The 57,671-nt window shown below is 40.5% G+C and carries 47 protein-coding genes and 1 pseudogene (1 of these 48 running past the window's edge); 12 read left to right on the forward strand and 36 right to left on the reverse strand.

The window, feature by feature from the left end:
* Positions 1-127: 127 nt before the first annotated feature.
* The 11 genes from R7E78_RS17375 to R7E78_RS17425 all read right to left on the reverse strand — a co-directional run bounded on the left by R7E78_RS17375 (position 128) and on the right by R7E78_RS17425 (position 15,527).
* Complete coding sequence (locus R7E78_RS17375) at positions 128-2,230, reverse strand: YjbH domain-containing protein (RefSeq protein ID WP_262644215.1); 2,103 nt, start codon at positions 2,228-2,230, stop codon at positions 128-130.
* 168 nt (positions 2,231-2,398) lie between these two features.
* Positions 2,399-4,387, reverse strand: a complete 1,989-nt coding sequence (locus tag R7E78_RS17380) for a nucleoside-diphosphate sugar epimerase/dehydratase (protein ID WP_318058107.1) — start codon at positions 4,385-4,387, stop codon at positions 2,399-2,401.
* 275 nt (positions 4,388-4,662) lie between these two features.
* The gene (locus R7E78_RS17385) at positions 4,663-5,838 is read right to left on the reverse strand and encodes a DegT/DnrJ/EryC1/StrS family aminotransferase (RefSeq protein WP_262644217.1); all 1,176 of its coding nucleotides are present in this window, start codon (positions 5,836-5,838) and stop codon (positions 4,663-4,665) included.
* Between the two features lie 33 nt (positions 5,839-5,871).
* Positions 5,872-6,501: an acetyltransferase gene (locus R7E78_RS17390; protein ID WP_262628104.1), complete on the reverse strand. Its 630-nt coding sequence runs from the start codon at positions 6,499-6,501 to the stop codon at positions 5,872-5,874.
* Positions 6,494-7,105, reverse strand: a complete 612-nt coding sequence (locus tag R7E78_RS17395; RefSeq protein ID WP_318058117.1) for a sugar transferase — start codon at positions 7,103-7,105, stop codon at positions 6,494-6,496. The genes R7E78_RS17390 and R7E78_RS17395 overlap by 8 nt, the downstream gene beginning before the upstream one ends.
* Positions 7,089-8,348, reverse strand: a complete 1,260-nt coding sequence (locus R7E78_RS17400) for a glycosyltransferase family 4 protein (RefSeq protein ID WP_318058108.1) — start codon at positions 8,346-8,348, stop codon at positions 7,089-7,091. The genes R7E78_RS17395 and R7E78_RS17400 overlap by 17 nt, the downstream gene beginning before the upstream one ends.
* Positions 8,348-9,880 carry an alginate lyase family protein gene (locus R7E78_RS17405; RefSeq protein ID WP_318058109.1) on the reverse strand — a complete coding sequence of 511 codons (1,533 nt, stop codon included), beginning with the start codon at positions 9,878-9,880 and terminating at the stop codon, positions 8,348-8,350. Before R7E78_RS17405 ends, R7E78_RS17400 begins: the two co-directional genes overlap by 1 nt.
* Positions 9,881-10,155: 275 nt before the next feature.
* Positions 10,156-12,297 carry a bi-domain-containing oxidoreductase gene (locus tag R7E78_RS17410; protein WP_318058110.1) on the reverse strand — a complete coding sequence of 714 codons (2,142 nt, stop codon included), beginning with the start codon at positions 12,295-12,297 and terminating at the stop codon, positions 10,156-10,158.
* Positions 12,269-13,642, reverse strand: coding sequence for a phenylacetate--CoA ligase family protein (locus tag R7E78_RS17415; RefSeq protein WP_140316517.1), 1,374 nt, complete (start codon positions 13,640-13,642; stop codon positions 12,269-12,271). Before R7E78_RS17415 ends, R7E78_RS17410 begins: the two co-directional genes overlap by 29 nt.
* 11 nt (positions 13,643-13,653) lie before the next feature.
* Entirely contained in the window at positions 13,654-14,733 is a 1,080-nt protein-coding gene (locus R7E78_RS17420; protein WP_140316518.1) for a glycosyltransferase, read from the reverse strand.
* Complete coding sequence (locus R7E78_RS17425; RefSeq protein ID WP_318058111.1) at positions 14,730-15,527, reverse strand: hypothetical protein; 798 nt, start codon at positions 15,525-15,527, stop codon at positions 14,730-14,732. Before R7E78_RS17425 ends, R7E78_RS17420 begins: the two co-directional genes overlap by 4 nt.
* A 121-nt stretch (positions 15,528-15,648) precedes the next feature.
* Between R7E78_RS17425 and R7E78_RS17430 the strand changes: the two genes are divergently transcribed.
* Positions 15,649-15,975, forward strand: coding sequence for a hypothetical protein (locus R7E78_RS17430; RefSeq protein ID WP_318058112.1), 327 nt, complete (start codon positions 15,649-15,651; stop codon positions 15,973-15,975).
* On the opposite strand, the gene R7E78_RS17435 is transcribed toward R7E78_RS17430, so the two are convergent.
* Genes R7E78_RS17435 through wecB (R7E78_RS17445) form a run of 3 tightly spaced genes read right to left on the reverse strand, consistent with a single transcriptional unit; the run spans position 15,951 to position 19,673 of the window.
* Positions 15,951-17,243 carry an oligosaccharide flippase family protein gene (locus R7E78_RS17435; protein WP_140316520.1) on the reverse strand — a complete coding sequence of 431 codons (1,293 nt, stop codon included), beginning with the start codon at positions 17,241-17,243 and terminating at the stop codon, positions 15,951-15,953. The genes R7E78_RS17430 and R7E78_RS17435 overlap by 25 nt on opposite strands.
* A gap of 15 nt (positions 17,244-17,258) precedes the next feature.
* Positions 17,259-18,527 carry a UDP-N-acetyl-D-mannosamine dehydrogenase gene (gene wecC / locus R7E78_RS17440; RefSeq protein ID WP_140316521.1) on the reverse strand — a complete coding sequence of 423 codons (1,269 nt, stop codon included), beginning with the start codon at positions 18,525-18,527 and terminating at the stop codon, positions 17,259-17,261.
* A 21-nt stretch (positions 18,528-18,548) separates the two neighbouring features.
* Complete coding sequence (gene wecB, locus R7E78_RS17445; RefSeq protein ID WP_104971192.1) at positions 18,549-19,673, reverse strand: non-hydrolyzing UDP-N-acetylglucosamine 2-epimerase; 1,125 nt, start codon at positions 19,671-19,673, stop codon at positions 18,549-18,551.
* Between the two features lie 876 nt (positions 19,674-20,549).
* On the opposite strand from wecB (R7E78_RS17445), the gene R7E78_RS17450 reads away from it, so the two are divergent.
* Both R7E78_RS17450 and wecA read left to right on the forward strand, forming a co-directional pair.
* Complete coding sequence (locus R7E78_RS17450; protein ID WP_318058113.1) at positions 20,550-21,875, forward strand: MBL fold metallo-hydrolase; 1,326 nt, start codon at positions 20,550-20,552, stop codon at positions 21,873-21,875.
* 137 nt (positions 21,876-22,012) lie between these two features.
* A complete protein-coding gene (gene wecA / locus R7E78_RS17455) occupies positions 22,013-23,089 on the forward strand; it encodes a UDP-N-acetylglucosamine--undecaprenyl-phosphate N-acetylglucosaminephosphotransferase (RefSeq protein ID WP_054574221.1) in 1,077 nt (358 codons plus the stop codon).
* A 79-nt stretch (positions 23,090-23,168) separates the two neighbouring features.
* Here the strand turns inward: wecA and R7E78_RS17460 are convergent, their stop codons facing one another.
* From R7E78_RS17460 to R7E78_RS17545, 18 genes and pseudogenes are all read right to left on the reverse strand, one after another.
* The gene (locus R7E78_RS17460) at positions 23,169-23,882 is read right to left on the reverse strand and encodes a WecB/TagA/CpsF family glycosyltransferase (protein ID WP_262644226.1); all 714 of its coding nucleotides are present in this window, start codon (positions 23,880-23,882) and stop codon (positions 23,169-23,171) included.
* Positions 23,875-24,420, reverse strand: coding sequence for an acyltransferase (locus R7E78_RS17465; protein ID WP_054574219.1), 546 nt, complete (start codon positions 24,418-24,420; stop codon positions 23,875-23,877). Before R7E78_RS17465 ends, R7E78_RS17460 begins: the two co-directional genes overlap by 8 nt.
* A gap of 15 nt (positions 24,421-24,435) precedes the next feature.
* Positions 24,436-25,698, reverse strand: coding sequence for a hypothetical protein (locus R7E78_RS17470; protein WP_085569704.1), 1,263 nt, complete (start codon positions 25,696-25,698; stop codon positions 24,436-24,438).
* Entirely contained in the window at positions 25,691-26,959 is a 1,269-nt protein-coding gene (locus R7E78_RS17475; RefSeq protein WP_262644227.1) for a hypothetical protein, read from the reverse strand. Before R7E78_RS17475 ends, R7E78_RS17470 begins: the two co-directional genes overlap by 8 nt.
* A gap of 106 nt (positions 26,960-27,065) precedes the next feature.
* Positions 27,066-28,346, reverse strand: a complete 1,281-nt coding sequence (locus R7E78_RS17480; protein ID WP_262644228.1) for a polysaccharide biosynthesis C-terminal domain-containing protein — start codon at positions 28,344-28,346, stop codon at positions 27,066-27,068.
* 96 nt (positions 28,347-28,442) lie between these two features.
* Entirely contained in the window at positions 28,443-30,224 is a 1,782-nt protein-coding gene (locus R7E78_RS17485; RefSeq protein WP_262644229.1) for a hypothetical protein, read from the reverse strand.
* Between the two features lie 129 nt (positions 30,225-30,353).
* Complete coding sequence (locus tag R7E78_RS17490) at positions 30,354-31,058, reverse strand: acylneuraminate cytidylyltransferase family protein (RefSeq protein ID WP_262644230.1); 705 nt, start codon at positions 31,056-31,058, stop codon at positions 30,354-30,356.
* Positions 31,058-32,119 (reverse strand): nucleotidyltransferase family protein, encoded by a 1,062-nt coding sequence (locus R7E78_RS17495; RefSeq protein ID WP_054574214.1) that lies wholly within the window; start codon positions 32,117-32,119, stop codon positions 31,058-31,060. The genes R7E78_RS17490 and R7E78_RS17495 overlap by 1 nt, the downstream gene beginning before the upstream one ends.
* 16 nt (positions 32,120-32,135) lie before the next feature.
* Entirely contained in the window at positions 32,136-32,789 is a 654-nt protein-coding gene (locus tag R7E78_RS17500) for an acetyltransferase (protein ID WP_025591383.1), read from the reverse strand.
* Positions 32,782-33,855, reverse strand: a complete 1,074-nt coding sequence (neuB, locus tag R7E78_RS17505) for an N-acetylneuraminate synthase (protein WP_054574212.1) — start codon at positions 33,853-33,855, stop codon at positions 32,782-32,784. Before neuB ends, R7E78_RS17500 begins: the two co-directional genes overlap by 8 nt.
* Positions 33,856-33,862: 7 nt before the next feature.
* Positions 33,863-35,056, reverse strand: a complete 1,194-nt coding sequence (gene neuC, locus R7E78_RS17510) for a UDP-N-acetylglucosamine 2-epimerase (protein ID WP_085569710.1) — start codon at positions 35,054-35,056, stop codon at positions 33,863-33,865.
* A 17-nt stretch (positions 35,057-35,073) separates the two neighbouring features.
* Positions 35,074-36,225, reverse strand: coding sequence for a LegC family aminotransferase (locus R7E78_RS17515; protein ID WP_085569711.1), 1,152 nt, complete (start codon positions 36,223-36,225; stop codon positions 35,074-35,076).
* 12 nt (positions 36,226-36,237) lie between these two features.
* A complete protein-coding gene (locus R7E78_RS17520) occupies positions 36,238-37,428 on the reverse strand; it encodes a UDP-N-acetylglucosamine 4,6-dehydratase (protein WP_085569712.1) in 1,191 nt (396 codons plus the stop codon).
* Positions 37,428-38,693 (reverse strand): UDP-N-acetyl-D-mannosamine dehydrogenase, encoded by a 1,266-nt coding sequence (wecC, locus tag R7E78_RS17525; RefSeq protein WP_262644232.1) that lies wholly within the window; start codon positions 38,691-38,693, stop codon positions 37,428-37,430. Before wecC (R7E78_RS17525) ends, R7E78_RS17520 begins: the two co-directional genes overlap by 1 nt.
* Positions 38,694-38,715: 22 nt before the next feature.
* A complete protein-coding gene (wecB, locus tag R7E78_RS17530) occupies positions 38,716-39,840 on the reverse strand; it encodes a non-hydrolyzing UDP-N-acetylglucosamine 2-epimerase (RefSeq protein ID WP_054574207.1) in 1,125 nt (374 codons plus the stop codon).
* Positions 39,841-39,929: 89 nt separating this feature from the next.
* Positions 39,930-40,919: a Wzz/FepE/Etk N-terminal domain-containing protein gene (locus R7E78_RS17535; protein WP_054574206.1), complete on the reverse strand. Its 990-nt coding sequence runs from the start codon at positions 40,917-40,919 to the stop codon at positions 39,930-39,932.
* Positions 40,920-41,020: 101 nt separating this feature from the next.
* Positions 41,021-43,501, reverse strand: a pseudogene (locus R7E78_RS17540) (SLBB domain-containing protein); the annotation flags it as partial.
* Positions 43,502-43,854: 353 nt separating this feature from the next.
* On the reverse strand, positions 43,855-44,373 hold the full coding sequence (locus R7E78_RS17545) for a porin family protein (protein WP_262635112.1): 519 nt from the start codon (positions 44,371-44,373) through the stop codon (positions 43,855-43,857).
* A gap of 403 nt (positions 44,374-44,776) precedes the next feature.
* Here R7E78_RS17545 and R7E78_RS17550 point away from each other — a divergent pair, with 403 nt between their 5' ends.
* The 9 genes from R7E78_RS17550 (at position 44,777) to R7E78_RS17590 (ending at position 54,149) form a co-directional block, all read left to right on the forward strand.
* Entirely contained in the window at positions 44,777-44,998 is a 222-nt protein-coding gene (locus R7E78_RS17550) for a hypothetical protein (protein ID WP_054574203.1), read from the forward strand.
* A gap of 68 nt (positions 44,999-45,066) precedes the next feature.
* Positions 45,067-45,747 carry a YjbF family lipoprotein gene (locus R7E78_RS17555; RefSeq protein WP_054574202.1) on the forward strand — a complete coding sequence of 227 codons (681 nt, stop codon included), beginning with the start codon at positions 45,067-45,069 and terminating at the stop codon, positions 45,745-45,747.
* The gene (locus R7E78_RS17560; RefSeq protein WP_054574201.1) at positions 45,744-46,499 is read left to right on the forward strand and encodes a capsule biosynthesis GfcC family protein; all 756 of its coding nucleotides are present in this window, start codon (positions 45,744-45,746) and stop codon (positions 46,497-46,499) included. The genes R7E78_RS17555 and R7E78_RS17560 overlap by 4 nt, the downstream gene beginning before the upstream one ends.
* Complete coding sequence (locus tag R7E78_RS17565; protein ID WP_262644234.1) at positions 46,499-48,694, forward strand: YjbH domain-containing protein; 2,196 nt, start codon at positions 46,499-46,501, stop codon at positions 48,692-48,694. The genes R7E78_RS17560 and R7E78_RS17565 overlap by 1 nt, the downstream gene beginning before the upstream one ends.
* A 148-nt stretch (positions 48,695-48,842) precedes the next feature.
* Positions 48,843-49,784: an ADP-glyceromanno-heptose 6-epimerase gene (gene rfaD, locus R7E78_RS17570; RefSeq protein WP_054574199.1), complete on the forward strand. Its 942-nt coding sequence runs from the start codon at positions 48,843-48,845 to the stop codon at positions 49,782-49,784.
* Between the two features lie 126 nt (positions 49,785-49,910).
* Positions 49,911-50,900 carry a lauroyl-Kdo(2)-lipid IV(A) myristoyltransferase gene (gene lpxM / locus R7E78_RS17575; protein ID WP_005384797.1) on the forward strand — a complete coding sequence of 330 codons (990 nt, stop codon included), beginning with the start codon at positions 49,911-49,913 and terminating at the stop codon, positions 50,898-50,900.
* Positions 50,897-51,955 carry a lipopolysaccharide heptosyltransferase II gene (gene waaF, locus R7E78_RS17580; protein WP_054574198.1) on the forward strand — a complete coding sequence of 353 codons (1,059 nt, stop codon included), beginning with the start codon at positions 50,897-50,899 and terminating at the stop codon, positions 51,953-51,955. Before lpxM ends, waaF begins: the two co-directional genes overlap by 4 nt.
* Complete coding sequence (gene waaA / locus R7E78_RS17585; protein ID WP_054574197.1) at positions 51,949-53,214, forward strand: lipid IV(A) 3-deoxy-D-manno-octulosonic acid transferase; 1,266 nt, start codon at positions 51,949-51,951, stop codon at positions 53,212-53,214. Before waaF ends, waaA begins: the two co-directional genes overlap by 7 nt.
* Positions 53,214-54,149 carry a glycosyltransferase family 52 gene (locus tag R7E78_RS17590; RefSeq protein ID WP_053349735.1) on the forward strand — a complete coding sequence of 312 codons (936 nt, stop codon included), beginning with the start codon at positions 53,214-53,216 and terminating at the stop codon, positions 54,147-54,149. Before waaA ends, R7E78_RS17590 begins: the two co-directional genes overlap by 1 nt.
* A 211-nt stretch (positions 54,150-54,360) precedes the next feature.
* Here the strand turns inward: R7E78_RS17590 and R7E78_RS17595 are convergent, their stop codons facing one another.
* The 4 genes in view from R7E78_RS17595 to rfbA are tightly spaced (at most 41 nt apart) and all read right to left on the reverse strand, a layout consistent with a single transcriptional unit that may run on beyond the window.
* Positions 54,361-55,479 (reverse strand): hypothetical protein, encoded by a 1,119-nt coding sequence (locus tag R7E78_RS17595; protein ID WP_085569716.1) that lies wholly within the window; start codon positions 55,477-55,479, stop codon positions 54,361-54,363.
* 2 nt (positions 55,480-55,481) lie between these two features.
* Positions 55,482-56,624 carry a dTDP-4-amino-4,6-dideoxygalactose transaminase gene (gene rffA, locus R7E78_RS17600; RefSeq protein ID WP_006742520.1) on the reverse strand — a complete coding sequence of 381 codons (1,143 nt, stop codon included), beginning with the start codon at positions 56,622-56,624 and terminating at the stop codon, positions 55,482-55,484.
* 24 nt (positions 56,625-56,648) lie between these two features.
* Complete coding sequence (locus R7E78_RS17605; protein WP_262644235.1) at positions 56,649-57,542, reverse strand: formyltransferase family protein; 894 nt, start codon at positions 57,540-57,542, stop codon at positions 56,649-56,651.
* A 41-nt stretch (positions 57,543-57,583) separates the two neighbouring features.
* Positions 57,584-57,671 carry the 3' end of a glucose-1-phosphate thymidylyltransferase RfbA gene (rfbA, locus tag R7E78_RS17610; protein ID WP_006742522.1) on the reverse strand. 794 nt of this gene lie beyond the right edge of the window, so 88 of the gene's 882 nt are visible here — the last part of the coding sequence; its start codon lies beyond the right edge, outside the window; its stop codon occupies positions 57,584-57,586.

Raw genomic sequence — 57,671 nt, forward strand, 5'->3', positions numbered from 1 at the left:
TTAGCATGAGTAGTTTTACAGGCAAAGCCGAAACGGATGATAACCACCTACTGAAGTAGGTGGTTTAGGGCTGAAAATAAAAAAGCGGCACATTGGCCGCTTTTATACATCGTACTGTTCTATGGGTTTAGTCTAACTGAGTTGATAAGTAACGCAGGTAGGCGTTACGTAAGCGAATCTTATTCTCTTCAAAGTAATCGCTACCATAACGACCACGGTTGAAGTAACGACGTAGCATGCTGTTGTCCATGATAAGCTCATCACCTTGTCCATCACTTAAGAAATTGACGTCATTGCCTACTCGCGTCATCACATTAAAGTCATAAGCTTCGTTACCTCGAACCTGCAATAAGCCAGGAGACATATCACGCCAAGGTGTTAGTGGTAGCTTGACTGACACAGCGACAAACTGCTCTTCATCAGTATCTTTGTACTTAGTAACCTGATAAGTAGCAGAAACCTCAATATCCTCAAACCAATGCGATGTTGTTAGCTTAGCACCAACATCACCCCGCCAAAACTCACCCGCTGTCGCGTTAAACTGCCAATCCCATTCGGGCATTGAAAAAGTATAGCGAGCTAGCGAAGTTTGACGATCGAGAGTTTCATAGCCATTTTCATCTTTCTCATCGACATGCTGGAAGTAGCTCATTTCCAAACTCAAAGCGTGCGCACCAGACTGAGAAAACCATGTAGACTCACTTCTCGCGCCAATATAATCTGTTTTCGCCAAACCGACGGATACTTGGTTCGCAATATCGACATAAGGTAAACGGAAGAATTGGTGCAGCATTGCGCGTTCGATATCATTTTCGTAAGCACTATCCTCAAAGTATCCCCATTTTTCATAATCGTCAGTTTCCGCTAACGGCAAAATATGGCGAACATCGACAGCCGCGCCAGACCAAAGGTAGGTATATAAGTTGCTCGACATCGCAAAAGAGTAGTCATAAACACCAAACTCGGTCGCAACGGCATGGCGAACCATTGGTGAAAAGACAAGTTGAGAGTCTAGTGCGCCGCTATTTACGCGCTCTGTTTTCCAGTTAACCAACTCAAGTTTTTCGGCTAAATCTCGTGTCGTGAACTTAATATCCTCGCACGCAGCAGAACTATTGATAAAACTCTGATAGCACGTTGAATTCGCTTGCACACTAACAACGGGCTTTTGGTTTGCGAGCATAAATAGCTCAATACGCTCTGAATCACCACCCACTTCTGATACCGCGTTTTGACCTAGGTGGCTAGAGATGATCCCCATAGCAACACCTAAACCATCTACTTGGTTATGGTTATAACGACGGTTTTCTAGCGCCACTACTGTTGTTTGATTCAGCAAACCGATTTGAATATTCACAAAGCCTTCATTACGAAGCGCGCTCACTAAAGCAGAGATAGAAGCCTCTTTAGCTTTATTCTGCTCCAAAGACAGCTTTTCCATTAACGTGAGATTATTGCGCGAGTAATCGCGAGAACGTGTATACCCAGTAACTAGAGGTACTGAAAGTGCCGCGTTCCAAATATTTTGTTCATCAGTATTGTGGCCAGAGTAAAGCTGATAACTGAGCGAGGCTGTCACATCATAAGGCAATGTGCCTTGTGGGGTAAAAAGCTTGACCGAGGAGTTAAACTCCACAGCATCGTATTCTCCGCTAACCTGTAAAAAGCTCAATGGTTGATATTCAATACCACCGAATGGGCCATCCATCACACCTAATTCAATATCAGAAAGCCCGTAACCTGCAGAAACGCGAACCGGAGCAAAGTCTAAAGAGTAATCTGCAACTGCATATTTCGTACTGAACTGATTGGCCGAACCACCTAGATCCTGAATACCTAAAGCAAAATCGAGATTCTCCGATCCCCAAAAGTTAGGAACCTGATATTTGAAAGACATCGATAGGTCTCTTATACCACACCCACTTTTTACAAATGAGTTACAGCTATAAGTTTTGGTAACAATCCTTCCATACGCCTCAAAACCATCAAATAAACCAAACGACAAATTAAGAGCATCTAACTCATCAATTTTGTGATTTAGAGGTAAACCTTGAGCATACGTAAAAGAAAAATCACCGTAGTTTAACGACTGCGCATTAGGGGTAAAAGTCAATCCGGTAAAGCTTTGGTTCGAAGGCAGCGTCGCCAACTCCTGAGCGGTAAGAGAAGTACTTACCAGTAGCGGCAGCGATAATGCTGCTATCCCTGTTTTTATCGTTTTCTGTGCCATCAGTTTTAGCCACTGTTAATGTATTGAATACAGAAAAAGGCACTCAGAAGTGCCTTTTTGAGGTTACGACATGTTCACGTTACGTTCGTAGTAAACAAACAACCACTGCGAGTACCACAACAACATATCTTATTAATTTTTCTATTATTTACCAACCAGACAAAAGCATCAAGTTTCACTTGCATTACTTTGCTTTGGCTCAAAAGTATATAACTCCGCAGTGCGAGTATTTTGCTTCCATACGAGATCTTCAATGCCATCCACTGGATTAAAGCCTGTAGGAGCATCGAGTAACAAGCGACGAATCACTTCGTGTTGGAAGTTGTGACAGGCGGCATCGAGCTTGTCGATTAAGATTTCATACTCTTTTAGTGGTAGGTAACTTTCTTGCGCGGTCATAATACGTGCGTGTGCCGTTTCGGAAACATTGTCATCTCCAATCAACAGCTCTTCATATAACTTCTCTCCCGGCCTCAAACCTGTGAAGAGAATCTCTATATCGCCATGAGGATTGTTTTCATCTTTAACTTCAAGCCCTGACAGGTAAACCAAGTTCTTCGCTAGATCGACAATCTTAACGGGATCCCCCATATCGAGAACAAATACATCGCCACCTTTCCCCATCGCCCCAGCTTGAATAACCAACTGGGCAGCCTCTGGAATTGTCATAAAGTATCGAGTAATGTCTTTGTGGGTGACCGTAATAGGTTCTCGCTTCTCAATCTGTTTTTTGAATACAGGAATTACCGAGCCAGACGAACCCAAAACATTACCAAAGCGCACCATACAGAAACGCGTACCCAGATTAGGGTTGCTCTCACGAATTCGGTTTTGTTGCTGTGCCAACGCTTGTAAACCTAACTCAGCCATGCGTTTAGTCGCACCCATCACGTTCGTTGGTCTAACAGCCTTATCAGTAGAAATAAGAACAAAATTCTTCACACCTGCATCAATCGCCGCTTGCGCTGTATAGTAAGTGCCAAACACATTGTTTCTTACACCTTCAACAACGTTGTACTCCACCAGCGGAACATGTTTGTACGCCGCAGCATGGTAAACCGTGTCCACTTCAAAGGCTTTCATGGTAGTTTCTAAGCGATTTTGTCTCTGCACAGAGCCAACCAATGGAACGACGACAATGCTCAGATTGTTAGCTTTAATGATTTGACTCAATTCACTGTGCACCTGATACAACGCAAATTCAGACAGTTCAAATAAGATCAATGATTTTGGCGAGTAGTTTAAAATCTGACGACATAACTCAGAGCCAATTGAACCACCAGCTCCCGTCACCATCACTACTTGATTCTTGATGTTCGCTTCCATTAATACTTGTTGCGGCTGAACAGGGTCTCGACCTAACAAATCACCAATCGGAACCTCTTTCAGTTCATCAATTTTCGCCTTACCCGTAAGGATATCTTTCATATCTGGAACGGTTTGGATTTCAACAGGCAGTTTAGAAATTCTATCTAAGACTTCCTTACGGCGTTTGTTTGAAGCGCTAGGAATAGCAAGTAAGATTTTTTTTACTTCATACTTTCTAATCGCCTTCATCGCGTTATCCGCTGTATAGACTCGGTAACCCATTAGCATTGTGTTTTGAAGCGTTTTGTCTTCGTCGACAAAGCCAATAACTCGGTAGGTTTCTGATTGTCGCAGCGCAAACGCAAGCTCACGACCGGCACTACCCGCACCATAAATAAGAACTGGCGCTCCAGCTTTGTGTACCGATTGAGCAACCAAGCTCCTTACCAGCAGACGGCTAGTCCCTACTCCGATCGCAAGAAAAGCGGCATAAATAAAAGGAATCGAGCGTGGTAGTTGGGCATCAAATGCGAAAGCAAAACTGGCCACACAAAGCGCAGATAGAATCGTACCCAACCCGACGACTGCCAGAACATGAAAGCCTAAATAGCGTAGCACCGCTCGATAGAGGCCAAACGAGACAAAAACAGCAAGCGTACACACAATGGTTGCCAACAGTACATAGTTACTGCTTGTATCTGGAAGTGGGCGGAACTCACCAATGCGAGACCAATAAGCAAACATAAAAGCAGCAGAGATAATAAAGAAATCCACTCCGATACTAATAAGGCGCTTTTGATATCTCGGTAAAGACCAAATGACGTTAAGTTTGGAATTATTTTCAATCATGACAGTATGTAAGCCTCATTACCCCAAGTTTATTTTTAGAGTTTGGTGGTAATGCTAGTTAATATTATGAGATAGCCTGAGCAAAGATTATACAACCTGATGATTATGTATAGAACCATTAATTGCATATTATCTCACTGCATCGCATCTTTTAAGCAATCTGCGTAGCAGACATTTTACATTTTCATCAAGTGGTGGGACGCTGTTACAGGAAAACATAAATAACGACATATTAAAGCACTATTATTTATGCGTCCCACTTAGACTGAACTGGTTTACTTCTGCGCTTCTAACAACACTTCACGGATCACACCGCACGTTTTAGCGACTTCTTCTGACGATAATGTTGGATGAACCAAAAACATTAAACTGGTTTCACCTAACTGCACTGCATTCGGCAAACGTTTTTCTGGTCGCCATGGCGTATTATCAAATGCTTTTTCTAAATACACCTCAGAGCAGCTACCTTGATAAGCCGGAACACCACGTTCCACAATGGCTTCCACAATGCGATCTCTCGTCCAGCCCTCTGCCAAATGTTTAGGCTCAACAAAAAGGTAATGTTTGTATTCAGCGTGCTGCGAATGCTCAGGCACGTGAACGCGTCGAACGATATTGAGATCTGCAACAGCCTCATCGATTTGTGCCGCATTGGCTTGGCGTTTTGCCGTCCACTCTGACATGCGAGTCAATTGAATACGACCAACCACAGCTTGTAGCTCAGTCATACGCCAGTTGGTTCCAAAGCTGTCGTGCAACCAGCGAAAGCCTGGTGGATGCTGACGGTTATAAATCGCGTCATAGTTTTTACCATGATCTTTGTAAGACCACATTTTTGACCACAAATCTTTATCATTCGTGGTCACCATGCCGCCTTCACCGCCTGTCGTCATGATCTTATCTTGACAGAATGACCAAGCACCAATGTGACCAATTGTGCCGACACTGCGGCCTTTATATTTCGCGCCATGTGCTTGAGCACAATCTTCAATAACATAAAAACCATGTCTTTCTGCAAGCGCCATGATGTCATCCATTTCTGCCGGCATACCAGCCAAATGAACAACGATGACCGCTTTAGTCTTAGGAGTTAGGACCGCTTCAATCGACGCTGCCGTAATGGCTTGGCTATTGAGCTCCACATCCGCGAACACAGGGCTGGCGCCAGCCGTAACAATAGAAGATGCAGAAGCAAGGAACGTTCTAGGCGTCGTAATGACCTCGTCCCCTTCACCAATCGCTAACGCTTTAAGCGCGACATCGAGTGCAAGGGTACCATTGCTTAGTGCAACAGCATGATCACATCCAACCCAAGCTGCGAATTCTTTTTCGAACTCACGGCACTCACTACCCGTCCAGTAGTTTACTTTGTTTGACAGTAGTACACGACTAACTGCGTCGGCTTCTTCTTGAGTAAAAGAAGGCCATGGAGAAAATGGAGTATTAAGCACGATGTCACCTAAATAAAAATTATTCTGAGAATGTTATTTTGAGTTTACGAGCTGTGCAGGCGTACCCACAACAGTTTGCAAGTCTGGTACATGGTTCAGGACAGTCGCGCCGGCTCCTACCATTACGCCCGTACCAATGGAAATAAGTTGTTTAACTTGGCTTCCGATACCGAGCCAAGAACCTTCCCCGACAGTTACCCCGCCCGCAAGATTACAACCAGGGCTAACATGTACGCCATCCGCTAAATGGCAGTCATGATCTATCGTTGAGGCCGTGTTAATAATGCATGCTTTACCAACTTTGACGAAAGGATTGATGACAGCACCAGCCATGACCACCGTACCTTTATCAAGCTGACTATACCGACTAATTGTGGCCCTAGGGTGCTCGAGTACAGAGAACTTAGCGCCAGCTGTACTGAGCTGATTCTGCTTTTCTAACCTGATTTTATTATTGCCGATGGCTATCACCGTTAGATCAAACTGCGCCGCTATCTTTAACAAGGTTTCGGAATTCCCTTTGACTGGCCAATGCTCCACATTTTGCAACCCTGGCCAGCGATCATCAAAAAACTCAATGTTTGTATAACCATTGAGCTCCGCAATTTCAGCAACGACTTTCCCGTGACCACTAGCGCCTAAAATTGCGCAAGTTCTATTCATGGACTTCGCTCTGCTTTGATTGACCAGTAAAAGGTTCTATCGTGACATGGCCATCTGCCGATATTCCTTCCTTCACAAACACTTTTTTAACGGTTAGGAACAGAATTTTGATATCTAGCCATAGGTTACGATTATCGACATACCAGACATCGAGCTTAAACTTATCTTCCCAGCTGATTGCATTACGCCCATTAATTTGAGCCCAGCCCGTTACGCCAGGCCTGACTTCGTGACGTCTTGCTTGCTCTTGACTATAAAGCGGTAAGTACTGCATTAATAAAGGACGAGGCCCCACTAAACTCATCTCACCTTTCAGTACGTTCCACAACTCCGGAAGCTCATCGAGGCTTGAGTTTCTTAACTTGTCTCCAAACGGAGTCATTCGCTCGGAATCAGGAAGTGGATTCCCTTGTGAATCGACCGCGTCTTTCATGGTACGGAACTTAACCATTTCAAACGGTCTGCCATTTAAACCAGGACGTGTTTGACGAAACAGTACGGGCGAGCCTAAGTTCTTACGTATTTTCCAAGCCACGAGCGCGATAATTGGTGAGAGTAAAATAAGCCCAAATAAAGAGGCACAGAAATCAAATAATCTTTTCATCATTTACCTCTGCAGATTTCACTTTTGATTGCGCTGTTCCTACTACCCACTGAACCCATTTATCAGCTAACAACTGGCGGTTAAACTGACTTTCAGCAAGTTGTCGAGCGGATGCCCCCATGTTAATAAGCGCCTCTCGATTATCCGCCGCCTGCTCTAAGGCATTTGCAAATTCCTGCGGATTTTCCGGAGCCACAGTAAAGCCACACTGAGAATCTTCTATCATCCCTGCTAGCCAACCTGGATAGTTATTAATCACCGGGAGGCCCGCAGAAATATAATCGAAAAATTTATTCGGAGATGTTCCGTAATAAAAAGCAGGGATATTTGCCAACACTTGCATTCCAACATCAGCACTTGCCATTAACCCCGCCAACTTCTGCTTATTTACAGGAGGGTGAAATACAACGTTATTCAGCTGCATCTCTTGAGCTTTGGCCTCCAATTGCGGTTTTAGCTTACCTTGCCCCACCAAAACTAACTTAATATCGTTTCGGCCACGGCTTTGTAACTCTGTCGCTGCATCTAAGACAGCATCCAAGCCGTTCGCCATACCATGAGTGCCAGTGAAAACCGCCATCAAATCTTCTTGCGCGACACCTTCTGGTCGCCATGGTTCGCTTGATTGAGTAAAGATGGAGAGATCACAGCCATTGGGTACCATCGCTATCTTGTCTCTAGGCACTCCACGCTTCTTGATTCCCTCGACAATGCCAGGAGAAAGGCCAATACAGCGATTCGCACTTCGATAAGACGCCCATTCTAGTAGAGACATCAAACCCAAAATGATAGGGTTTTTAATTACCCCCATTTCTTTTGGTAATTCAGGCCACAAATCCCTTACTTCAAATACAAACGGCTTTCCACGTAACCAACGTGCTAAAATACCTGGAATACCCGCTGTTAATGGGGTTGTTGTTGCAAACAATACATCGTATTTTTCCGTAAAAGCTAAGCCGATACTTTTAAGCGCAAACTTAACAAAAGTCATGCTTCTTTTAAGAAAGCCATCTGAGTTGGAGTACGCCAAATCAAACTCAATGATGCGGATACCATCGACGACGCCCTTGCGTTTGCCACCAATAAACTCTGACTCTAACCCTGTCTCTCCTCCACCATATGTGCCACATACCATAGTAACATTATGCCCATGGTGAATTAGGCGCTTTGCCATCTCGTAGGAACGTATCCCTGTGGAACCTTTAGGTGTTGAAAAGTGCTGGTGAAAATAAAGAATATTCATTATCTGTAATTATACTCTGTCGTTATTTTGCCATCTGACGTTACTTCGATTTCCAAAACAGGAATGGAAGTTTCTTGGTAGTAATAGCGAGACTCTTTTCCTTCGACTAACTCAAGTCGTTTGATGTCGGTATTACTATTTATCGTTATAGAATGAATATGGTTGGTGATGCGATTGCCTTCTATCATCCATTCCCCTGGATTCAGGCGCCAACGTAGTATCGCTTTTTTCTGTACACCTTGAATATCATCTACAACTCGCAGCGTACTGTTCGAAAGAGAAATCTCTCTTTTATGACTGCACCCCAAATAGTCACGGTAACTAGCGCTACAATATTGGCGAGCTTCATCCCAATGGACATTTTCAGCCTTAAGCCAAGCACCTAAGAGAAATCTGCTCAAGCGTGGCATTTGTTCATGCTCATCAAACTGAACAGTATTATGACTTTGCGTTCCACCATAGTAATCGATATATGCTTGACCAGCATTATAACTATAGGTGCCACCGTCTCTTAACAGGTTTACACCATCAAGCCAAAAGTCCACATGTAGAGCATCGTTTTGAGCAGGTCGAAAACGAAATATAGGGTAATTGAATAGTGCAAACGCTCCAGTTTGGCTTCTTAATCCGGCGTATCCGCCTTGCGCAAAATGAAACGAACTTGGTTTGTTAAGTGCTTGCTGTGGTTTACTTAACCCCAGAAGTTTAAGTGGTTCATCATAGCTACCTGCTTTTTCCCAAGCAGATGACTGCAAGAACAGGACTGAGGCGAGCTGAACCGTTGGGCGAAAATCTCGATAATCCGAGTCACTTAAAGGTAACAACCTTGCGCCATCGTTATGACCTAAATTAGGTGCATCCCCATTTACTTCTTGAGTCAACTGATATAACCATTGAGTCGCCAAACCAATTTTTGTATACAACGACGGACTAAACGACTTGAGATTAAGTTCCCGTCTCCATAACTCTGCCATTGAGTAAGTATCTAACATAACTCGGTGATAGTTGACTGAATACTGGCTGAATGTTCCATCATCATCGATCAAATGCTTTGCTCGATTCTCCAACCACTTACGCCCCATTTTTTGCCAGCGCATAGCGCTTTTATCGCCACTGGAAGCAAGCCAACTTCCACCGATAAATAGGGCGGCAGCTTCCGAAGTGCCATGGTTATTATCTTGAGCAACGGCATAAGAGATGGTCGGGGCAATGCGTTTTAAGTGGGCTTTAACAAATGCCAACAGTGCAGGTTCAGGACTTTCAACTTGATTCAATAATTTAGCAGCCATAGCCAAATGCATGACTCTTATTGAGGCTTCTTGACCACACTTCCAGTTCGGCCCCAAATAAGGAGAATTCTGTTTTAGCCAATCTTTCGTAGTTGCATTCAGCTCATCAAGCGCTTGCTCTCTTCCAGAAAGATAATCCTTCGCTAAGCCTAGTACCCAATCGAATCTAGATGCCTCCCAAATCCCTTTAATATCACCAACATTAGAATCAAAGTCAGACAAACAAAACCAAGGTTTATTCATGTTGGAGTAGCATTTTCCAGTTAATGCGCTCTCCGCCCATCGCAATTCACTGACTAATCGCTTCGGCCTCCAACCAAAAGGGGAGAATTGGTATCGCTGACTAGATTTACATTGAACTGAAGCAGATAAAGGACGAAACAAAAGCCCCGATATCGAGGCTTGATTGAGACGCTTAACTGGGTTTAATCCGCTTCGGACACCTAGTTGGTAAACTGCCACTCTGGCTAAATTGAAAACACCCAAGTTCTTTGCAGTTTGCGCTTTTAGTTTGAGACTCATTGTTGTTTACGCAATTGCTCTGCTATTTCAATTGTCACTCTTGCTACTTCGAATAGCTCTCGAGGTGGAATCGGCGACTCTTTACCTGATTCAATAGCACTAAGGAAAGCAGCCGCACAACCTGTTTGCCCTTTGTCTTGTTTCCATAAATTCATTTTACTAAAGCCAGGCCAACCAAAACCTTTTAACTTACGGAAGTTGTCTAGTTGAAGTACTCTACCTGCTGCGAAAACTTCTACGCGCTCTTTCGGGAAGTTAGCAGCACCATTAGCTAAGTAGTGGATAGTGCCGAAAGAACCATCAGCAAAACCAAGAATAATCGCAGCTTTATCTTCCGTGATATCAACACTATCAACATCACCCATACGACGACACTGCACAGAAACAATCTCTGAATCAGCTAGGTATCTCATTAGATCAATGAAATGGCACGCCTCGCCAATAATACGACCACCGCCAATTTCATTATCTTGCGTCCAGTGATCCGCAGGGATAGATCCAGCATTCATGGTCATCATAAAGCTCTTAGGTTCTTTCACTGACGAAAGTAGCTCTTTCATTTTTTGCACTTGAGGCGAAAAACGGCGGTTAAAGCCAACCATTAACTTTGGCGCTGAAGCAGTAGATGCTTTCGAATAATAGGTAGCTTCCACTTCCGCAAGCTCTTCTAGAGTGACGGCTAAAGGCTTTTCTACAAATACGTTTTTACCTGCATTGAGCGCTTCAGAAACAAAATGAGCATGGCTGTTATGGCGCGTAACAATTGCAATTGTGTTAATTTCTGAGTCAGAAATCATGGCGCTTGTATCAGTGGTGGTTTTTGCAAAACCAGCTTTTTCGCCATGAGTTACTCCATTAATACCACCAGAAGTGGCAATAGTATGTAGTTGAGCGCCTCCCGATTTAAACGCAGGGATCAACATGCGAGAAGCGTAGTTCCCTGCCCCAACAAACCCAACAACAGGCTTAGATGCTTCAAAAGTCGCTTCGCTGTTAAGTGTGATAGACTTTTCGTGGCGAACACTGGAATCACTCTGATATTGAAGCAAAATACCTAGCGCTGACTTATCAGAAGTCAGTAATTCATATGCTTGCGCTGCATCTTCAAATTTAAATCGATGAGTAATAAGTGGTTTAACATCAACTTGGCCAGAGGCCATCATGTCCAATATAGCTTCGAAATTTCGTTGTTCAGTCCAACGTACAAAAGCATATGGGTAATCTTGACCATTATCTTCGTAGTTGGCATCGTAGCGACCAGGGCCATAAGAACAAGAGACTTGGAAGGTTAGTTCTTTCTCATAGAAATCCGCACGATTTAGCTCTAAGCCAGTCACACCAACAAGGATAATGCGGCCGCGCTTACGACTCATTCGTGCAGCTTGTGTCAATGGATCATTTGATTTTGTCGAAGCAGTAATAATTACGCCATCGACGCCGTTTCCACGGCTAAATGCCATACCAGCTGCAACAGGATCTTCACCTTTACCAGGGTTACATACGTCGGCGCCGAATTGCTTCGCCAGCTCCAACTTAGCATCATCGTAATCAATCGCCAGTACACGACAACCTTGAGCACGCAGCAATTGAACGGTTAGTAAACCAATTAAGCCAACACCAGTAACCACAAACGCCTCACCTAATGTTGGTTCGGCTAAACGAATCCCTTGTAGACCAATACTCGCCACAACCGTAAACGATGCTTCCTCATCGGATACGTTGTCTGGAATTAAAGCGCACAAATTTTTAGGCACACGAACGACATCTGCATGAGGGCCGTTCGATACAACGCGATCACCTTCTTTGAAGCCCTGAACACCCTTACCAACGGCGTTAACGACACCAACGTTGCAATAACCCAAAGGTAGTGGTTGTGCCAACTTAGACTGCACTGCTTCCAATGTTGTCATCAAGCCATCTGTCTGCACTTTTTCCAACACCATTTTTACTTTGTCTGGCTGCTGGCGCGCTTTATCAATCAAGCTTGCTTTACCGAAGTCTACGAGCATACGCTCTGTGCCAGCGGAGATTAAAGAAATACTGGTATCGATTAACACATTCCCAGCAGTTACCTTTGGTGCAGGAGCCTGCACCAAATTAGAGCCACCTTTAGCCATGTCTTGAAGAATTTGCTTCATTCCTAACCTCTGATATTAAAAATCTATGTTTGCCATTCGCTGTTTTTTCAATCTTGTCAACAAAAACTATATTTATCTCGATAGAGTCGCCAATCTTCGCCTTTAGGGTATTTTTTATTTTTTTTTCATCGTAAAAGGACTCTTCATATTGCGTAACAAGTCGAATATCAATTGAATAGTCTGAATATTGATATATCTGTGACTCAACTATACCTTCAATATTTTTTGCAACTTCTGCAACTCTTCCGATCATTCTTCCATCTGGTAGCAACAAATAATCTTCAATACGCCCATCAATACGCTGCACAAAACGTTTCTTTTGGAAAACATCTAGATTCTGACAAGTTGAATATGCAATATCACCCGTATCATACTTAAGCAATGGGAAAGCAGGGTTACTCCAGTTAGTACCAATGATTCGATAAAGTCCCTCACTTCCAATTTGTACGAAATCAACTAACGAAAACTCCTCATCAACCACCAAGTTTCCTTCTAGATCTTCTGATATATTAGCAACCGACTCCGATAGACCATAATGTTGCTTAACACTCACGCCAAAAAAAGATTCTATAAGTTCCTTCTGATAATCTAAAAGGCTTTCAGATCCGATAGTTATGTATTTAACCGAACAAGTAACCTTGATTCCTTTTTCTTTCGATAATTTAGCAATAGCATATAACGCAGACGGATAACCATGAATCCATTCAGGTGCGAATTTATTAATTTCATTTACATATAGTTCAATATTTTCCATCGAAATATGATAGACACTGAAATTAAGTTGATTAGAAAAGATACCACCAACCCAGTACGGGGGATTAACATTACCTATTGGGACAATGGACTTCCCCCCAAAGTAAGCTAGTCTCATCTCTTTTTTGATACCTAATCGTTCCCTATAACGCCACCATACTCCCCAACGTTCCAGCTCCGAAATTTTTGTTTCATAAAAATTCAGTGCGCCACCAGTACTACCACTAGTTGAAATCTTTCTCAGTTCTTTCTTATCTATTCCTCGATTCACAAACTGAGACTCTTGACCAACAACGTCCCATTTATTTAATATTGGAAGAGTCTCATAGACTTTAAACGGTTCAGTGATTATATCATCAATTGTTATCCCATTTTTTTTAAAATACTCATTCCAATACTCACACCCATTCGCAGCCAAAAGATGGTCTGACAATCTTGTTTTTTTTAATTCTAGGATATCATCACGATACATATGACTAATCAAGTCAAGTCCAGAATATCTGTGTTTGCTTTCTTTTATTGTATATAAATCCGCCAGGACACTTTTCAAAACCAAGGGAGAAAGTGAATATATTTTTTTCCTAAACGACATATTAATTATCACTATATTTTTGAAAGTGGGAGAGTTGAACAATTAATAGCACCAAATTTCAAGTAGTTTTTCAAAGCATCACAAACTGCATGATGCCCCCAAAGCTTAGACATCTCATTTGCATTTTTTGAAATTGTGCTCCTAAGCTCATCGTTATCAATAAGCTCATATAACCACCTTGAAAACTCTTCTTTGTTGCTGAAATCAAAACCATTAAAACCTTTCCTCAATAAAAAACCTTCTCCACTTCCTACGGTATCTGAAATTAAAAGAGGTAAAGATGCATCAACAGCTTGGCTTACAGTAGCGCCCCAACGGTCTCGAATAGATGGGTGAATAAAAATATCTGAAATAGAATATAATTTATCTAATTCCGCTTCATTACAAAACCCATGCATAATTACCTTAACATTGAGTGGTAAACTTTCAGACTGCTTTGTAATATATTCTTTTAATGGGCCATCACCTGCTATATTTAATTCTACTTCTTTATCCCCACTATATTTTTTCATTGCCTCAATGATTAGTATGTGGTTTTTATTTTCAACCAAACTACCAACACTTAACAGTCTGACCTTACCTTCCTTGCCAACTAATTTATCTAAAGTATTCCTATTTTCGAAACAACCAAACCGAAGAAACGTCCATTTACTTATGCCTACATTGGAATAGGTAGCCTTTACTCTATTTCCAATAGCAAAACATATAACATATTTAGAATCAAAAAAAATTGATATCAACTTTTTTATGAATTTATTGTCAATTTTTTTGAAAGAAACCTCTTCTGTAGCTACTATTATTTTTTTTAATAGCAACCTTGATAAGAAAAACAAAATTTGCATAGTAATAAGTGGGCTAGCAATTCCACCAAAAACAACAGTATCGGATTTAGCAATCATACCGAATATTCTAAATATATTTCTTCCATTATAAACCTTGTTACTGGGCACTCTCCAATCTACATCCTTTCTATAATGTGGCTGACTTCCAAGGAAAACATATCTAGTATCAATATGTCCTTTCTCGGATAATGTTTTGAAAGGGTCATAATAGTGCCTATTGGGGTGAGGTAAAATAACAATCACTTTCACGAGTGCTTCCTTTGTTGCGAATGGATATAACTTTGATCATTTCGTTTTACTAAAATGCCAATTGAAACCCAAAAAATCATTTGTAACTTAAGTTGCCCTAATATTCCACCAGGTTCAACCATGGTAAAAACAATACCATTCAATACACTTATGAAAGCACCCAATTCGACCCAATTATATTTATAAAAAGATCTCGCTGTACGCAGAAAAAAAACAACAAAAATGTAAAAAAGAGCCAGAAAAGAAAATAGACCATACTCAGTAGCGAAACCTAGCCATAAATTATGAATTGGAGAGTAAGATAAGCCATGATTAATCAAATCCACTTTACCTACTCCAAAAAAAGGGGAGGATGTAAATAAATTCATTGCAATAATATTGCCCTCATACCTACCACTTGATATTGCACCACCATCAATTACACTCGACAGCCTAAACAACTCAGCATTAATCAAGAGAAAATATAATGTACTAAGTAAGCATAAAAAACCAAATAAAATTGAAATAATACTATTCCTAAAATATAAATAAATAATGCCAACACTATTAAAAAGGCAAACTACAATTCCTGTTCTTCCTGATGGGATAGCTACCGCAGCCAAATATAAAGCAATAGATATTAAAACTAGAACCCTTCTTGTTTTAAAATATTCATAACCTGATATTAGAAATATTGGATATATAAGAGATATAGCTAGACTCCAACCAGTACGACTACCAGAAAAACCAACGAAATACAATGGAGGAAACCTCCCATCAACTTCAAATGGACTATACCAATTAGGCATGCCCATTAAGTAGTTCATAATAATTATAGGAGATAATAAGAATATAACACAACCAATCTTCCACAGATTATTCTTCACATAACTAAAAATAAGCTCATCAGATATTATCGTCTTTATTAGTATAAATATGAATATAAACTCAATGGTTCTTGCTATAAAAGAATCAAAATTATCATTAAAAACAGAAGATATAAACATCAGTGAGATTAGTAGTGCGACCTCAAAAAAATTAAAGCTAGAATTTGATTTAAAAACTAGTCGGTTGCTAATAATTCTCAGTGAAGAAGAAATAAAAAACATTAGTAAAAAAACGTATAGAATAGGTTTTACAACTCCAGGGGAAATACTCCCAAACCAATATACAGGACCAAATGCCAAAAAAATCAATAAAGAGAAACCACCTACATTCACTAAGTTGATTCTCATTTTCTATCCTATAGCCTTACTTTCATAACGAGAAATTTTTGTGCACACCAAGATCATTAAGGCCGTTGAAACAAAGTACGATATAAACCTAACAAAGAAATATTTTGTCAAAATTCCATCCTGTATTATTAAACTTTCAAAAAGAGCTACTGTTAATACACACCAAAAAATATTTGCAACCATTAATACATTTGGCTTCCCAATAGATAATACATAATTTAAAACCTGATTATTCAATGGAACAATAATAACACATAATGCAAACATACTGATTAGTTCAGGGCTAATAAGGGTATTATAATCACTACCATATAGGCTAATAATCCAATCTATAGCTAGTGAATAAAAGAGAACAACCACAAAAGAAAATAAAAAAATAATCTTTGTCATTCTTATATATGTATTTTTCTGTTCATTAGCATTCGTCATCATAGGCATCATTACAGTACCTATACTAAGTGGGATGAAAACTAATACAGCTTGCCATTGATTAAGGACATTAATTGCCCCCACTTCAAGATAGGAGTAATTAACAGCAACCTCTTTAAGTAAATACCAATTAACAGGCATTATTAACATACCAGACAAACTGATTGGTAACGTAAACTTCAAAACCTCACATATGTTAATTTTCTTTATCAAAAAAAAGCGAAAATAAAAACATTGCCGATTAATCGACTTTATTAATAAAGACAAAGCAAACGTTAATTCGATAAACAATAAACCAATAACTGCTCCTATTAGACCAAAGAAGTAAGCCAATATAAAAAACACAGGTATAGTTATCAACACACTTTTCAAGTTGCTCGATGATATCGTCCTATATTCTCCTATCCCTTGAAGAAGACCTGTGAACAGTGATTTTAGGGCAGCAAAAAGAAGTGTAACGCTAGAAATTTCAAGATAAACTTTAAGGCTTTCATCTTTAAGTATCTCCTTTGAAATATATTCTCCTAAGAAATACAAAAATAATGCTGATACACAGGAAAAGAATAACAAAAGTAAAGTTACAGATGATAACATTGGTACCACTCTATCAGTATCTCTATATAGTGCAGAGAACTTTGCTGCTGCGGTGGCTAACCCCATTGATGCAAAAATCTGAAATGACATTAGAGTACTTAAGACTATGGCGAATCGCCCAAAGTCATCAATTGCAAACACTTGAGAGCAGAAAAAAGTTAGAACAAGGAAATTTATTTTAACTAAGAAGTTTGCAGTCGCATTCCATAAACTTGACCTCAACAACTTACCTAACCTATCTCCCAGTTTAGAATTTTTTATGAGGTTCAACATTATATGTTCTTCACCTTAGTTCCAAATACCTTTAGTATCTACGACTAACCCACTATTAACAGGTCGCTCTTTAAATTCTTTATGATCAACTAGTAACACTTGAATATCTGCTTCTTTAGGCGCACTCTCAAAGTCCATTAGCTCAACGTGTTTTAGTTTCTCTGGAATAGATTCAATATTTGGTTCTACAGCAACAACACGACCAGCGTGCATTTCTGCGATTTTTTGTGTAATAGCCATCGCAGGGCTCTCACGTAAGTCATCAATATCAGGTTTAAAGGCCAAACCGTAGCAAGCAACCGTCACCTCGCGGGCTGTTTTATCTGGGTTTGCTTGTAAAAACTCGGCAACTGCTAGTTTTACTTTATTAATTACCCAATCCGGTTTGCCGTCGTTCACTTTACGTGCCGTGTGGATAATTTGTGCTTCTTCTGGTGTTTTTGACACAATGAACCAAGGGTCAACCGCAATGCAGTGGCCACCTACACCAGGGCCTGGCTGAAGGATGTTTACGCGAGGGTGGCGGTTCGCGAGTGCAATCAATTCCCATACATTGATGTCTAGCTTGTCGCAAATGATTGAAAGTTCGTTAGCAAAAGCGATTTGAACATCACGCGAGCTGTTTTCTGTCAGTTTTGCCATTTCCGCTGTGCGCGCATTTGTTACGACACATTCACCTTGTACAAAGATACGGTACAACTCTACTGAGCGCTCAGAGCAGCGAGTAGACATACCGCCAATAACGCGATCATTTTCTACCAATTCACGAACAACGTGACCAGGCAATACACGCTCCGGGCAGTGAGCGATATTCACATCTGCTTGTTCGCCATGCGTTTGTGGGAAAGTCAGATCATCACGAGCTTCAGCTAGCCAAGCGGCCATTTGCTCTGTGGCACCCACAGGTGACGTGGATTCAAGAATAACGAGGTCACCTTTTTTAAGAACTGGTGCTATGGCTTTACTTGCCGCTTCAATGTAAGACAAATCAGGCGCTGGTACTTCACCTTCTTTACATGGCAAAAATGGCGTTGGAACCGCAATTAGGAATGCATCTGCCGGCTCTGGCGTTGTGGTTGCTTTCAAGTAACCTTCAGACACTGCTGCACTTACGATCATATCGAGATCCGGCTCAACAATATGGATTTTGCCTTGGTTGATGGTATCAACCGCATGCTGGTTTACATCAACACCTATTACCTTTTTCTTACGTGATGCAAACATCGCTGCGGTTGGCAAGCCGATGTAACCTAAGCCAATAACTGAAATTGTTTCAAAAGACATAATTTTTTCCTAACTAAATGATTATTTTGCTAATTCTTCTAAAATACGCTGACATGCTAGACCATCACCATAAGGGTTGTGTGCAAAGCTCATCGCTTGGTAAGCATCTTTGTCATTAAGTAGTACATCTAAACCAGTGACTATCTTATCAACGTCGGTTCCAACGAGTTTCACTGTACCCGCGGCAACGGCTTCTGGTCTTTCTGTTGTGTCACGCATAACTAATACAGGTTTGCCTAGCGAAGGGGCTTCTTCTTGAATACCACCGGAGTCGGTTAAAATGATATGCGCGCGGCTCATCAGGTAGATAAATGGTAGATATTGTTGAGGTTCAATGAGGTGCACATTATCGACGTTTGACAGAATGCGATTTACTGGTTCTCTTACATTCGGGTTTAGGTGTACTGGGTATAAGATTTGTGCTTCAGGGTGGTCTTGCGCAGTTTTAGCTAAAGCTTCACAAATGCGTTCAAAACCGCCACCAAAACTCTCGCGACGATGACCAGTGACCAAAATCAGCTTTTTGCTTTCATCAAGCATTGGGAATTGGCTTGCCAACTGTTGGTTAAGCGCACTGTCGCTATCAATTTTGTCTTTAACCATCAATAAAGCATCGATAACGGTATTACCCGTCACACAGATGTGTTCAGAGCTGATATTTTCTTGTAGCAGATTGTTTTGGGAGGTTTCTGTAGGAGCAAAGTGATACTTAGTTAGTGCTCCTGTTAGCTTTCTATTGGCTTCTTCTGGCCATGGGGAGTAAATGTTACCGGTGCGAAGACCGGCTTCTACATGACCAACAGCAATTTGCTCATAATACGCGGCCAAGCTTGCTGCAAAGGTGGTGGCCGTATCACCATGGACTAACACGACATCCGGTTGAAACTCCTGAAGTACGGGTTTTAGTTCCAGTAAGATACGGGCCGTTACATCGTTCAGTGATTGACCAGCCTTCATCAAGTTAAGATCGTAATCTGGCTTTATTTCAAATAACTCTAATACCTGATCCAGCATTTCTCGGTGTTGAGCGGTAACGCAGCACTTCGCGTCAAATCGCTCATCATTTGCAAGCGCATGAACCAAAGGAGCCATTTTTATGGCTTCTGGACGTGTACCGAATACCGTGAGAATTTTCTTTTTAGACATTGTAAATAACCTAGGCCAAAGAATAGGACGTTGATGTGAATAATCGCGAGTGATGGATACAACGCTTCTGCTTACATTAAAAAAGCATTGTTTCGGACAGCACAATAACCCCAGAGGAAAATACACAAACGAATGCGCCACAAGTGCACAAGCGATACCTTTGGGGAACAGAAATCTAGGTAGATAATTTAGGCGGGTCAGTCGTTATCACAAAAAGTAACTTTTATGAAGACTGTCGTTGATAGGTATTAGTTGATAAACCTGATGCCTAGCCATTATCTTTTCAAAACAGTATTCATTACTGTTTTCTCCTCCTCTGACGTAACAGGAGGTGTTTTAAGTGTTTGTTTGAAGTCTCTATTTTAATTATAGAGCCTTGCCAGAAATGCAACTATGTGCTTAATTGTATTTATATTTATCTGGTGACATTTTTATGTCACTTAGAGAGCTTTGTTTTGCTTTTTGGCACGCTACCGCCCTTAGGTCTGGCTCCTAAAGGCAATGCATTTGGTTTTTTATCATTTGTGCTCAAGGCAAAGAATTGTATAGCAAACAGGTTGCAACGAAAAGTACAAGACTGACAAAAAAATGGCTTTTTTATGACAACTAACCAAGATATAAGGCGTCAGTTTAACCAGAAAATCGTAAATTCTGCCTACCTAAAGCGCGTTTTATAATACGCATTTATTCGTTTATATTTATTACAAAATGCAAAAAGTTGCCTATGTGGAATATGCATCACAATTTAATGCAACTTAAAACACCGTTTAACACTCCCCTAGCATTTTGACTCCTACTTTCGTGTTTATCTGGTCGGTTACCCTCCCTCTTCTTTCTTCGATTCATTACATTGATGCCTATGAAAAGGAGATAGCTATGAAAGTACTTCATCATGGTGGGAAGGATACGGTGACGGGCTCTTGTCACGAACTGCGACTTGAGCAAGGGAGCATTTTGATCGACTGCGGGTTATTTCAAGGTAAAGATGCATTGGTAGGTCGTCATGATCGTTCGCTGGCAATAGATTTTTCTTTAACCAAGGTAAAAGCGCTGGTACTGACCCATGCTCATATTGACCATATAGGCCGATTACCATGGTTACTCGCTGCTGGTTTTAAAGGCAAAATCTACTGCACACAAGCTACTGCTGAGTTGGTCCCTCTTATGTTAGAGGACGGATTAAAGCTACAGCTGGGTTTAGGCAAACATCAACGGCAACATATATTAAATCTAATTAAGCAACGATTGGTGCCATGTCAGTACAATACATGGCTTCCTCTTAAGGAGTTGGCTTATATACGCTTTCAACCTGCGGGCCATATTTTAGGTTCTGCTTATTTGGAATTTAAACTCTCAAATAATGACGTAGTGGTATTTTCTGGTGATCTCGGTCCAAGTGATACGCCTTTACTCCCAGATCCGAAACCTCCTGAAAAAGCAGACTATTTGTTTATTGAGTCGACCTATGGTGATAAGCACCATGAAAGCGTGAAAAGTAGAAGCACTCGATTGCTCTCTATTATCGAACATGCGCTGGAAGATGATGGTGTGATTGTTATTCCTGCTTTTAGTGTCGGTAGGACACAAGAACTGTTATTCGATATCGAACAGCTTCTGCACCAGGAGTCTTTACATGGTGCCCTACCAATTATTCTTGATTCGCCTTTAGCACGAAAAGTGACAAAGACTTATCGGCGCTTTAAAAAGCTTTGGGGTAAAGAAGCAAAAAGGCGTTTGGAGCAACATCGTCATCCTCTCGGGTTTGAACAATGTATTACGATTGAGACTCATGCTGAACATATGAGATTGGTGAATCGTCTCGCGAGCACTTCTGAACCTGCTATTGTGGTTGCTGCCTCTGGGATGTGCGAAGGTGGTCGAGTGGTGAATTACCTCAATGCGTTGTTACCAGATAGCCGTAATGATGTGCTGTTTGCTGGCTATCAAGCTGAGGGAACGCTAGGGAGAGAAATTCAAGAGGGTGCGAGTGAGGTTGATATCGAAGGAAAGAGAATTAAAGTTAAAGCTCAAATACATACGATGTCTGGCTATTCTGCTCATGCAGATCAATCCGATCTAATTCGCTTTGTAGAAGGAATTAATCCACCACCAAAAGAAGTGCATTTGATTCATGGTGAAAGAATGGCAAAAGCGGAGCTGTATCAACATTTTGCCAGGAAAAAAACGAACATTGTGCTTTAATTTACTGATAAGTAAATCAGGAGAAATAGTGTAAAAGTAACGTTTTGCTACCATTTCGTTGCTTATTTTCTCCTTGAGATAGTTACCTTGTCGGTTAAAATAGCCGTCGAATAATTACAATGGCAGTTGGCACTATTATGTTTCTGGAACTTCTATTTATCTTCTTTTCTTCGTTTGCCACTTTGTTTCTCATGCGTAAGGTTGCTAAGTCGGTTGGCTTAGTCGATAAACCAAACGAAAGGAAGTTACATGAAGGTGCTGTTCCACTTATCGGTGGGATTTCTATCTGCATTGTTCTTATCCAATTTCTCACCTTTAAACCACAAGTTATCGAATACAGTTGGCTGTATGTATGTTCTATCGCACTCTTAACGCTTATCGGAGCCATCGACGATAAGGTCGACTTGAGTTTCAAGATACGCATGGGGGTTCAGGCTGGCTTGTCTTTAGTGATGATTCATATTGCCGGTATTGAACTGCACAGTTTAGGAAACATGTTCGGTTTTGGTGAAATCAACTTAGGTTGGACTGGCATTGTGATTACAGTGTTAGCGGTGATAGGTGCAATCAATGCTTTTAATATGGTAGACGGCATTGATGGTCTTCTGGGTGGGCTTTCTATTGTAACCTTTGGCGCTCTTGCCTATTTATTGAGGGTAGACGCCCAACACGGCTTAGCTTACCTCTGTGTGGTAATTATTGTTGCCATGCTGCCGTATATTTTCATGAACTTGGGTATTTTAGGGCGCGCTCGAAAAGTATTTATGGGTGACGCAGGCAGCATGATGATTGGCTTTACAGTTATTTGGCTGTTGCTCGGTGTCAGCCAAGCAGAAAGCAAACCTTTGATGCGTCCAGTAACAGCATTGTGGTTAATTGCGGTTCCGTTGATGGACATGGCGGCCATCATGATTCGCCGCGTTCGCCGCGGGGATTCGCCATTCAAACCTGACAGAGAACACTTGCATCATATTTTCCAACGTATGGGTTTAAGCTCGAAACAAACTCTTGTTGTGATTTGCCTGATTGCATCTGCATATGCGGCATTTGGTATCTATGGTGAATTGACCGGTCTATCTGAAGCTATCATGTTCTATACCTTCATCGCCTGTTTTGTGGCTTATTGCTTTATTCTGTCTTACGTTTGGCGCATCACCAGTTATGTGCGTAGCAAGCTGGGAAAGCCTGAAACAGTTACGATTTCAAATAGCTAACTCTTTGTAATATAATTTGAAATCAAAAAAAATGCCCGCAACACCGTGGGCATTTTTCTATTTATACAAGAAAGTAAAATTAAGCTTTCTTTGTCACCACTAGAGACAAGTATTTAACAAGCTTAATTTGACGTGTAATTCTTGTCGGTTGGCATATTAAACGGTAAAACCACTCAAGGTTGTACTTCTGAGCCCATTGAGGAGCACGTTTCACTCGATCCGTGAACACATCGTAAGTACCGCCTACCCCCATGTAGAAGGCATCTGGATAAACTTCACGACATTTGTTAATAAAATCCTCTTGTCTAGGAGAGCCAAGTGCCACCGTTATGACTTTCGCTTTGCTTTCCTTAATTCTGTTTATAAGCTCCGCTTCATCTTTAAAATAGCCATCGCAAGCATCAACGACATTAACATTAAGTTCTTGTTTTAACTTATCAACGGTCTGTTGGTTAACCTCTGGTTTAGCGCCAACGATAAATACTGGCACACTCAGCGGCGCAGACCCTTTCATTAGCTCCAACCATAAGTCACAACCAGGAATTCTCGCACTTGGGCAGCCGCGCCTGGACATGACCAAAGAAACCCCAGCCCCATCTGGATAACGAATGCTCGCAGACTCTAGGATTCTCTTTACATCAGCCTGTTCATAGCTTGATACGATTTTTTCAGCATTCACGGCAACAGCAAAGCCACTAACAACATTTCCCTGATGTAAGATAGAGTCAACAGCGTGATCCATACTGTCGAATGCAGAGATATCTAGCCCACCAATTTTGCATGTTTTATTCATTTTCGCACTTCTTTTCTGTTTCTTGGGCACTTCTATATTTAATTACTTTTGCTGGTACACCACCAACAATTGCATAACTTGGGACGTCTTTTGTCACCAGCGAGCACGCACCAACAATTGCACCCTTCCCAATAGTAATACCATGCTTTATAACAACATTTCTACCGATCCAAACATCATCCTCAATAACTGGCGGAAGGCCAAACACATCTTCTTGATCAACCATCGGAATATCTAATCTTTCATAACTATGCGTGCTGGAAAGAATTGCTACGTTTGGCGCAATCATTACATTGTTGCCTATTGTGGCACTTTGAATGAAGACATTCTCGTTGATGCGAACGTTATGACCGATTTTTAACTCAGAAGCGTTGGAGATGTAAATTCTATTCTCTAATCGGTTTTTTGGATGTGCCGTTACAACTTTTAATACTCGAGTCAAGTACCAGCAACGAAGTTTACTAAACAGTGGCAAGTATCTTGAGTTAGGTAAGTTGTAGAAAAATAAATAATAAATTACGAGCTTTAACTTTTTCATAGAAGTACTTTGGCACTATATGTCCATAATTTGGGATGCTTTAGTAATGAAGATTATATTTTCGTCCTCACCACCTTCTTTCATTAAGTTGTTTTCCACGACATCAAGTACGTAAGTTCTCCCAAGAAGCTCTAAAGCTTCAAAGTGACAAGAGGAGAATATTGAGAAGTGAGCTTTAGATGCACCAATTAAAGTAAGCGTATCTTGGTAGGCATCTCGGTCGATTACTTTGAATTTTTCGTTTTGTACTAGCGCAGAGAGTTGAGTATGGTTTTGATGCTCACGCGGATGAGGTCGATAAACTACGGTATAGTTTGGGAATTGTTCGATTAAACTTGCAACAAAGTCAGCAACTTCCGTATAGCAAATGCCTTGTCCTGTAAAAATGAAGAACTTGTCATTCCCTACTTGGTTGAACACCTCTTTCTTCACTTCGTCACAAGCTTGGGGTAACGCCCCCTCGACTTCTATTCCATGTTCAGGAACGAAGTTAGCTTGGCGCATTTTCATTTGCCAATAACTTGAATAAAGCTTCAGACGGGTTGGCAACATGCTACTGCGCCAAAGTTCTTCACCAACATAGTGATACGAAGGGTGGTAAGGCGCTAGTAAGCCGTGTTGGTATTCTAGGGTCTTAATGCCGAGTCCGTTTGCTGCACTCACAATGGCTGGTTTTGTATATGCAGAGACGATTTCTACGTTTTGAACGCCTAACCATTTTAAGAGCTTCGTATACGCAGCTTTCTTACTTTCGTAATCTAGTAAAAAGGCTTCTACTGTCTGTTTGGAAACGCCATATTCTTGATTCAATAAGGCGAAGAATTCCTCTGAGAGCTCAGGAGTTCGTGCACGCCCACCAAAACGTTTAATGAACACGACTAGCAGTTTTATGATCAGGTTTTCAAAGATGACACCACGCTTGAAGCACGTCAGGAGCTTTACACCTTCAAAATTTGAGCAATGATACAAAGTACAGAGTTTTTTCTGCTTTTCAGGTGAAACAAATTCATCATAAATCACGCCCTCATTTATTGAAACTCGGGAGAATGCACCAAAGTAAGCCGTGGCCTTTTTATTGAATCTCGCCCTAAATAAGTTGCAGAAGCTAAAAATCAGAGAAAGCAGCAATGAGATATATGACTTTGATTTAAACTCCATATCCTCCACCCCTTTAGACAGAGTGATATGGCGAGTCATTTGGTATTTGAGTAAAGGCCAAACCTCAGCTTCGTTGCTAAGGTTGTTTTCAAGAATATGTGTTTCTACGACTTTATGCATTTGTTCGCTTCCGACTATGAACAAAGATAGCATTGTTCGAAGTCAATATCCCTAGTAAAAAGAAAAGCAATAATCCTATCATATTCCCCATAATGGGTACCATCGAGCCAATCCCAACAAGCATCAAAAATCCATTAATACGAATCAACCTAACATGGGCAACCTGGTCAACATAACCATCTTTTTCAGCAAAAAAAGGCTGAAAGATAAACCACATAACAAATATTATTCCAAGGCCATACTCCGCAATCAGTGAAACAAAGAACAGATCAAAAATCGGCCCTTCGATCTGACTTCCATAACCAATAATTGCCCTATCTACGTTAAAAAAGGTATACACATCCGTGTACATCTTGGACATGACGGTTCCATATGTCCCCGGGCCAGCACCAAATGGGAAGTTATACTCGAATATCTCCATCGCATAATAAAAGATCTTATAACGGACATAGTTTTCGTTGAAGTTCTCAAGAACAGAGTCACCAATTAATACCCAAAGTCCTCCTAAGATTATTGGAGTAGAAAGAACGAGAGTTACCGAACCGAGTAACCTTATTAGGCCCTTGTTCTTGTACATTATTGTTATAGCATATGCTAATAACAAAAGTAGCAACTCTTTGCGAGAGAAGGTTAAGAACAATAAAAGAAATGAAAATACAATTAGAAACCAGTAGTATTTGGGGCGGTAAATAAAGTATTTCTTTGTGAATTCATCATATTTAAATGAGAGAAGAAGAATACTATACAGCAGCAAGAACCCAGAATACAAAACCCTAGAACCAAAAAATGAACCAGGTGAAACCCCCATAATTCCCCTTCCGTCTTTTGCCAATGAATACAACACATTAGGCATTAAGTAATCACAAACAACGAAAACAGAAGAAAGTAGAACTATATAAGTTAAAAAAGCTGTAAACTTTGCTAGAATAAGAGGTCTATCTGTGTTTAATGCGTAAGCCATTACAAAAAAGACAAACACAAATTTTAACGTCAAAAAGGTTTGAAGAATGTTAATTATTGGTACGCCATTTCTAATAACCATAAATCCTGAATACGCAAATAGAAAAACAACTAAAAATAGAAATCGACGCTTTACTGGTTTATAGAGGACACATATAAAAAAAGCTGCAACACAAATCAGTATATATATGTGACTAAGGTAAGATAGCGAACCTAAATTAATTAGATTTTGACGCGATATTAAAAACAAAACTACAGTTGCCATCATCAAATATAAGTAGTTTTTTGCAGAAAAAATCATAGCAAAACCAAAGTATTATTAACCTATTTAAACTAAACCTTAAAAATCAAAATTTGAAATTCAAAGAACCTTAAAACCAAACCATGAGTTATTATACAAATAAAACTCAATATAACCCCAGATTAGAATTAAAATAGAAGAGAAGCAAAACCGTAGATATTGAAGAAGAGAAAAAAACAAAACTCTCTTTAACAAGGTAATATCTTTCAACCTTTACATTAACAAATAAAAAAAGAATAAATGCTGCGAAAGTACAACTTGCCAAAGTTGATATTGCAGCTCCTAGAATCCCAAACTTTAATGTAAAGAAATAACTAAGTGGAATATTTACAAATGTAGCAAACAAAAAACCAAACATTTTATATTTAGCAGTACTCTCTTCTAATGAAAGAACATTAGTAAATAATATATATATTGTATTAAATAAAAAACTTAGACTCAGAACCAGAAATACACCATAATTAAAGGTTATCTTTTCGCTATAAATATAACCAAACAAAAAAGGCAATAAAATCACACAAACCAAAAATACAAAGTAATTTGCTAGCATAACCCTTTTAGTCTCTTTTTTCATTTTACGCAATGAAAGATAACCATACTGGGCATATAGTTTGAGTAACTTTGGCATATAAGCCTTATTCATAGCCAATATTACAATTTGAATAGAGCCGGATAGTAGAAATATAGATGTATAGTTTGCTAAATCTGAAACAGACAAAAGAGATGTAATATATACTTTGTCTATCATAGAGTTAACTACAGAAAACATTGTTACAGGTAAAATTATCATCGAATACTTAATAATTCTTAAGTATATCTGTTTATCAAACGTCAAAAAGTCTCGATTTAATAATTTCTTCCCAAACACTTTCCATAAAACAACGAATACAAATATCGTATTGAGCAACAATATTGAGTTCAAATAAGAATCAGAGCTTTCAAATATATAAATGGCACCTAGACCGAATATAAACTTCAATAAAAAGTAAAATACAAACCAAAAGAAGTAGTCAGTTTTTTTAAAGTCCAAGCGACTGGAGAGAAGAAATATGTTAACAAAGTATTCGAGAAACACTATAAGTAACATTTTTGTCATTTGATATTTCAACGATATGATACTGAACAAAAGGTTATCGTCAAAATATGATAGCACTAAAGTAGCCGCACTAAAAACAACATAACCAGTAGCAGCCACCATTATACTATTGATAAATAAGCGCTTCTTATCCTTTCCTAACTCCTGATTATAGAATATCGAGAAAGCCGACTCACTTGACAAACTCACTACTGGAACTAGAGCAGTAAGTAAAGCTAAGAATAAAGTTAATTTTCCATACTCATCAATACTAAGCAAGTGAGATGCCGTTGGCATAAGAAAAAACTGCATACTCTTTACCAATACATCAGCCAGTAGATAGATAACTACTGGCCTTAGTAGTAGTAGTTTCAAACTACTTATATTCATATTTTATGACACTTATAGTTAATTATTTTTACTATTTTCTTTCTCTATCATTCTAACTAGATAGTTATACTTTGAAACTTTTCTAACATCAGCGCCTTTAAAAACACCCATAGAACAAAAGTTATAAGTGTTGGCGTTATACATATCTATTAGTTTTTCTTTTATTTTCCCATTTTTGTCTGGAGTTTCATTCTTACTAGCTCTAACTTTGGAGTAAAGCTCTTTCAACGTTCTATACAAACCCACCTTGTAGATGTAACTCTTTAAACCTTCCTTGAATGCTTCAGATTTTGCTAGCTTCAACGTATACGTCTTACTACAAAAAATACTGTTTCGACAATGGGAGAATATAGGTAACTTTAGGAGATTTGGATCTAGATGGTTAACTATTTTCAACATTAAGCTAGAGTTAGCTTTCTCTTTTGCTGGTATCTGCTTTATCATTGTCTCAATTTGAGGCAAAGAGAGTAAGTTTATAGAGTAACAGTAATAGTTCATCAAGTTTACTAAAGCTGTGTCTGCAGACTTTCTGTATTCATTATGTATTTTACAGAAATCATCTTTACTCAGACTTTCTGTGTCTAAATTATACCTAACGCACACACCTTTAGCTTTTTGATACAGATATTCTCTAAACTCTTCAAACTCTTGTTGCGTTAAGCTAGCTTTAGCATTTTTATCAAGATAAATATCATCTATAAATTGTTCTAATGTGAATATATCTTTTTTATAAGCAGAAAGAGATTCAACATTTCTTAATGGTTCACCGAAATAGCCAAAGTCAACTAAGCTATCGCCATCAAACTCAGATAAAGACTTGTGAACGTTTGGTATCCCTGAGTAAACACTACCTAGTAAACCAAATTTTTCGATTAACTGGCTCCATGAATCATCAATATCTATACCTGCTGACCAGTCCATTACTTTCAAATTTAAATCAAATTCATCTTTTACTAATTTAACGATTTCTAGATCTCGCATTTTAGTATTTGTTAGAGATGAATCACCTACCCCATAGAACAATGATGGTGCAACTCCAACAGATAAGTAAGATGAAAGTGTAATTCTCGAATCTAAACCGCCAGTCATACAAACAGAAACGTTCTTATATGAAGATGATATAATTTTAGCCATGTCAGTACACTGTTTAGTTACTAAGTCTGTGTAATCTAAACCTTCATGACTCTCTATATCAAAGTAAATATTCTCATGCTCTAATACCAATGGAGCCTGATGTTCACGTGATAAATATAGGTATTCATAACCCTTTAATCTGAATACAGATCTAAAAATTGTTTGATTATCCAAAATTCCATTCTGAATAACCATTTCTAAAATAGCGTTTTTATTAGGCTCAACTTTTCCATCAATTGCAGAAACCACATCATTAAGATTGTTGGAAATTGCCCAGTTGTCTTTACCTAAAAAATAGAAAAGATCAAAAACATCATTACCGTCACAAAAGCAATAAAATTCGTTTTCTAATTCAATAGTAATTGAATAGTTACCAATTATCGCTGACTTTAACTTGGAAATATTTTTATGGGAGAGGAAATCTATCAGAATATTCTTTAAACCATCAGTGCCAGTTTGATTTCTGTAGATAAAACTACCAACTGAAGACACCTTACCTAGTTCAGAGCTAAAATAGTCTTTTTTATCATTGTTCAGCTTTTTATATGAAACATGAAAATAGCCCGTAGACTCAGCTTTAGTGCAAATAGAAAAGTTATTTTCTAATGAGTTCTCGACATTGTTATTAAAACTACGTTCTGAACTGCATAGTAAAAACTTAGACATTATATTACCTTTTATATAAAATCAAAACGATTAGTAAGGCTAAGATATTTGATATATTTACCTTTCTAAGTTTTCCTTATAAATTAACTTTATAATCAGATATTGATATTAGACTAATAGGGACTATCACTAACTGATGTTAAAGCCATACTTTTGGAAGAAAAACTCTGCCATGTCGAAATCGATTTGATTATCAATATCAATCGATGCGTCATTTGGCATCTTGTAAGCATATGTATCTTCTCTATATGCCATTTCACCTATAGCTAATAGTCTATGAAGATCATATACGTATATCGCACCATTTAAGCGGAATGCTTCGCCAAGATCTTGAGAACGTTTTCCATCACCCAATCGAAGGAAGTCTTTCATCGAACCATTGTCTGGTAGAGTGTTTGCCCATTGAGGTGGGTGCTCGCATGGTGTCACTGACACAACAGAAAAAGCGGACTTTTCAACCAAAGACTCTATAGCCTGATCGATATGGTCAGAGCTACGAAATGGTGATGTTGGCTGAAGTAAAACGACAATATCGGCTTCCTTGGCGTACTTCTCTACCGTATAGAAAAGAACGCTTTGAGTGGTTGCGGTATCTGTTGATAACTCTTCCGGCCTTAGCTCAGGCACAGCTATGCCAAACTGACTCGCTACATCTGCAATTTCTTGGTCATCAGTACTGATAAAAATATCATCTACATAAGTACTATTTTGCGCAGCTTCAATTGTCCAACCGATCAGAGGTTTTCCTCCCAATGGAAGTATATTCTTCCTTGGCAGACGCTTGCTGCCCCCCCTAGCAGGGATTACAGCAATTACTTTTTTACCATCTAACATTACTCTAGCCCCAGAGACAGTATATCCATCTGCGCACGGTTAAAGTCATCCATACGGCCAATATCAAGCCAATATTCGTGAATTGGGAACATCAATACTTTTTGTCTCTCTTCCATGTGTTGCTCGAGCAACGTAGGCATGTCGATTTTCTGATTCTTTTCTACTGATTGAATCACTCGAGGAGACAAAACATAGATACCAGCGTTAACAAAAAAGCGTTGAACTGGTTTTTCAACCATGCTGGTAATTTGATTACCGTCCCCATTAATAACACCATAAGGAATTTGGTAGTCGTACTCTCGAACACACATTGTTGCATCTGCATCATTTTCCATATGGAAATTTAACAAGCGCTGGAAGTCTACTTTGGTCAACACATCGCCATTGATCATAATTAAAGGTAGATCTCTTGGCATATCTTCAGGTAGTAAGCCGAGAGCACCACCGGTACCCAAAGGAGTCTCTTCGTGTACATATGAGATGCTAACCCCCAAATCAGTACCATCACCAAAGTGTTGGTGAATTTGTTCTGGCATGTAGTGCGTTGAGATGTAAAAGTTGCTAAAACCAGCTTTGATAAAACTCTTGATCACAGTTTCTAGAATAGGTTTATCACCAACTTTTAACATTGGTTTAGGGCAGTTGTCCGTCAGCGGTCGTAAGCGAGTACCAAAACCACCAGCCATAATGAATACTGGGTTCTGATATTTATCTTTACTCAGCGCACTGTGAAGAGTTTCCAAACCTACGACTTTGTTGTCTTGGTCAAGTAACGGAACCGATAGAATTTGCTTTTTTTCCATTAACTCTACAAGATGCTCTTTTGATGCGCCTTGCTCTGCGGTAATTGGCTCAGAATTCATTACCTTGGCAACCGAGTCGGTTAACACCAGATCATTTAATAAGCCACGTCGAATATCACCATCAGTAATCATGCCTAGAAGCTTTTTATCTTGATCAACAACCACAGCGACACGCAATGCTTCGCTGTTGATGATTTCTAATGCCTGCTTGATTGTGCTTGATTCTGATATCAGCGTTTTTTGCCAACAATGACTCATATTCTACCTTTGTTTTCTAAGAATTTGTTTTAATTACTGCTCTAGCAGGATATGCAATGGTATTTTCTTCTAAAGACTTAGTGAGACTAGCACCAGCCCCCACGATAGCGCCACTGCCAATAGATATTCCTTGGATAACCGTTGAACCAGCTCCAACATAGACACTTTCTTTTGTCTCGACTTGACCACACAACGTTGCTTTAGGAGCAATATGGTTATAAGCACCTATTTTACAATCGTGCTCAACCAAGGCACCCGTGTTGATTATACTATGGCTCCCCACTGTAGCCCCAGTCTGAATCATCGCCATAGGTAAAATCTGAGCACCAATTTCAATTTTAGAAAAAGGTGAAACGAATGCACTGTCAGCGATGACCGTCTCAAACTGATAACCTAATGAGAGAAAGTATTCATTAATTTTTTTCTTAAAGCCGGATTTGGGCATCATTCCAATACCGTTGACCAAAAGAATCTTGTCTTTGTCAAACCTCAGAATATCTTCGTCTTTTTCAAGAATGGAAATTCCCTTAAATACAGAACGTTGACTGACATCTTCAGGGCTTATCACGGCAAGTATGTCTCTTCCCTGCGTAAGCAGTATTTCAGCAAGAACGGAGGCATGACCGCCTCCACCAATCATTACAATAGGAAGATTCACCTCATCACTCAATGATCAACTCTCCTGCTTTGTATCCTTTGGTTGCTTTAGTGCCAAGAAGTTCCCAATAGCGATAAGGGGACAAACCAATGCCTGGACGCTTAATTGTGAGGTTAGATTCTGTTAACGCTTCGCCCTTTTCAATATCCTTTGCTGCTACTAAGCTTTTGCGTGCTACGGATTTGTTTTTCACTTCAGAAACTGTAGGAGTTTTTACTCTAGAGCCTAATGCAATCTCAATCTGACGGATGGCTTTTACCATTGCCTCTAGCTCTTGTGGCTCTAGAGAGGCTTTGTGATCTGGACCTTCCATGTTTTTATCTAACGTAAAATGCTTCTCTATAAGAACAGCACCGCGAGCAACAGCCGCAATTGGAATCGTAATTCCTTCACTATGGTCCGAATAGCCTGCCGCCAAGTCAAATGCTCGCCCTAGCGTATCCATTGCTCTTAGGTTGATTTCTTCCATTGGAGCGGGATATTCCGTCGTACAATGAAGAATTGTTACTTTCTCTTTTAGCGCTTTTTGACCAGCTTCTGATGCATAAGCTTCTTGGAAACCTAGCATCGAAGGTTCTGCTTTTTCATCTGTTGTATAACCGAAAGCAATCACTCCAAGAGCTGTCTCAATTTCGGAAAGTGTTGCCATACCTGTTGATACAATAAGATCACAACCAGTACGAGCATGAGCCAATACAAGAGGAGCGTTCGTTAACTCACCGGAAGGCAACTTCAAGCGCGTTAAACCAAGATCATTGACTAAGAAATCTAAACTTTCTAAATCGAAAGCTGTTGATAGAAACTCAATACCAAGCGAACCACAGTATTTGACGAGATCATGGTGGGTCTCGTACGACAGTTCTAAACGGCTTAACATCGCTAACTGAGACTCTTGCTTTTGAGTATTTGTTACTTGATATTCAGCTTGCTTAGCCTCTTCGGTAACTAGGTTTTTTGCTTTAAAAGTTTGGAACTTTACTATATCCGCTCCAGCTTTGTGAGCAGCATCGACCAACGAAAATGCTAGTTCTTCTTGACCGTTATGGTTTACACCCGCTTCGGCAATAATCAAAGTCATTATTGTCTCACTCTACTTTCTTGTTTAAGTCAGGTTCAATGTTTACATCATAAAAAGACTTACAAGGATCAAAATCCAGTCCTTTAATCATCTCTATGACTTGTTTGCTACTATCACCTTGCCCGTAGGGGTTAGCAATATTTTCATCTTCAGCTTTATACTTTCGGCTCACAGCGAGGCCAATCGCGTTACTGATGGATTCTTTCATAGCAGTGGTGTTTAAAACACTTTTTGCGGCCAAGCGTCCTTTTTGTCTAGCCCCTATATTCACTGTAGGAACATCAAAAGCTGGTACTTCAATAATACCACTCGACGAATTACCAATAACTGCAGCCGCATGCTTTACCGAGCTCAAATAACGCACTTGCCCTAGTGATGGAATCGCCAAGACACGTTTTGGTTGACTTGCCGCATAATCTTCTAGCATTGGGATAATGCGTCGACCACCGTCATCTGCGTTAGGGTAAGTTAATATAACTTGATGATCAGGGTATTCATCCAATGCGTCTAAAAGCGATTGAAAGCTTTCCTCTGGAGATTCGTTACCCAGAGTAACAGGATGATAAGTAACAACAAAATAAGGTTTTGTGAGCTCAAAACTTAGTGATTCACTCAACTCAGAAACCGTCATAAAAGACGCTCGGTTTAGGTGGTCTAAGCCAATTGCACCAATATTTCGTACACGCGCTGGTGATTCACCAAGTTGAATCACTCGGTTTCGGTATTCGTCTGTCGACGTACCATGTAGGTAACTCAACTTAGTAATCGCATGACGAATTGCATCGTCATAAGCACCTTCTGTTATTTCACCACCATGAAGGTGAATGATCGGAATACGAAGTATCATAGCCGTTTGCGCTGCAGCGAGCGCTTCAAAGCGATCCCCAAGAATGACAAGAACATCTGGTGCTAGTCGCGACAAGGCATCGGCGAACCCTAAGACCCCCAGCCCCATACTTTTCGCTGTACCTACAGCGGAATCAGAAGACAACAAAATCTCTATTTTCTCATCGATATTGAAGCCATCTTTTTCAATTTGTTTGTAAGTATCACCGAATTCCGGTGATAGGTGCATACCAGAAACAAGCAATTGAAGTGTTAGGTCAGGATCGCTTTGTATGTCCTTTAAAAGCCAAAAGAGCAGACCATACTCTGCTCTTGTACCAGTAAAGACCGCAACCTTTTTATGTGTCTGCGTCATGTATGTATTAAACCTACTTAGCCTTTGATTTCCACTGGAGTACTTGGAAGATTGATTAGGTGCGCCTCAATAAACTCTGAGTAAGTTAGGTCACCACGTATTGCATTCTCAAACATAGGTAGTCTGTGCATGAGCTGCCAAATAGGTCGAGTCATCACGCCTGAACCATTTGTGCCTTTAAGTACCTCTTCGCGACTTTCTTTATCCGGACAAATGATTGCATTTAACCAATAGTTTGACTTCGCATACTCTGGCTCAGTGACAAATTTAAAATCTGTACCTTTGAAGAAGTTTTTATAGCGTTCTGCAAGCAATCTCTTTTGCTTCAAATACTGCTCGATAACTTCCATCTGTGCACATCCCAGAGCAGCATTCAGGTTAGGCATGCGGTAGTTAAAGCCAGGTTCATCATGGAAGAATTCATACGGATGAGGAACTTTTGCTGTCGTCGTGACATGCTTAGTACGCGCACCTAATTCTTGAGTCTTACATAACACCATGCCACCACCGCCTGTGGTGATGATCTTGTTGCCATTGAAGCTGACAGCACCAAAATCACCAATAGTACCGGTGTGTTTGCCCTTATAGAACGAGCCTAGGCTTTCTGCGGCATCTTCAATCAACGTGATGTTCCATTTCAAGCAAACGGCAACCAGTTCATCAAGCTCTACAGGGTGACCAAACGTGTGCATTGGTACAACGGCTTTGATTCTTCTACCTGTTTTTTTATGGATACACCCCGCGTCTGTGACTTCAGCATTCTCTTCTAAAAATGTATCCACAGCCTTAGGGCACAACCCTAAACTCACTGGAGATACATCCAGAAAAATAGGCTCAGCCCCCATATGATAAAGAGCATTGCAGGTTGCAACAAAAGTCAAAGCTTGCGTGACGACCAAGTCGCCTCTTTGAACATCAGCCATGTACAATGCAGCATGCAATGCTGCTGTGCCATTCACTGTCGCTACAGCTTTAGCCGTACCAGTGTAAGCTTCAATTTTTCTCTCAAAATCATCAACAAATTTACCGACGCTAGAAACAAATGTACTTTCAATCGTTTCCATTACGTACGCTTTTTCGTTGCCATCGAACGTCGGTGCATGTAAGGGAATAAATTCGTCTGTTTTGTAAGTATCTCTCACAAATTCAACAATAGATGTCGCTTTCATCGAATGCTCCACTTACATCTTGCTATCGAGGTATTTACCCGTTTCTTTGTGCCCAAAATCAGGGATCATGGTAAAGAACAGTTTCACAATCTGCTCTTTAGTCCAAGCTCGCTCACCTTTCATCTCAGAGATGCTGCTTTCAAACAAAGTAAGAAGCTCTTGCTCATAAAGAGGTTCATTTTTGATGATGCCCAGATTTTCGAATCGAGACATATCTAGCTCTTCTTTATCTGTGAAAAACTCTTCAAAATCTTTCTCGCCAGTAGTATCACTCGTCGTGAACAAGCATGGCCATTTCCCTTGCTCTGGAAGCGTATGTGCAAGTTGGCGAGCTTCTTCTTCTGTTTCACATAGGTGGGGTTCAAAACCAAGTTGCTCTAGGTATTTCACCGCAATATCTGCAAACGAAATAAGGTGCAGAGCTTCACTCAGTTTCGGGAAGAAAATGTCACGATTTTCACCAAAGACACAAGACATTAAACATAGTTCACCCGACTCTTGAGGAGTAACAAAATAACGCTTGATGTCGTTTGGTGCCACGATAGGTTGGCGCTTTTGGATACGTTGGTTAAATCCGTGTAGCAGCGAACCATCAGAGAATGCAACATTTGCAAAGCGAGCTGTTGAGATTGCCATTTGCTCACTTTTACGCATTAGGAACATTTCCATAATACGTTTTGACGCACCCATCATATTGACAGGGTTTGCAGCTTTGTCAGTTGAAACACAGAAGTACTTTTTCGCACCCGCATTAATAGACTGTTGGATCGTTTTATCGGTATTAAAAACGTTTACATCAATCATACGCATCAATGTATAAGGATCTTTTTCGCTTCTAACATGCTTAAGCGCAGATAGGTTCAACACATAATCAAACTTACCATCGGCTTCAATGAATGCATCGTACTCTAAAGAACCAATGTCCAGAGCAAATGTTTGGAAGTCACCATCAATATAACCAAATGAGCTACGGATATCTCGAACAAGCTCCACCATATTGTTTTCGCTAATATCAACAACATGTAGCTTCTTAGGATTACGTTTGAAGATTTCTTTAGTTACAGCTTGTCCAATTGAGCCTGCACCACCCAAAACAAGGAAACTTGACTCGGAAACAATGCGTGACAGTTCTACTTCATGGTTTTCAATATCTTTTGTGAATAAGGCTTCGGTACGACCGATTAAAGGCAAAATAGCGTTCATTACCAAATCCCCTTGGTGTCTACTAAGTATGGTGAGTCTATTGACTCAACTTTAAATTCTTTATGGTCAACAAGCATTACATGAATATCTGCCGTCGACTTTGCAGCGTCAAAGCCCTGAAGTTCAACTTGCTCCAATGAACTTGGTAACTGATGAATATTAGGTTCAACTGCAATTACATTCCCCGCATGGAAAGAAGCAATTTCTTTTACAATCTGCATTGCAGGGCTTTCACGTAAGTCATCGATGTCAGGCTTAAAAGCTAAGCCGTAGCAAGCGATTGTAACGTCTTTGGCTGTTTTATCAGCATGCTCTTGCAGAAAGTCTGCAAGAGCCATTTTAGTTTTACCTACAACCCAACTAGGCTTGCTGTCGTTAACTTTACGTGCGGTATGAATAATCTGAGCTTCTTCCGGAGTTTTTGAAACGATAAACCAAGGGTCAACGGCGATACAATGTCCCCCCACCCCCGGGCCAGGTTGAAGTATGTTCACGCGTGGATGACGGTTTGCTAATGCAATTAGCTCCCAGACATTGATATCTAACTTATCACAGATAACAGAAAGCTCATTTGCAAATGCAATTTGAACGTCACGAGAGCTGTTTTCGGTCAACTTTGCCATTTCAGCAGTGCGCGCATTAGTGATAACACATTCACCTTGAACAAATGTTTGGTACAACTCAACAGATCGCTGCGAACATTTGGGTGTTAGGCCGCCAATTACACGGTCATTTTCAACCAATTCTCGAACGACATGACCTGGCAACACACGCTCTGGGCAATGCGCAATGTTAATGTCAGCGTTTTCGCCATGAGTTTGAGGAAAAGTAAGGTCTGAACGTGCTTGAGATAACCAATCAGCCATCTGTTCCGTAGCTCCCACTGGTGAAGTCGATTCTAATATAACTAGATCTCCTTCCTTTAGGACAGGCGCAATTGCTTTACTCGCTGCTTCAATGTAAGAAAGGTCAGGTGCTGGAACGTCACCCTCTTTACAAGGTAAGAAGGGAGTTGGAACAGCAATAAGAAATGCATCTGCAGCTTCTGGAGTTGTTACTGCTTTTAGGTAGCCTTCTTTGACAGCGGCATTTACGATCATATCGAGCTCAGGCTCAACGATATGAATTTTACCTTGATTGATAGTGTCTACAGCATGTTGGTTAACATCAACACCAACAACCTTTTTCTTGCGTGATGCGAACATTGCTGCTGTTGGCAGACCAATGTAGCCCAACCCCACAACTGATACTGTTTCAAAAGACATATATACTTCTCGTTAAATTAAATTATTTTGCTAAAACATCTAGAATTCGTTGACATGCTTTTCCATCACCGTAAGGGTTATGTGCGAAGCTCATTTCCTTATACGCTTGCTCGTCTTGAAGCAAAGTTGTTAAACCCGTAACGATTCGATCTACATTGGTACCAACCAATTTGACCGTGCCTGCCTCTACAGCTTCTGGGCGCTCTGTTGTATCTCTCATCACTAATACGGGCTTACCTAAAGAAGGCGCTTCTTCTTGAATACCGCCCGAGTCGGTTAGAATAATATGAGATCTATTCATTAAGTAAATGAATGGTAAGTACTGTTGAGGCTCAATCAGATGTATATTGCTTATTCCCGCAAGAATTCGGTTTACAGGTTCACGTACATTAGGATTCAAGTGCATTGGATAAACGATTTGAGCTTCTGGGTGCTTTTGCGCAGTGTAGGCTAGCGCCTCACAAATACGCTCAAAACCACCACCAAAGCTTTCTCTTCTGTGTCCTGTAACGAGTACTAACTTTTTATCTTCACGGAGAAATGGGAATTGTTCAGACAGGCTATGTTGAAGAGTCTCATCATGATCGATTTTTTCTTTGATCAACAAAAGAGCATCAATAACAGTGTTACCCGTCACCGAGATACTCTCTTTCTTAAAGTTTTCTTTCAACAAGTTGTTTTGTGAGGTCTCTGTAGGCGCAAAGTGATATTGCGTAAGCGCCCCCGTTAACTTTCTATTTGCTTCTTCTGGCCATGGTGAGTAGATATTTCCGGTTCTTAAACCTGCCTCTACATGACCAACAGGAACTTGCTCGTAGTACGCTGCTAGACTAGCAGCAAACGTTGTTGCTGTATCGCCATGTACTAAAACTACATCAGGTTTAAACTCTTGTAATACTGATTTGAGCTCTAACAAGATTCGTGCGGTCACATCATTTAAAGATTGCCCTGCTTTCATCAAATTTAGGTCATAATCTGGCTTAATTTCAAATAGTTCAAGCACCTGGTCTAGCATCTCTCGATGTTGAGCTGTTACACAGCATTTTGCTTCAAATCGTTCATCAGAAGATAAAGCGTGAACCAAAGGGGCCATCTTTATTGCTTCTGGTCGGGTACCAAATACCGTAAGTACTCTTTTCTTTGTCATCATTACTGACCTAATGTAAAACTTGAATAATAATTTTCATGGGCACGTGAATATTGTTCACGTCCCCTTTAAGTTGTATTTTTCTGCGCTTAACTCAGCGATGTTTCACTAGACTCCAATCGGTCTCTTTTTTTTAAAACGAAGCGGATTAGTACAATCATAATACCAAAAACAGCGCCAAGCAGCGTCCCTGCAATACAGATAAGAGCTCTCTTAGGCGAAGCTTTTTCTTCTGGAACCACCGCAGGATCGATTACTTTAAATACGAATTCTTCTTGAGCTTCTGCAAGCATTAAGTTCTTCGTTTGCTCTTCAATTAGCTTATAAAAGGCTGACTGCATATCAGCAACCGCTGTTTTCTGAAGCTGTTTACTCAAATAAGTTAGGTTTTTATTAGTATCTTGAATTGTACGCTCACGCATTACTTGATTAATATCTTCAATCAGCCAATTCACCCACTGCTGAGCTACATACGGTGAATAGTGGCTCACAGATAGCCTAAATAGTCCAGATTCTTTATCAGGCTCAATACTCAAAACATCTGTGACGAATAAGCGGTAGGCTTCTTGAGCTGTAGGCTCTGCACCTCTTAGGCCTTGAGGCTTTCTCAACCAAACTTGCTTATCTTTATCGTAAAGTTCATCGTCTAATATCAATTTGTTTCCCCCAATATCCCAACCTTTACTACCCATGAGAGGCACTAGAATGTCATGCTTCTGTACAAAGGATTCAATAAATTGACGAGACTTTATGACTTGAATAGCTAAATCAGTTTGGTTGCTCTGGCTTGGTAAACTAACTCCTGCAAGTGATGCCAATCCACCTAGCTGGCCAGAAACTGCCGCTAATCCACTAGCATTAGAGTTTTGAGCTGGGGATAGAAGAGCATCAGCCCTGTAGATGTTCGGCTTTGACAACGCAAATGCCACAGCAACAGAGGCAAAAATGACCGTAGTAAGAATAATGACCCACTTCCCTCGCCAAAATGCAGAAAGTAGTTCACGTAGATCTATTTCATCTTCGGCAGGAACATGTGTATAAGGATATGGGGGCAGGTTTGGGTATTGCTCAGATTTCATTTCACTTTATCCCAGTCAATTAGCTTCTTGCTTATTGATTAAATACAGATTTATACAAACTATATACGCGAGCCAAGGTTACCCTAGACTCGCGTATGTTGTTATTGCAATGCGTTAATTGCCACACCAGTTTGATATAGGATCTGCGTTGCTGCAGTCCATGTACTCAAGGCATCACGGTAATCGGTATCGATTGGAACTACAATTGTATCACCGGCTTTTAACCCTTCTTTATTGTTTCCGAACCAATAGCCTGATGAAGGCTTGTAAACAGAACCATCCGCACGTACTACAAAAATGCGATCTTCATCCGCTTGCTTTTTAGCGCCTCCGGCTTTGTTCAGATAATCATCGACGTCAAGTTTGTTGTCTAACAAGTAGGTAATTGGAACCTGAACTTCACCCATTATTGATACAGTGTTTCGGAAAGTCGGAACAAAGAGGAAGTCACCGTCCTCGAGCATAAAGTCTGCTGAGCGCTCCCCCTTCAAGATACGATTTAACTGCACAACCATACGACCAAGAGCTTTGCTGCGACTTGCTTCCTCAACAAATGCTAGTGTTTTTTCTGGATCTGAAATTACAGAACCTATATTACTATCGGCTCGGAACGTCTTCTTCGCTGTTTCTTTTCGCATATCTGCGGCGTATTGGTTTAAAAGCTTCTGCTCTTGTAAACGCAATGCTTCACGAGTAAATATTGCACCTTGAGGGTGTGCAAATTCGGTCAATCCTCCTGCACGCTCCAAAAGCTCACTCAATGTCTCCCCCTGACGGGTCGTGTAAGTTCCTGGGAAGCGAACTTCACCTTGTAAAGTGACTGTGCTTTGTAGCTTCACATTTGGCTTTTCGAGGATGTTCAAACGATCTCGACCTACGATAATTGCATCGTCTGAAGCATTGCCTTGGATTGCTTTACGCAAATCAATACGTTCAACATCAATGTATGCACGTTCATCTGCACTGTTAATCGCGGTTCGTGCTAGTTCTGCATTGATTGTGAATGCGTTGTAAGTCAAACCACCAGCAGCTTCAATCAGCGTTGATACCGTCATTCTTGGTGTAATTGGGTACCGACCTGGGTGCTTCACTTCACCAAATACTTCAGCAATTTGAGGGGCTAAACCTAAACGAGACTGTTGTTGGAGCTGCAGCAATACGGGGGCAAGTAAAGTGCGACGAGTATTCTGCTTCAGCTTTTCAAAGTCTTCCTCTGTAATCTCTTTACCGCGGAAAATGATTTTTCTTTCTTCTTTTTCTTGCTGGTTCCAGCCAACATGATTCTGTTGGTTATTAAAATTAGTTTGTTGCTGATTATTGCTAGTCATCGCATTGTTGCCTGCGATTACCGAACCTGCTGGGTTATTAACCATTGCAACCGACGAGCTCATCTGTTGCTGTTCTTTCTGTTGCTCCATCTCCGCTTGTTTTTGGGCTTGCTCGAGTGTTTTAGCTTTTGTAATTTCTTCATCGTTAGCGAGTGTATCTAAATCTTCGTTATTGAAACGGTTGAAGACTAGAACTCGGTCACGAGAACGCAGAGACATATTGTCTTTGCTGTTAGGAGATAAAATCGCATTCGCGAGATTGATCTGAAATACTTCGATATCACGTTGAGTATTTACTTCTCGAACAACAACGGCGTAGTTAACATCAGCAGTCGCATTGAATGCGGAGTCAACAGATTTAAACAAATCAGCGATACGTAGATTTTGATGCCACTCTACATACCCAGGGTGTCTGACATCCCCTTCAATTTGAACATATCGAGTAAGCTCTTCGCTTTTTTTCAAGACTTTAATAGCATCGCCATTTTTTACTTTGCTTTGCTTATCTTGACTCTTACTAAAATCGAGAGTGACCGCTTCACGAGTCCCATGCGTTGCATAACGTTTGATTTCTAACTGTTCTTTATACGCATTGGCAGTAAAACCACCTGCTATTTGAATAAGTTGTTGGTAAGTTTCACCCGGCTTAACCTCGTAGATTGCAGGACGGTTAATCTCGCCTTCTATAGACACAGTCTCTTTAACAGAGCCGATTAAAACAACATCATCTGGAAGTAAGCGCACATCATCACTCGCATCACCTTTTAGTAACAGATCATACATGTCCAACTTACGAATAATTTTTCCGTCACGTTTTAGCTGAATATCACGTAGTGCCCCACTTTCACCAAAGCCACCGCTGTAGTAGATAGCCTGTGATATTGTCGTTAATGCGCTAACCGTGTACGCGCCTGGCTTATATGCATCCCCCATGACAAATACTTGCATGGTGCGTAATTCACCTAATGAGATATCACTACGAACACCTATCATTTGCTCTTTTACACGTTGTGTTAGAGAGTCTCTAACATCGGAAAAGTGCATACCGGCAACATTTAAAGGCCCAAGAGAAGGAAAGTTGATTATTCCTGCGCGATTTACACGTAAGCGATGTGTTTCGTTCTCCTTACCAAACAACTGCACGATGATTTCATCACCTGCACCTACAGTGTAATTCGCTGGAACTGGAACATCACTGATCGGAGCAAAGGTGCTTGGAGAGCCGGCAAAGAGTTCAAGACCAAAGCGTTGTAATTCATCATCCTCTTTCTTGGCATCCCACATTTTTTCTAGTTCAGTAGAACTCGCCCCACTTGATTGAGGCCGAGGTTGCATGACTTGCGGATTTGAGTATGACGTAGACTGGGAGGATGAACCAGAAGGGATACTAAAGCCATACTTACTCGCCAGTGCTTGCTGCTGGTCTGCCGGTAAGTTCTGAAACATTTTTATTTGTTCTGGAGTAGGTGTTTGCGCAGTCGAGTAAGACGCAAACATGCTTGCCAAGACACAAACGGCAATGGAGAGATATCCTTTAAACATGATATGCCACTATAATAATTGAATAAAAGGCTCTAAAGCTCAAATTTGAGCTTTAGGTATTTAAATTAGAATCTGTGCTGGAAACCCAGTGTAATCGAGTTAAGCCGAACTTGATCTTCTGAAACGTTATCAACGAACTCAAACACAACTGCGTTCTGCTTGTTCAAAGCGTAATGCATACCTAACCCAAAACTGAATCCTTGCTCTTTGTAAGAGCCTACATTTTGTAGGTCAAGTTGAACGCTCGAGTACCCTGCTAAACCGTAAAGTGCAACTCGCTCTGAAACAGGCATGTTTAGCTTAAAAAATCCACTTATCGCACTATCAACAGCAAGCCCACTGTCACGTTGAACTGATGTCCCATAACGTCCTTCGAGACCAATGTAGTCATTAAAAAAGTACCCAGCTTGCGCACTAAGAAGGAAAGGACTCCCCTCTTTTACGGACTCAGAAGACGAGCTTTTCAATTCTGCATTTGAGTAGCTCACTAACGCACCAGCATAAAAATCGGCTGACGCTGAAAAAGAACTCAGGCTTAAGCCCAGTACACTAAGTATTCCTAAACAATGCTGCTTTCTTATCACGTAAAAGTTCCTAGTACTGGTAGTAATATGGCCTGTCAAAGCAACGTTAAGTTTGCTATGCAGGTGATTAAACACTGAAGAATTGCCACGCTACCGCCCTGAGGCATTTAGCGTAAGCCGCTGTATCGCTTTCTATAAGATATGAGTAAAAGCGGCCTATCACTCCAAACCCCTAATACTGGAGAAAATAGGCCGACAAATTATGCACTTTTGATAGTTTATCAGCAAGCAAGCGAACAAGATAACGGCGCAATGTCACGCTGGTGTTAGAAATGAGATAGAAAACCAAGGCAAGATAAGAAACTATTTACATGCTAAGGCTTTTTTATCTAAAATGTAGTTTGGAGCGTTTTTTATGCTACCAAACATCGATGTTTTTATACCGGATATACAAGGATTAATAATGAAGAATACAGCTCTAGCTATTCTTATGGCTCTAAGCGCATCAACTGCATTTGCAGCAGAAGAAGCAGGTTCGACAAGTGCAGCTTCTGCATCTGCAACAGGCACAACAGCTGTAGCAGTAGGTGCAGCGGCAGCAGTAACTGTAGTAGCAGTTGCAGCTTCAGATAGCGACTCAACATCTACTTCAACATCTACTTCTACTTCTACTTCTACAAACTAATTTCGTTTTGTAGATAGAAGATAATCGCCCTGAATGACTCAGGGCGATTTTATTTGTAAGAGGGAATAATGAATATCTTCCGAACGTCTAAATGGATACGCCCACTTCTCACTCTTCCGCTATTCGCCTTACTCTTTGGTTGTACACAAAAGTTCAATGATGTATCAGCCACAGTCCAAGAAGCGTACGGTAACTACATCGATGTAGAGATGACCCCAGAAGAAATAAATGCCGTTCCTTATGCCAGTGCCTATTTAAAACTTGGGAATCAAAAACAGGTATTTGTTGTTTTAGCTTTTGCAGAGCGAAATCCTCTCAATGGAAAAATACAACTGAAATGGGTAAGTGCTGACAAAGCTATGATCGTTACGGAGAATGGCCATATAGTCAAAACGATAGGTCTACAGAATGGGGACTTAGCCGGTGTTTACGGTGATGTGCCAGATTTTTCTTTAGATTCAACCTCTGTCAACTACGCACTCTCATACGATTGGGCAACACAATACCGTTATGGTTTCCCAGCAAATATAACGCGTTCTTACTCAGGCCAAGAAACGTTAACAACTCCTATTTCCAGTACCATGACCAACGTATATAAAGAAGCCGTTGATTTTAGTAGCCTTTCTCAATCGGTCGAAAACTATTATTGGATAGATGAGCAAGGTCAGGTTATCAAAACCTTACAATACTTAGGTCCGAATATGATTCCGGTTGAGTTAACCATTTTGAAGGGATATAGCAAATCATGAGCAAGCGACTACTAACGTTACTAGGTTTGGTCATGCCACTTTTGAGCATACATAGCTTCGCTCAAACAGAAACCTCTACTATACAGCAATTAAATGTTGAGTTACTGGAAGTAGGCAAACAGCTACAATTCCAGGGGCCTGCTCGTTTAGAAAGCGTCTTAACACTTGCTAAAGAGCAAAGCGTCTCACTGCAATATTCTCTTGGTACAACTTTGTTTGATAAATCGGAACGCGCCGAAAAAAACGCTACCGCTTTAAAGAACTCAGTACTCAATCAAATGATTCAACACAACTTGGTTGCACATCCATTCTACAAATTCATTCAGAAGCAAAGCTTTGCACCACGCTTACTGTCTGCGATCGATGTTGATAAAGTTCGACTAAATAAATTCGACAACCCACTGTTGCGCGGCAATTACGTGCTCGCAAGCCCTCTGCGCGAAGAAAAAGTGTACTTCCTGGGAAACGTAAATAGCGTGTATTCCATTACGGAGCAGGCAGGCATCCCTTTGCAGAGGCAAATAGAGAATTTGAAAAGTAACATTGGTACGTTATCAACACCACCAGTGTTGATCTACCCAGATGGTCATGTAGTTAAGCCGCATCACGGAGCCTGGTTAACAACACAATATTACTTACCACCTCTGACCTTGGTATATGTACCTTTTGGTGATCTTGAACGGTCTGAAATGGATCAAGATATTATCCTCCTACTCACTCAACTGATACCAAATGCTACAAAGAGACCGTAATGATGCCAATTAGAAAAAGCTTAACCCTTTATTTAATGGGCCCAGCATTGGTTTGGGCTCAAGAGATGCCGTTTGAGGCTCCTCCTTTACGACCATCCCAAACAGACTTCGGTGGCGTTGGTTTAATGCAAATGCCAACCGGACGTATGGCCCCTGAAGGGGAATTCAACTTTTCTGTTACAGGGAGTGATGAGTACCTCTTTTACAATGCTACGGTACAGGTAATGCCCTGGGCTGAAGCGACTATTAGATATACAATTGTCGATGGACTTCCATACTGTACTGATCCACGATTTTGTGGGGATAACGAATACACAGATAAAGGTATTGATTTTAAATTTAGGCTTCTAGAAGAAAGTCAATATGTACCTGAAGTGTCCTTTGGTGTTAGAGATTTTGCAGGTACTGGCCTTTTTGACTCTGAGTATTTTGCAGCAACCAAACAGTACGCCAACAGAAGTTTAGGGACATTTGATTTTACGATCGGTATAGGTTGGGGCTCTTTAGGTACTAGAGGAAACATTACCAATCCAGCATGTAAAATCTCTGATCGATTTTGTTCTCGTCCAGGTGATTATCAACTAACAGGTGGCACAACAAACACTGACCGTTTTTTCAAAGGCCCGGCAGCCCTCTTTGGGGGTATTGAATATCAGACTTTACATGCACCGCTACGCTTTAAAATAGAGTATGACAGTAATGACTACAACGAAGACTTTCCTGTTGTTCAAGGCGGTATCGACATGACACCACACACACCATGGAACTTTGGTGTGCTCTACCGTCTAGGAATGGCCGATTTTCGTTTAAGTTATGAGCGCGGAGACACTTTGGTCGCAGGTTTAACGCTCAACACTAACTTCAATGACATGCCATCATTCTGGCGAGATGAGCCTACACCAGAAGTCGAAGATAACCAACCAGAAGAACTGTCTGATGTTGACTGGGAACGTGTAACGGAAGATTTAGACAAAATTGCGGGTTACCAAAACACACGCATTTATGTTGATGACAACACCGTAACTGTCGTTGGTGAACAGAAGAAATATCGTGACCGTACAGAGGCACATGAAAAAGCGGCGGCTGTACTTCATAATGAAATGCCTGACGATATTGATACCTATGCTATCAACGAACGTAGCCGAGGCTTAGTCGGCGAACAAACGATTATTTCCAAGGAGAAATATCGCGACTTTGCCCAAGTTAATTACATCAATCCCAAAATAGAAGACGCAACCGAAAAAGCTAGCAATAAGCCAAGTGGAGAATCTGTCTATGATGGTTTTGAGCGTTTTGATTGGGGCTTTGCACCTAAACTTGTTCAAACTCTAGGTAACGCAGAAGACTTCTATCTCTTTAGTGTAGGGCTAAGCGGTAATGCCTCATACTGGCTGACGGACAATCTTGAAATTGGCGGTTCGTTATACTGGGATTGGTATAACAACTACGATAAGTTTAATTATGTCACTCCACCCGATGGTACTACCGTTCCCCGGGTTCGCACCATGTTCCGTGCTTACCAAAATGAACACGCTGTGACCATGTCAAACCTACAGTTGACTTGGTTCCAAGAGTATTCCGATACCATGGATCAACAATTCTACGCGGGTTATCTGGAGAGCATGTTTGCTGGAGTCGGTACCGAGTTTCTTTACCGTCCACAAGGAGCTAACTGGGCGATTGGCGCTGACGTCAACGTAATTTCTCAACGTGATCCACAAAGTTACTTCGGTGTTTACGATGAGAAATGGCAAAACGTGCCAGAATATGGACGTCCGTTCCAAGTTATTGATAAAGGCTTCACTGGTTTTGTATCTGGTTACTACTACCCTCAATGGGAATTCCTACAAGATTTGATGATCCAAGTCGATGTTGGTCAGTTCCTAGCTGGTGATGTTGGTACACAAATCAATGTTTCTAAGCAGTTCAAGAGTGGCGTAATTGCTGGTGCCTTTGCGTCATTTACAGACTTGTCTGCGGATGAATTTGGTGAAGGTAGCTTTACCAAAGGTTTCTACTTGTCGATTCCATTTGACATCATGACCGTTAAGCCAAGCAACAATCGTGCGAACTTTAGTTGGCAGCCTCTTACTCGTGACGGAGGACAGAAACTCGGACGTAAATACAGCTTGATTGAGTTGACCGACGAGCGAAATCCTTGGTATCAAAGGCCTAACCGTTCGGATGTGGAATAATAAAGTAATCAAGGGAGCTGCGGCTCCCTTTTTCATATCTAGATACTGAGTCATAGAAGACTCAAACCTATCTTCCTGCTTCCAATAGCGCTACTTTTCGTTTCTTGCTAGAATTCCTGAGAAAATTTTAATCTATGGTGGAAGTTCTATGATCATCGTAACTGGTGGCGCTGGCATGATCGGCAGCAACATTGTTAAAGCACTAAACGAAGCTGGTATTAACGATATCCTGGTTGTCGACAACCTAAAAAATGGCAAAAAGTTTAAGAACTTAGTTGATCTGGACATCACAGATTACATGGATCGTGACGACTTTCTGACCCAAATTATGGCGGGCGATGATTTTGGTCCGATTGAGGCAATTTTCCACGAAGGTGCTTGCTCTGCAACGACTGAGTGGGATGGTAAGTACATGATGCTAAACAATTACGAGTACTCTAAAGAGCTGCTGCATTACTGTTTAGATCGCGAGATTCCATTCCTATACGCTTCTTCCGCAGCCACTTACGGTGATACAGAGACTTTCGTTGAAGAACGCGAATACGAAGGCGCACTGAATGTATACGGTTACTCGAAACAGCAGTTTGATAACTACGTTCGTCGCCTATGGCAAGACGCTGAAGAGCATGGTGAGACCCTTTCTCAAATCACCGGCTTCCGCTACTTCAACGTATATGGCCCACGTGAAGACCACAAAGGTAGCATGGCATCAGTTGCGTTCCATCTAAACAACCAACTTAACGCAGGTGAAAATCCTAAATTGTTCGCGGGCAGCGAATCATTCAAACGCGACTTCGTTTACGTTGGTGATGTATGTAAAGTAAACCTGTGGTTCTTAGAAAACGGCGTATCAGGTATTTTTAACTGTGGTACTGGCCGTGCTGAATCTTTTGAAGAGGTAGCAAAAGCAGTTATCAAGTATCATGGCAAAGGCCAAATTGAAACCATCCCATTCCCTGAGCACCTAAAAGGCGCTTACCAAGAATTCACACAAGCGGATCTGACCAAACTGCGCACCGCAGGTTGTGATGTTGAATTCAAGACAGTTGCAGAAGGCGTTGCCGAATACTTGACTATCCAAAACAGTTAAGCGCCACAAGGTGGTAGAACCATAACCTGCCACCTTTACTCAAGTGCAATAGCCTGTATCATTCCTAACTATCTTTTTCTCATTTAAACCACTTCGCCCGCACACGAATAGGTAACTAGACACGCCATGACCATAAAACGTGATGACTTCGACCCTAAAGCATATAACCCTGAGTTTAAGCGCCACTTTCTGTCGCCTAAGTACTGGGGCACGTGGTTAGGTGTTATCTTATTTTTACCGTTATCATTAATGCCACTGGGTTTACAAAAGTGGTTGGCGAAAACCATAGCCAAAAAACTGTCTAAATCCCACAAAGGTCCAGCTCATCGAGCGAGGGTTAACTTTGAGCTGTGTTTTCCGGAAAAATCATTCCAAGAACGTGAAGCTTTGATAGAAAAAACACTCTACACAGCGGCCATGTTCTTTTTTCGCTTCGGGTTACTAAGTTTACGCTCACCAAAATGGCTTCAGAACCGTTGCCAAATTCGCGGCCTAGACATTTTACGACAGCACATTGATAGCAACGAAAATGTAATTTTAATGGTTCCCCACTCTTGGGCTATTGATGTGCCTGCTATCTTGCTCGCTTCAATGGGAATGCCGGTTTCTGCAATGGCGAAGAAACAAAAGAATGATGTTGCTGACTGGCTGATGCACAAGCAAAGAGTTCAATATGGTGGTCGTGTTTATGAACGCTCAGGTGGCATTAAGCCTTTTCTGAAGTCTATTCGAGATGGCTATGTAGGGTATTATCTACCCGACCAAGATCACGGCCCAGAGCATAGTGTGTTTGTAGATTTTTTTGCAACACGTAAAGCAACGCTACCTGGTTTAGGCAAAATTGCGAAACTATCACGCTCAAAAGTACTGCCTCTATTTGCGTCGATGAACACTGAAGATGGTACGTTTGACATTGAGATTTTACCAGCGTTTGAGCTGGATAAAGGCGAAGAGCAAGACGCTCGTACCTGTAATGAAGCCATTGAATATTTTGTCGGTGATAAACCCGAACAATATATGTGGGTACTACAGTTGCTGCACTCTCAAGAAGACGGCAATAACTATTACAATATCTTCAAGCCTAGATATGATACTGATTGGCAAGTAAATAAATGAAAAAGATTTTAATTATTGGCCCTGCGTGGGTCGGCGATATGGTAATGTCGCAATCGTTATATATCGTATTAAAGCAACGCCATCCAGATAGCCAAATTGACGTTATCGCTCCAGGATGGTGTAAACCGATTCTTGAGCGTATGCCAGAAATCCACCAAGCGATTGAAATGCCTATCGGTCATGGTGAGTTTAACTTATTAGGCCGCAGGGAAATTGGTAAATCGATACGTGAAAAGCAATATGACCACGCCTATATATTGCCTAAGTCAGCGAAATCAGCACTGATCCCATGGTTTGCCAACATTCCTCTTCGTACTGGCTGGAAGGGAGAAATGCGCTATGGTTTATTGAACGACTTACGCCCTAACATGAAGTCTTTTCAGTACATGGTAGAGCGCTATGTAGCGTTAGCTTATCCAAAAGCAGAAATGGTGGATTCTAACTCTCTCGGCGGGCTTGAAACCTTGCCTCGCCCACGCCTTGCAATCAACGCGGCAGAGCAACAAGCCACGATCAAAAAGTTCAACTTAGCCCAAGACCAACCAATTATCGGACTGTGCCCAGGAGCAGAGTTTGGTCCCGCCAAAAAATGGCCCGAAACACACTACGCTGAAGTTGCGACGCAAATGGCTCGATCTGGGCATCAAATCTGGTTGTTTGGTTCTCAAAAGGACTTGGAGACTTGTAACAATATTCGCGCACTTGTTCCGACGCAATTCCATGAGCACATTCATGTTCTGGCAGGCCAAACCAGCTTAATTGAAGCAGTCGACTTACTTGCTGCATGTAAGACTGTTGTCGCGAATGACTCAGGCTTAATGCATGTGGCAGCTGCGGTTGGTTGTAATGTTGTTGCCGTGTATGGCTCAACTTCACCGAAGTACACCCCCCCACTCGCAGAAAAAGTGGAGATTGTTCATACCGATATTGATTGTCGCCCTTGTTTCCAGCGTGAATGTCAATACAAACACCTCAAGTGCTTGACAGAACTTTCGCCTAAGCAAGTGCTAGATAGCATCCAAAAATTTGACGCCATTACGATAAGCTCATGTTAGTTCGTATTGTTTATACCTTACTACTCGCCCTAGCGTCACCGCTACTTTTATTTGGTTTGTACAAGAGCAAACCAAATAAGCCTAAGTTCGGCTCTCGCTGGAAAGAGCACTTTGGTATCACTCCCAAGCTAAAAAGCAACGACAAACCTATTTGGATACATGCCGTATCTGTTGGTGAAAGCATAGCAGCAACACCTTTAATTAAAGCCCTTAAGGAACAAAACCCCGAACAATCTATTCTAGTTACAACAACAACAAGTACGGGAGCTGAACAGATTGCTAAGTTGGGTGATTTAATTGAACACCGCTATATGCCAATTGACTTTGGGTTCGCTATCAAAGGTTTTCTTAAAGCAGTGCAGCCAAAACAGATGTTGATCATTGAGACTGAGCTGTGGCCAAACACGCTTCACAATGTTCACAAAGCGGGTATCCCTATAACTGTCGTGAATGCGCGCCTATCTGAAAAATCGTGTCAGAACTACGCCAAAATACAGCGGCTTTTTAACCAGCTTCATCCATGCCTAACTCAAGTACTCTGCCAAACGGATTCAGATGCAGAGCGCTTCGAACGCTTAGGCGTTGAGAAAAAGAAACTATCCGTTACTGGCTCGATTAAGTTCGATATTCAAATATCAGAGCAAGTGAAACAGCAAGGACAGCAGCTTCGAGCCCAACTTGGAAACGATCGTCCGATTTGGATTGCAGCTAGCACCCACAAAGGCGAGGACGAACAGGTATTAGATGCACATAGGCAAGTTTTAAAATCTCATCCAAATGCATTACTTATTTTAGTTCCTCGCCATCCAGAACGATTTGATGATGTGTTTACGCTTTGCCAACAGCAAGGCTTTAACACTGTGCGTCGTACTTCAACGCATGCAGTCGAGATAAATACTCAAGTATATCTCGGTGATACTATGGGTGAGATGCTAACTTTGATAGGCGCAGCGGATATCTGCTTTATGGGCGGTAGCCTAGTTGGAGATAAGGTTGGAGGGCACAATGTATTAGAACCCGCAGCACTGGGAGTTCCTGTAATCACGGGACCTAGTTATTACAACTTTACAGAAATCGTTAATATTCTTAAAAAACATTCGTTCTGTGATGTCATTAAAGAAAAAAATGAAATTCACACATTGATAGAGAAACAGTTTTCATCTAGTGTAAATTCTAAAAAATCAGACAGTGAAAGATTTATCACTAATTATAAAAACATTGTAAATAAAATAGTAACAGTAATCTTTGAGAAAAAATAGTGAAAAGCATTATTACATATAAGAGGATTCAATCTAATTATGAGAACGTATGTTACGTAAACTCAATTTTTGCACTTTTTTTATACTTATATATTAATAAAGGCAGCCATAATACACTGTTCATTAGTCATGTAGATTTCCAAGGCCTGTTAGCGAATAGTAAATTAGACAATGTAGTTATTATAAACACTAAACTTAATAAAAATTGGGACTCATTGCTTTACAAATTTGGAGTTCTAAAATATGACATCACGACTCTAGTTAAAAATAAAAAATTCTTTGGTCATGACCATCTCACTTATGCATTTCTATTTGATTTATCTCACGGTTCAGTACTAGAAGATGGCGCCGGAAACTATAATGGCCCAATATCATTCAAAAAAAGAGTAAAACGCGCTTTAAAAGGCAGAGTTATTTCTCCTTTAGGCTATAGTAATAAAATAACCAGTGTTTACTTATCTAAGCCAGAGCTTGTGGACTCTCAATTACAAAACAAAGCAAAAGCATTCGATGTAGTTGAAATGTTGGACTACACAAGAAGTTTTGGTTTAAAAATGATACTAACACATAACTTCGAATCTCTTAGTGGAAAAAACATCTTATTTACTCAACCTATCAGCGATCTAGTAACGGAAGATGGAAAAATAGAGCTGTACAAAGAAATTTATGAGAAATATAACATTACAGTAATAAAGCCACACCCTCGTGAATGTACAGATTATACTGAGCACTTTTCTTGTTTAGTTATAGATAAGTTCATACCAGCTGAAGTTATTATTTCCCCGAATGATAAGAACGTTCACCTTTATACTTTGAACTCAACCTCCGTACTAAACCTAAAAGAAGTCAATGACAATATACAGGTTGATTTACTTGCACTGGATCTACACGATTTCCTTACACAGTGGAAAAAAGAAAAAAAGAAAAAATATTAAAAATATTATGTCATATAATGCGTTGTTACAAGGCATTATATGGCATAAGTAAATAACAAACTTGAGTGTTATCGTAGTTCTTGAGAATCAAGAATGTAGCGCTCCAAAGTAGTCTCACCTAAAATAAAACTTAGAGATTACTTTGTAGAACGACCTCATAATACCAATTACCGACAAACAATATCTCTCATATCTCAGCTGTATTGATGCTCTAAATATACAGTTTAGATAGCTCTTTAAGCGAGCGCCGCTCTTCTGCATTTATTTTAGAGGCATTAGCGCTAATATCAATATATTTACCTAAACTGCTCGCTAGTTCATCAAATGTAGAAAAACTACAGAGTTCAACATTTTGTGCATCTTTAAAAAACAGTTCATTGTGGCTTCCTTTCGCCACATAAACCTTACCTTGCCCCCACTTCATCAGTTGACGGGCGGTACTAGCTCCGCCTCTAGGTTGAAGCACAAGATGGGTGCACGACATCACAACAGCCGTGTAAGCTAGTGGGGGAAGTGAAGTTATGACAGACACATCGACTGTTTGCTTCTTTATCTTTTGCAAATAGGTTAAATAAAGATCTAAAAGAAGACGTTTTCGCCACTGCTTTACAGGCCACATCACAACAAACTTGTATTCCGTGTGCACTCCAGCTTTTATGAATGCACGCAACATCGCTTTAATGTTTTGATATTTAAATGCATTAGGTTTAGTACCTAAAAGGATACTTTTTTTCTTATTTTTTTCGTCTGCATAAACAGAAATCGCCAGAGTCTCAGCAGATTTAGTGGGTAATGTGTCGAAGACAACACTAGAATCAACAAGACAAAAATCACACCTTTCTAATACTTGGCTCAACTTCTCACGAAACGCACTATTTAAAGCAATAAACTGCTCTTGTTGACTTAAAACCCAAAGATCATTCTCTGTAATGTTAAGCTTAACATCTGCAACTAAGCGTCCATGTTTATCTTTGCACCAAAGCCATCTGTCAACCTCATCATCCGTGATAAACATATAACACTTGCTCTTCATTTGTGGACTAAGCTCGAGAATCTCTCGAATTTGAGCAGAGTTAAGTGCACTCAGAGAGAAATAAGTTATCGTTGAAGCGTTCAAAAAAATAGAGTTGTTCACCTTCTCGTAAGAAAAGTAAGTGACTCCATCAATTTTCTTAGGGTACTGAGATTCAATATCACTACATCCGAAAATGACGACACCTAACGTCTCGTGATTAATGCTAGCTTTCTCTATTAAGGCATCAATAAACAGAGGGGAAAAGTAGTCTGTGCTAGACACTAAAAAAATATGTTTAATCTCGTTGCTTTGCATTTTTACAATTCCATGCGCCCTAAAACATTTTTTATAGCATTAATAACATAAGACTGCTCACTATCACTCATATTGAAGTACAGTGGTAGTCTTACCAAGCGCTCACTTTCTTGTGTCGTATATATATCACTACCGACAAACCGACCAAACTGTTGGCCAGCTGGTGAGCTATGCAATGGAATATAGTGAAACGCAGAAACTATGCCCTCTTCACGAAGCATTTCAATAAACTGGCTTCTCAATTCCAGATTTTCCAGTTTCAAGTAGAACATATGCGCATTATGCTGACATTCAAAAGGAACAGTTGGCACTTCTATATTGTGTTTTGCGGCAAGAGGCGTAAGCTCATCTAGATATTTTCGCCAAATTTGTAGCCGTCTTTGGTTAATCCCTTCAGCTTCTTCAAGCTGTCCCCAAAGATATGCTGCTTGTATCTCACTTGGAAGCAAACTACTACCAAGATCAACCCAAGTATATTTGTCTACCATGCCACGGAAGAACAAGCTTCGGTTCGTCCCCTTCTCTCTGACAATTTCTGCACGCTCAACAAAAGATTGGTCATTAATAAGAAGTAGTCCACCTTCACCACCGGACGTATAATTTTTCGTCTCATGAAAACTATATGCACCTAGATGGCCAATTGCCCCCAACGCTTTTCCTTTGTAAGTAGACATCACACCTTGAGCTGCATCTTCAATAACAATGAGTTTATACTTCTCTGCAATACTCATGATCGTGTCCATCTCACAAGCAACACCAGCATAATGTACAGGTACAATAGCAACCGTTTTTTCAGTGATTGCAGCCTCAATTTTGGTTTCATCAATGTTCATCGTATCTGGACGAATATCAACAAACACCACTTTTGCACCACGCAGTACAAATGCATTCGCAGTGCTAACAAAAGTGTAGCTTGGCATAATCACTTCATCACCAGGCTGAATATCGATCAGTAAAGCGGCGAGTTCAAGCGCATGGGTACATGAAGGCGTTAACAAAGTCTTAATACAGCTCGCTCTGTTTTCAAACCAACTCTCGCATCGTTCAGAAAGTGGCCCATCTCCCGAGAGTTTACTTCCTTGGATAGCTTGCTCAATAAAGCTAAGCTCTTTACCTACAACTGGGGGCTTATTAAATGGAATCATTAATCTATCTCTCTGGGGTTACAATCAATAGAATTTCATTCTAAATTTATCGATCGGCAAGAAATCTCGAGCTTGGTTTTCTTCCTTCACTACTGCTTTGGTGATTTTCAACAAGCCTTTACCACAAATTACAACGGGGCAGCCATTTTCAACAAATATCACTTTACCAACATGCCTATGCTCACAAACCACATCCTGTACTACTTCAGCATCCAAGACCACCACTTTATTCTCATCAACATTAGTAATAGCTCCAGAATATGGGTACCCTACAGAATCAATAAATCGTTTAATGTATGTAGAACTTTGATTCCAATCGATCTCATAATCAGATTCGTCTCGCCATATTGAATATGTCGCTAATGACTCATCTTGTTGTGAGGATTTTATTTCTCTTCCGGAATGTAAACTATTAAATATCAAATCTGCCAGTTTTATATAATTGAGGTTATTCACTTCAATTGCATCAGATAATTTCATTGGATAGTCAATAAATGAAGCAGCTTGTGCAATAATATCACCTTTATCATACTCATCTGAACCAAATAGAGCTGTAACACCAATTTCATGCTCACCATTAATTAAACTATTCACTAGCGGAGCAAAGCCTCTATATCGAGGTAAAATAGAGTCATGGAAAACAATTAACTTGCTATCTTCGATACTTCTAATCATCCAGCGCCATGACACTGCTAACACATAGGATTCTTGAGGTATTGTGTAAGTGTCATTATGATAATAATACTGAACACCGTTGTTGATAGCTAATTGTCTCAAATTTTCACTATAATCATCTTTAATATTTTTATCTTTTCCTATAACAAGGAAATCAACAATTTCTCGATATTTTTCAAATAAAAGGGTAGCAACTTCATACCCTTTTTTAGTCATCGCATGTAATACTATTTTTTTACACATAACAATACCTGAAGCTTGGACTCGTTTTGGGTAATCTCTATTTAGCTTGATGAGCAATCATCACAAATAATTTTATTTAAGTATTGTCCATAGTCATTTTTTAACATTGGTTGAGCAAATTGGATAACT

It is taken from the genome of Vibrio sp. YT-19(2023) (assembly GCF_033337395.1).

Excerpts from the sequence above, each read along its gene's own strand:
- R7E78_RS17375 (WP_262644215.1), bottom strand. The coding sequence starts at position 2,230 with ATGGCACAGAAAACGATAAAAACAGGGATAGCAGCATTATCGCTGCCG.
- R7E78_RS17380 (WP_318058107.1), bottom strand. The coding sequence starts at position 4,387 with ATGATTGAAAATAATTCCAAACTTAACGTCATTTGGTCTTTACCGAGA.
- R7E78_RS17390 (WP_262628104.1), bottom strand. The coding sequence starts at position 6,501 with ATGAATAGAACTTGCGCAATTTTAGGCGCTAGTGGTCACGGGAAAGTC.
- R7E78_RS17395 (WP_318058117.1), bottom strand. The coding sequence starts at position 7,105 with ATGAAAAGATTATTTGATTTCTGTGCCTCTTTATTTGGGCTTATTTTA.
- R7E78_RS17400 (WP_318058108.1), bottom strand. The coding sequence starts at position 8,348 with ATGAATATTCTTTATTTTCACCAGCACTTTTCAACACCTAAAGGTTCC.
- R7E78_RS17405 (WP_318058109.1), bottom strand. The coding sequence starts at position 9,880 with ATGAATAAACCTTGGTTTTGTTTGTCTGACTTTGATTCTAATGTTGGT.
- R7E78_RS17410 (WP_318058110.1), bottom strand. The coding sequence starts at position 12,297 with ATGAAGCAAATTCTTCAAGACATGGCTAAAGGTGGCTCTAATTTGGTG.
- R7E78_RS17415 (WP_140316517.1), bottom strand. The coding sequence starts at position 13,642 with ATGTCGTTTAGGAAAAAAATATATTCACTTTCTCCCTTGGTTTTGAAA.
- R7E78_RS17425 (WP_318058111.1), bottom strand. The coding sequence starts at position 15,527 with ATGGGCATGCCTAATTGGTATAGTCCATTTGAAGTTGATGGGAGGTTT.
- R7E78_RS17430 (WP_318058112.1), top strand. The coding sequence starts at position 15,649 with ATGAATATAAACTCAATGGTTCTTGCTATAAAAGAATCAAAATTATCA.
- R7E78_RS17435 (WP_140316520.1), bottom strand. The coding sequence starts at position 17,243 with ATGTTGAACCTCATAAAAAATTCTAAACTGGGAGATAGGTTAGGTAAG.
- wecC (WP_140316521.1), bottom strand. The coding sequence starts at position 18,527 with ATGTCTTTTGAAACAATTTCAGTTATTGGCTTAGGTTACATCGGCTTG.
- wecB (WP_104971192.1), bottom strand. The coding sequence starts at position 19,673 with ATGTCTAAAAAGAAAATTCTCACGGTATTCGGTACACGTCCAGAAGCC.
- R7E78_RS17450 (WP_318058113.1), top strand. The coding sequence starts at position 20,550 with ATGAAAGTACTTCATCATGGTGGGAAGGATACGGTGACGGGCTCTTGT.
- wecA (WP_054574221.1), top strand. The coding sequence starts at position 22,013 with ATGTTTCTGGAACTTCTATTTATCTTCTTTTCTTCGTTTGCCACTTTG.
- R7E78_RS17460 (WP_262644226.1), bottom strand. The coding sequence starts at position 23,882 with ATGAATAAAACATGCAAAATTGGTGGGCTAGATATCTCTGCATTCGAC.
- R7E78_RS17465 (WP_054574219.1), bottom strand. The coding sequence starts at position 24,420 with ATGAAAAAGTTAAAGCTCGTAATTTATTATTTATTTTTCTACAACTTA.
- R7E78_RS17470 (WP_085569704.1), bottom strand. The coding sequence starts at position 25,698 with ATGCATAAAGTCGTAGAAACACATATTCTTGAAAACAACCTTAGCAAC.
- R7E78_RS17475 (WP_262644227.1), bottom strand. The coding sequence starts at position 26,959 with ATGATTTTTTCTGCAAAAAACTACTTATATTTGATGATGGCAACTGTA.
- R7E78_RS17480 (WP_262644228.1), bottom strand. The coding sequence starts at position 28,346 with ATGCAGTTTTTTCTTATGCCAACGGCATCTCACTTGCTTAGTATTGAT.
- R7E78_RS17485 (WP_262644229.1), bottom strand. The coding sequence starts at position 30,224 with ATGTCTAAGTTTTTACTATGCAGTTCAGAACGTAGTTTTAATAACAAT.
- R7E78_RS17490 (WP_262644230.1), bottom strand. The coding sequence starts at position 31,058 with ATGTTAGATGGTAAAAAAGTAATTGCTGTAATCCCTGCTAGGGGGGGC.
- R7E78_RS17495 (WP_054574214.1), bottom strand. The coding sequence starts at position 32,119 with ATGAGTCATTGTTGGCAAAAAACGCTGATATCAGAATCAAGCACAATC.
- neuB (WP_054574212.1), bottom strand. The coding sequence starts at position 33,855 with ATGACTTTGATTATTGCCGAAGCGGGTGTAAACCATAACGGTCAAGAA.
- neuC (WP_085569710.1), bottom strand. The coding sequence starts at position 35,056 with ATGACGCAGACACATAAAAAGGTTGCGGTCTTTACTGGTACAAGAGCA.
- R7E78_RS17515 (WP_085569711.1), bottom strand. The coding sequence starts at position 36,225 with ATGAAAGCGACATCTATTGTTGAATTTGTGAGAGATACTTACAAAACA.
- R7E78_RS17520 (WP_085569712.1), bottom strand. The coding sequence starts at position 37,428 with ATGAACGCTATTTTGCCTTTAATCGGTCGTACCGAAGCCTTATTCACA.
- wecC (WP_262644232.1), bottom strand. The coding sequence starts at position 38,693 with ATGTCTTTTGAAACAGTATCAGTTGTGGGGTTGGGCTACATTGGTCTG.
- wecB (WP_054574207.1), bottom strand. The coding sequence starts at position 39,840 with ATGACAAAGAAAAGAGTACTTACGGTATTTGGTACCCGACCAGAAGCA.
- R7E78_RS17535 (WP_054574206.1), bottom strand. The coding sequence starts at position 40,919 with ATGAAATCTGAGCAATACCCAAACCTGCCCCCATATCCTTATACACAT.
- R7E78_RS17550 (WP_054574203.1), top strand. The coding sequence starts at position 44,777 with ATGAAGAATACAGCTCTAGCTATTCTTATGGCTCTAAGCGCATCAACT.
- R7E78_RS17555 (WP_054574202.1), top strand. The coding sequence starts at position 45,067 with ATGAATATCTTCCGAACGTCTAAATGGATACGCCCACTTCTCACTCTT.
- R7E78_RS17560 (WP_054574201.1), top strand. The coding sequence starts at position 45,744 with ATGAGCAAGCGACTACTAACGTTACTAGGTTTGGTCATGCCACTTTTG.
- R7E78_RS17565 (WP_262644234.1), top strand. The coding sequence starts at position 46,499 with ATGATGCCAATTAGAAAAAGCTTAACCCTTTATTTAATGGGCCCAGCA.
- rfaD (WP_054574199.1), top strand. The coding sequence starts at position 48,843 with ATGATCATCGTAACTGGTGGCGCTGGCATGATCGGCAGCAACATTGTT.
- lpxM (WP_005384797.1), top strand. The coding sequence starts at position 49,911 with ATGACCATAAAACGTGATGACTTCGACCCTAAAGCATATAACCCTGAG.
- waaF (WP_054574198.1), top strand. The coding sequence starts at position 50,897 with ATGAAAAAGATTTTAATTATTGGCCCTGCGTGGGTCGGCGATATGGTA.
- waaA (WP_054574197.1), top strand. The coding sequence starts at position 51,949 with ATGTTAGTTCGTATTGTTTATACCTTACTACTCGCCCTAGCGTCACCG.
- R7E78_RS17595 (WP_085569716.1), bottom strand. The coding sequence starts at position 55,479 with ATGCAAAGCAACGAGATTAAACATATTTTTTTAGTGTCTAGCACAGAC.
- rffA (WP_006742520.1), bottom strand. The coding sequence starts at position 56,624 with ATGATTCCATTTAATAAGCCCCCAGTTGTAGGTAAAGAGCTTAGCTTT.
- R7E78_RS17605 (WP_262644235.1), bottom strand. The coding sequence starts at position 57,542 with ATGTGTAAAAAAATAGTATTACATGCGATGACTAAAAAAGGGTATGAA.